Here is a 57,671-nt window from a genome sequence, read left to right as displayed (position 1 = left end):
GCCTACAACTCACGGGTAATTACTTACCGCTTTTCACCTTGGTCCACGCACGGGTACGTACGCGGTCAATTTTTGGATCCTGAACTTTCAGGGTGAACAGCTTGGCGAACACATCCGCAGGCGGATAGATAGCCGGATTATTGCGGATCTCTTCACTGACCAGCGGCACGGAAGCCTTGTTACCGTTCGCGTAGTAGACGTGGTCACTGATATGGGCGATGACGTCAGGACGCATCAGGTAATTGAGGAACTGATAGGCTTCATCTTTGTTTTTCGCATCGGCAGGCATCGCGAAGACGTCAAAGAACGCCAGCGCCCCCTCTTTCGGAATGAAATAGGAAACGTTCACGCCGTTTTTCGCTTCTTTCGCGCGGTTCGCCGCCTGCCACACATCGCCCGCCCAGCCAATCGCGACGCAGATGTCGCCGTTTGCCAGGTCGTTGATGTACTGGGACGAGTGGAAGTAGCGAATGTTTGGACGCAGCTTCAGCAGCAGATCGGTCGCCGGGCCGGTGTAATCGTCAGCCTTGTTGCTGTTTGGATCTTTGCCCAGATAGTTCAGCACGGTGGCGAAAATCTCTTCCGGCGCATCGAGGAAGGAGACGCCGCAGCTTTTCAGCTTCTCAAGGTTTTCCGGCTTCAGCACCACGTCCCAGCTGTCCAGCTTGACGTCCGGGCCCAGCACCGCTTTGACTTTATCGACGTTGTAGCCGATACCGGTAGTCGCCCACAGATAAGGCATGGCGTATTTATTATCAGGGTCGTGCTTCGCAACCAGCTTAAGGACGTCCGGGTCAAGGTTTTTCCAGTTTGGTAACTTGCTCTTATCCAGCGGCTGGAAGACGCCTGCGGTAAGTTGACGCTCCAGGAAGCTTGCGGAAGGCACCACGAGATCAAACCCGGTGCTGCCCGCCATCAGTTTTCCTTCCAGCACTTCGTTGGAATCGAAAACGTCGTAGACCACTTTAATCCCGGTCTCTTTTTCAAAATTGGCGACCGTGTCCGGCGCAATATAATCAGACCAGTTGTAAACGTGCAGCGTTTTTTGTTCCGCAGCGAGCGTGCCGGCAGAGACGGCCATCAGAGCACCCGCAACCAGACCCGATAACCATTTTTTATTCAAGGCGATCATATCTTTATTCCTTCTGAAAGCTCGTTAACAAACGAACTAAAACTGTGCAATCTGAAGATATGCAATAATCATGCATAGTTTGTCGCTCTGCCTAAAATAAAAAGAAACCTCTTTACCCGGCAGCTTCCGCTCGCTTTTTTAAGCATCGCAAGAATAACTGTAGCCCGTGTCTCCGGCTATAGCCCAGACGAAAAAACGCCTTTTATCAATTTTTTATGCAGGTTATGTCTACGTGATAAGCCGAAACGGCCTTGAGGGAGGTGAAAAATTCTTTAAAGAAAGGTTAAAAGCAGCAGAAAAAATGGTCTTCTGCAGCCGCTATGGCAGCGACTGCGCAAAAGTCAGACAGGCTTAGTGAAGAAAATTGGGAGATGCATCATTATTCTCTGCATCATCTTCCGCGCTATACAGCAGATGATGTGCATTGGCTTCCATCATTACCATGGAAATTTGCTCTTCACTCAAGCGCATAAACCATGAGAACTGTTTGAACGACAGCCCGGCACCGGAGAATAAAGACTGGCAAACGACCAGTTTTGGCAGATTATCATCCTGTATGTCGAGAAATGCCTTCACGGTCAAAGAACTGGCATTGATGGCCGACAGGTCGGAGGCCAGCGCCAGCAGCGCAGACGGCTTCACTTCAGCCAGCGCAGAGAAAAGAATCACGTCGTTAATGAGATCGATTTTGGCATCAAAAATGCCATCGAAATTCTGCATATGAGGCAGATGCAGCGCCTGGCAGGAATCGCATTCGAAGAACGTAATCCCGGCATCATCAAGCCATTGACGTAACGTATCCAGTGTTGGAACGACCTGTAAATCCATCGCTGTGCAGCCTCTTTAATAAATACTTCGCATAGATTACGCAAAAAGTGGGTTCAATTCCATTTAACCGCCCGTTTTCAGACAGTAGCCGGGCGTCGCATGACGCTCGATCCATGCGATCATTTTACCCGCAATATCGACCCCTGTGGTTTTTTCCACGCCTTCCAGCCCCGGCGAGGCATTCACTTCCATGACCAGCGGTCCACGCGTTGCCCGCAGAAGGTCTACCCCCGCCACGTCCAGCCCCAGGGTTTGCGCGGCTTTTACCGCAATTTCCCGCTCACGCTCACTGATATCCGCCACCCGCGCAACGCCGCCACGGTGCAGGTTGGAGCGGAAGTCGCCCTCTTTTGCCTGGCGCTCTATGGCCGCTACCACCTCGTTCCCCACCACGAAGCAACGAATGTCGCGCCCTTTGGCCTCTTCGATGTACTCCTGCACCAGGATGTGGGCATTCAGCCCCCGGAAAGCATCAATGACGCTTTCTGCCGCCTGGCGTGTTTCCGCCAGCACCACACCAATGCCCTGCGTGCCTTCCACCAGCTTGATCACCAAAGGTGCGCCGCCCACCATATCGATGAGATCGCTGGTGTCGTCCGGTGAGTGGGCAATCCCCGTAACGGGGAGATCGATCCCCTGCCGGGCGAGCAGCTGTAACGAGCGCAGCTTATCGCGGGCGCGGGAGATGGCGACGGATTCATTGAGCGGATAACTGCCCAGCATCTCGAACTGGCGCAGCGCGGCGGTGCCGTAATAGGTTATCTGGGAGCCGATGCGGGGGATCACCGCATCAAAATGCGGCAGCTTGCGGCCTTTGTAGTGAATCGACGAGGCGGCCGGATCAATGTTCATATAGCAGGACATTGGGTCGAGGATCTCAACCTGATGTCCGCGTTTCGCCGCCGCTTCTCGCAGACGTTTACATGAATAGAGCGTTCCATCCCGGGACAAAATGGCAATTTTCACCCTGCACCTCTCTAAAGACATGGAAAAAGCCTGCATATCATATACGCAGGCAGGCGCAGGAGGAATGGACTATCGCGTCGCCCAGCCCTGTTTATGCAGATAATCGAGAATAAACGGACGGTTTTCTTTGATGATGGTGCGACGAATATGGTCACTCCAGGTGTCGCGGCGGTTATTGCTGCCGCGCGTCATATAGTAGTTCGCCAGTTCTTCATCGTATTGCGCGAGGACATCCTGATCGACAGGTTGATAGTGATTTTCATGCACCAGCATGGCGGCAGGAATACGCGGCTTCAGATCCGGGTTATCCGCTGGCCATCCGAGGCACAGGCCAAACAGCGGCAGAACGTGTTTTGGCAGCTTCAGCAGTTCGGTGACGCTTTCGATGTTATTACGCAGGCCGCCGATGTAGACACCGCCTAACCCCAGCGATTCCGCCGCCGTAAAAGCGTTTTGCGCCATCAGCGCGGTATCCACCACGCCCAGCAGCAGCTGTTCTGCCAGCCCCAGCTCGGCCTCAGGGCAGATCTGCAGGTGACGGTTAAAGTCGGCGCAGAACACCCAGAACTCCGCCGCCTGGGCCACATGCTTCTGTCCGCCCGTAAGCGTGACCAGTTGTTCCCGCATGGCCGGATCGGTAATGCGGATAATAGAGCTGCACTGCAGGAAGCTGGAGCTGGAGGTCGCCCTTGCGCTGTTAATAATGACTTCGCGCTGCGCCTCGGTAATCGGCTCATCGGTAAAATGGCGAATGGAACGGTGGGATGTGAGCAGGTCTATGGTTGGCGTCATTTTGTCTCTCTTTGTCTTGCTTAATTCGCATGGCAGCCAGTATAGGCAATGATTGTCACAGTGTAATTGGCGAAACATAGCCTGACTGTATCAAAGCGACAGGCGAAACCTTCTTTAATGGCGGCAGGTTATCGGGCACTATATATGTTATTCGCCGTCAGGCTTGTTTTTTGAGGAGAGAGAAATGTTTGCAGTAATTTTTGGTCGTCCAGGGTGCCCTTACTGTGTGCGCGCGAAAGAGCTGGCTGAGAAACTGACCGCAGAGCGCGATGATTTCAACTTCCGCTACGTTGATATTCACGCGGAAGGCATCACGAAAGCCGATCTGGAAAAAACCGTCGGTAAGCCGGTTGAAACTGTCCCGCAGATCTTCCTCGATCAGAAACACATCGGCGGTTGCACAGATTTTGAAGCTTACGCCAAAGAGCATCTTGGCCTGTTTGCTGAGCAGTAATACCCAAGCGCCCTCACCTTGAGGGCGTTTTTATTTCGGGTGCCGCCGGTGTATCAGGCTGCGCACAAACAAGTAGCACAATGCGCCAAGAGCGCACCAGAACACACCGCTCAGCAACCACGCCAGCTCCTGCCAGAAACTTCTCACTGGAATAAACAGCAAGCGCATCAGCAGCAGACACAGTGGTGCTGCAAGCATTGCACCCAATAGCGGTTTCACCACCTCCCCTTTACGGGAGAGAAAGCTGGCGGCCGCGCCCGGCAGAGTGAAAAAGAGTAAACCCAGCTCCGGATGACCCGACGCCCTGAATGCCCCTTTCACATTAAAAGCAAGCGACATGCACACGACCGTGAACAGCAAAAAGCAGCTGATCACCCCCGCCCAGTTTCGTTTAATGTTCAAACAATCCTCCTGACTTATCTCTATCAAATACACATTCGTCGGGTAGACGCCCAGTCAGATAAAGCAATGCGGCAATCCTTGCCAAAGTACGCACAGGGTGATGCGATAATCAGTAGCTGTCAGTAGCTAATACGATTAAACTACACGCCAGCTAATGTTTTAGGGAATAAAGCAGGAAACAGGGAGCGTTAACGCCTTTCCCTGACCCAGAAAACAGTAGCCCAAAAAGCCCTTTCATTCAACAACTTACTGGTAAACAAGAAGTTAGCCTCCGTGAATATAAACGTCGCAGACTTGTTAAATGGGAATTACATCCTGTTATTATTTGTTGTACTCGCGCTGGGCCTTTGCCTGGGTAAATTGCGCCTGGGGTCGGTTCAACTTGGTAATTCCATTGGCGTTTTAGTCGTATCATTAATATTAGGTCAGCAGCATTTCAGCATTAACACGGACGCGCTCAACTTAGGTTTTATGCTGTTTATTTTTTGTGTTGGTGTGGAAGCGGGTCCCAACTTTTTTTCAATTTTCTTCCGCGACGGCAAAAATTATCTGATGCTGGCGCTGGTCATGGTCGGTAGCGCACTGCTGATCGCGTTAGGGCTGGGTAAACTGTTTGGCTGGGATATCGGGTTAACGGCCGGTATGCTGGCAGGTTCGATGACATCTACGCCAGTGCTTGTCGGTGCAGGTGATACCCTGCGCCATTCCGGCATGGCTGGAGCACAACTCTCTACCGCCCTCGACCACCTGAGCCTGGGCTATGCCCTGACTTATCTGATCGGTCTTGTGAGCCTGATTGTGGGCGCGCGCTACCTGCCGAAACTGCAACACCAGGATCTACAGACCAGCGCCCAGCAAATCGCCCGCGAGCGCGGCCTGGATACCGATTCCAAACGTAAAGTCTATCTCCCGGTGATCCGTGCCTACCGCGTCGGGCCAGAACTTGTGGCATGGGCAGACGGGAAAAATCTTCGCGAGCTGGGCATTTACCGCCAAACCGGTTGCTATATCGAACGCATTCGACGTAACGGCATTCTGGCGAACCCGGACGGCGATGCGGTGCTGCAGATGGGCGACGATATCGCACTGGTGGGTTACCCGGATGCTCACGCCCGTCTTGACCCAAGCTTCCGTAACGGTAAAGAGGTATTCGACCGCGATCTGCTCGACATGCGTATCGTCACCGAAGAGATTGTGGTGAAAAACCATAATGCCGTTGGCCGCCGTCTGGCGCAGCTGAAGCTGACCGACCACGGCTGCTTCCTCAACCGCGTGATCCGCAGCCAGATTGAGATGCCTATCGACGACAACGTCGTACTCAATAAAGGCGACGTGCTCCAGGTCAGCGGCGACGCCCGCCGCGTGAAAACCGTTGCCGACCGTATCGGCTTTATCTCCATTCACAGCCAGGTCACCGACCTGCTGGCCTTCTGCGCCTTCTTTATCGTAGGCCTGATGATTGGGATGATCACCTTCCAGTTCAGCAACTTTAGCTTCGGCATCGGTAACGCCGCCGGTTTGCTGTTCGCCGGGATCATGCTGGGCTTCCTGCGAGCGAACCATCCGACCTTTGGCTACATTCCGCAGGGCGCGCTGAATATGGTGAAAGAGTTCGGCCTGATGGTCTTTATGGCGGGTGTCGGGTTAAGCGCGGGTAGCGGCATTGGCCACAGCCTGGGTGCCGTCGGCTGGCAAATGTTAGTTTCCGGACTGATCGTCAGCCTGGTACCGGTTGTCATCTGTTTCCTGTTCGGCGCCTACGTGCTGCGCATGAACCGCGCCCTGCTCTTCGGAGCAATGATGGGTGCTCGTACCTGTGCGCCAGCCATGGAAATTATCAGTGACACCGCACGCAGTAACATCCCGGCGCTGGGCTATGCGGGCACTTACGCTATCGCTAACGTACTGCTGACGCTGGCAGGTACGCTGATCATTATCATCTGGCCTGGACTCGGATAACTCCTAAGTTTGCGCATAAAGAAAAAATTTTCGTTATGCGCAGAACTTTTTGATCAGGGGGCAGTCATAACTAGTGCCACTGCTTTTCTTTGATGTCCCCAATTTGTGGAGCCCATCAACCCCGCCGTTTTGGTTCAAGGTTGATGGGTTTTTTGTTGCCTGCTATATTACCCCCTGAAAATCAAAAACTTACAACCTTTCACTAAAGCCAAATGGCGGCGGCGCGTAAGCACGTTGATGGAGTCTATATGGGACGACAAATTCCACAGCCAGTTATTTCGGTTTTATCTGACCATATGGGCTCAGTCGAAACTCACGCAACCATGAACAGTTTGTTCATGTACGCTGATGCACCTGGCGATGCTCCTGATTTAGCGAAAGCGGCGAAAGCACAGGAATGGCTGAGAAGAATCAACAAAGAATGTGACGACCCATTAGCAATCCTTGGCAGATTGATAGAAGGCTACATGGAAGCAGATCAGCCTAAAGGCAGCATATTCGGTTGGGAACAACCCAAGGTTGACTTTGCCGAAAAAATGACTGATTTGCTTGGTCGATATGGATTGCGATATCTGACTGGCGGACATATTTCTGATGGAGCATCGATAACCTCTGTCACCCTAAAAGAGGCAATTGGAAAACGCAACATTCCCGCTGTAGAGATGGAGTTTTCCAGGGTACTTGAGAATATCCACACTGATCCGAGAGAAGCAGTATCCGCAGCCTGTAACATTATGGAATCGACCTTCAAAGTATATATTGACGATGAAAAACTTCAGATTCCAGCCAAGCAAGATCTACAGGGACTATGGAAAGTTGTTCGAGAGTCTTTAGGGCTTGATACTAAAGCAGTTGAAGATGAAGACCTCAAACGCATTCTTAGTGGCCTCTATTCGTTGACTGATGGGATTGGTGCCCTACGAACTCACGCAAGTTCAGCTCACGGAGCCGGAAGAAAAATCTATAACTTAAAGCCTCGCCACGCCAGATTAGCTATAAATGCTGCACATACTTTGACTATGTTCATTCTCGAATCTTGGGATGAACAGAAACAAAAAAGCCCGTGATACTTTGAATAAACCTACGCATTCAAGTAAGTTTTTGATGGCTAAGAAATGAGTGACACAAAAGTGTTGCACACGGTTTATCCGTTTGTGATGTATGACACTCTGTGCGCCATAGCCCTGATGCTTAATAATTCTTGTTACAAACTGAGGAGGACTCAATGGCTGACCCTTTAGCAACGGTTCTTACGCACTTAACAAACCTTGTTTCATTTAGATCGTCACTCAGGCTGCTGATAATCTCTGGTTCGATTATTTACTGTTGGGTTTTTATTGCACCAATGCTGACCCCATTTAAGCTACCCAGCGAATTATCATTAGGATTAATTACAGTAATTGGTTTTTCAATTGGTGCTTTGACATCTTCCATTCTGTTCAACTCAGTAGACTTCATTTACAGTTCTACCAAAAACAGAATACAACTCAGAAAGAATAAATTAGACCGTCAAAAACAATCGGCAGAAAAAGAGATAAGCGATCGCAAGAAACTAGAATTATTTGAAAGTAGCTTTAATGACTATTCATTTCAAGCCAAAAATATAATGTTAAAGCTTAATAAAAGTGATTGCACAATTGTTCTGGAGCCATATAGTGATTCTGAACACAATAAGGCATTCATGGGCCTTCTTGAAAGCAATATTATATTACCACTTCACCGACTAGATAAAAAAAACACTTTCTGCACTATTAACCCATCATATAAAAAAGTAATCAGCCAATTATTTGAATTCAAACATCGAAAAGAAGTTGATGACTTATTTGATTTCAACCCTGATGGGCTTAAAATGTTGATGAAGAATTTTCAAGATCGCACCTTTGATGAAGAGCATATATTCAACATTCCTTTTGTTAGTTATCAAAACAGGTACAACTATCAACCTGTCATTAAAAATGAAATATACGAACCAGGTGAATTCATTGATAACTGCAATATACAATTTTATATTGACGAGCATCATTACCCCTACGTTCATGAGAAATTTGGCGCAGAGATTAGAAGTTACATACTCGGTAATTTTAATGAAGAGCGGGCTTTGAAACGTCTTGGCCAGCTACATTCCTAACATGCCACCATAAAATCATGTGTATTCTGACACTGTTAATCTTTTCAGTTTTTCATAAGTTCTTGTCCAATCGAAAACCCGCGCCAGTTCTCACCCTGCGGGTTCTCCATGAGCTTCTCACCTCATAAATTTGATCTTCTTTTTTCACATAAAACATAAAAATACCTTTATTATCATATTATTACGCATTTTATTAGATCCAGCACAGATCCATAAATGTGAAAAACACTGAAATTCTTTTCAATCTTTTCAGTTTCGGTTTACCGGGATGCTTACAAACATCCCTAGCGGCGACCGGGACGCGATCAAGTTTATTGGGATGGGGGATATTTCGGCCAAAGATGAGTTTGCGAGCGTGAAAAACATCAGCGCCTAGGACATTCTGAACGCACACCGTTTTCCGGCCGGACTGGCAGGTATAGTTCCGCAGAACACTGCCGGACTGGGCGACCCGGAGAAGGTTGAGCGAACCTACAAAAAGAATGAAGTGCTGCACATTCAACGCCGCCTTGCGATGGCCATCAACAGCGATCCGGAAATCTCGCCCAACCTGCATCTGTATTTTGCAATGGAAACAACGGAGAAGGGTGCAGCATGAGACAAAAAAGGCTAAAATCCAGGCATTATTTAACAGCTGGAGAGCGAAATATGAGAGTCCTGAAAATTGAATGCCTGAATGTGACTCAAAGGCTGTGATTCGCAAGACTAACCGGAAGCACCGACAGATTGCTGATATTTACTGTGCCTGTGCAGATGTGGAGTGTGGGCGCGCTTTTGTTATGAATTTGACGTTTTCCCATACCCTCAGCCCCAGCGCTAAAACTGGAGATGTGATAGTTCAGCCTCTTCTGAATCATCCCTCACCCGCACAAAAACAAATGGCGCTAGACTTACTGAAAGCACCAGCGGTATAGTGCTTCGACTTCCATTTTATCAGCCAGTTAATTTGATAAATGAGTCAATATCATATCACTGGCTTGCATATTTTCTTTTATCAATCTTTCAGCTGCTGCAATGCTTGAAGCCTTAGATAGCGCTAAAAAACCTATAATTAAAAACTCACCAGTCACTAAGCAAAGAGCAATAAATAACTTCGCATCCATTCCTTTAATAAGTTTCGTCACAAGCTCAGACTCAAAGTTAATCAAATAAACAACTAACATCGGGATTGTCATTATAAAAACAAAATAGATTGCAATACATATTGTTTTTAAAAATTTCCTGTACGCAACATTTCTATATCGCTTCGTCTTCCATTCAAATAATGAAATGCCCTTTTCATTAACTTCTACAAATCGTCTGCATTTTTTGAACGATTCAATAGCCCTAACAGGATCAGAAACCTCAAGAACTCTGTCCCGCTGAGATGGCTTAAGGTTCGTATTTCCCAGAAATGCAATAACCCCAAAATCATAACCTAATCTCTCAAATTTTTTGCGGCCTGTCTTTGCAAACAGTTCATATGCAAACAAGCTTCGTTTTGAGAAATTATTAAATGGTTTATTAAACTCAAAATCTCGCCATTTGATAACATTGATTATAATAATAACAGTCCCCAAAACCGATACTATCGCTTTCAGATTATTTAAAAAATCCATTTCATCCCTCATAACCAACATAGTTATTGGATAATATCTACCCCAATAACAATTTAATTGCAACAACTTCAGTTTGGGGGAAATGTTCCCCCTATCAATTATTTATTAGCAAAAGCGACACCCGGCACGGGAGATCGCTGCGCGTGATTTTGCCCAGACGTTGCATAAATAACGCTGCGTGTCCCGTGGGCTTAATCCGTTCCACTGAGACACAAAGCCGCCCTTACTGTGTACAGCGTGATAACGTGAAAGCGCAGTGATTGTGTAAAACTCGCCAGCCAGCCCCTGTTCATTGGCGATATCTTTAAACCCACGCATACGTACAATCAGTTCGCAACAACGAATGGCCGGGTTTTAGAATGCATCACTCTAAATTGAACTCATCTATTCTCACTTTAAACTCCCGATAAATCCTATTTAGGTTAAAAAATATCAAGTCATTATCCTAAAAATCCCGTGTTTTTCATAAACATGATCTGTTTTGAACTTCCATACAAGCGACGAGAATAATCTGGAGCGGATAGAAACCTACTATGGAGGGGATAGGGATGCGATTTTCAAGCTCGGTAATGGAAATGCCGGTATTAGGGAATGCAGCAAAAGATCGCTCAATTGAGCTTAAGCGCGAGGCCGGTAGGCATGTACCATTCTGAAGAGATCATCCGCCAGCTTCAGAGCCAAAAAGTACTGGCCATGAAGCTGGACCAGGCGGTACGCGCGGTAGGTGAAGAGGTAAAGAGCAACCTGAGTAATATAGGGGCCGGTGCCCAACGCCTGCTGTACTACACTTCCTGCTTTACTGATGAATATTACGATGTATGCACCAGACAAAACCTGGAGGACGCTCGCTTTCGAAAAGGCATATTCCACCTCGTTTCTCGCTGGAACATCGTCTTTGACCTAATCAACACGTACGTTGAGGAGCTGGTTAAGAATTATTCACCGGAAGAATTATCAGCGATAAAGCATGCTCTAATGCGCGCGAACGTTCACATATCCACCAGCACGCTAACCTCGTATTCATTCTCTGCAGGCGTTGCATCGACTATTTGCCTCTATGTGACCCTCCCACCTTCAGGGTTAAAGGTCGTTTCAGGATTAACGGGCGCGGCTATTGGCGGGTTGGGGATATACGGGATTGTGCAAAAGGCCGTTGACAGCGCTCACCGCTTGCAAGTGATGCATCCCGCCTACTATCAAGCGTTGTACCTGCGAGAACTGGAAATGATGTATTTCCTGGTGGAACCTGCGTTTATGCGAGCAGGCGTACTAACCCAGCAATGGGCTGACAGTCAAAGCCCTTATGATGCTGCTGACACGATCCTTAAGCTCATGGGCAGGCACTAATGAGCTTTCTAAGACGCTGGTTCAAATCTCAGGCCCAGTTTTTCTTCTGGACCTATATACCCATCATCCTCACGTTCATTTTTGGCTATGTCCTTGACGTTTATTTCCCTGAGGTTAGCCAAGGATTCATCCTCCTGTTTTACCTGGTCACACTGGGGCTGGCTTACTGGATATGGCATTGAGGACCATAAAAGCTTCACGTTTACTAATAAGGAAATGACATGTCTACACCCGCACATCTCTGGCTTGAGGACGAGAACGGCTCGCCAATTGTCGGTAGCTGCATGATGCCCACCCGTCTTGGTTCCATAGAACTGAAATCGTTCTCCCACGGCGTAACCATTCCGGTTGACCCAAGCTGGGGCAAGCTCACCGGCACGCGCGTCCATCACCCAATTACGATAGTCAAAGAATTTGATCAGACTACCCCACTTCTTTACCGTGCCGTGTGTGAAGGGCGAGTTATGAAGAAGGGGGTTATTAAGATGTACCGTATTCTGACGTCCGGTATCGAAGTCGAATATTTCAATATCGTGATGGAAAACGTTAAGTTCACGACTGTGGCACCCTTCCTAACCCCTAACGGGATGAGCAGCACCCATCTTGAAACGCTCGAATTGCGTTATGAAGCCATTTCCTGGAAGTACACTGAGGGGAATATCATCTTCCGTGACACCTGGAACGATCGCTGCTGCGCCTGAGCACAGAAGTACGTTGAAAGTGAGCAGATAAAAAGGAACCGTTCCAGGGGACGGTTTCTTTCCCATGACTGTCAGGGGTGGTCCAGGCAAGCCATAAAGACTATTTTGGTCTTCTACAAGCCCCCCGGATTTTTTTCTATCCTTCCTGCTTTTCCCTCTTCTCTCTCCAGCCATAGACATATATGATTTAATGCATATGATAAAAAACATTCAGGATGGCCGAATGCTCCACCCGCTCCAACTCTTCAAAACCCTCTCCGACGAAACACGGCTCTCCATCATCATGCTGCTCCGCGAAGCGGGCGAGCTGTGCGTCTGCGATCTCTGCTCCGCGACCACCGAGTCGCAGCCGAAAGTCTCCCGCCACATGGCGCTGCTGCGAGAGTCCGGGCTGGTTATCGATCGCCGGGAAGGGAAATGGATCCATTACCGTTTATCCCCCCACATGCCTGCATGGGCGGCAACCATTATCGACAACAGCTGGAACTGCCTGCGGGAAGAGACGCGTGAGAAGCTGAAAAACAGACTTCCGGGTTCGTGCTAATCAATACACATTCACAAAAACAGATATGATGGAGTAAGCAATGTTTCTGGCAGGGGCAATTTTTCTGTTTACGCTGGTACTGGTTATCTGGCAGCCAAGGGGACTGAGTATCGGCTGGAGCGCGACCATTGGTGCCGTGCTGGCGCTGGTCAGCGGTGTGATCCACATTAATGATATTCCGGTGGTCTGGAATATCGTCTGGAACGCGACGGCCACGTTTATCGCCGTCATTATCATCAGCCTGCTGCTGGATGAGTCTGGCTTTTTCGAATGGGCTGCGCTACACGTCGCCCGCTGGGGGAACGGCCGGGGGAGATTGCTTTTTACGTATATCGTGCTGCTCGGCGCGGCGGTTGCGGCGCTGTTTGCCAATGACGGTGCGGCGCTGATCCTGACGCCTATCGTGATTGCTATGCTGCTGGCGCTGGGGTTCAGCAAGCAGGCAACGCTGGCGTTTGTGATGGCGGCAGGGTTTATCGCCGATACCGCCAGCCTGCCGCTGATTGTCTCTAACCTGGTCAACATTGTGTCAGCCGATTTCTTCACGCTGGGGTTCAGCGAATATGCCTCGGTGATGATCCCGGTTGATATCGCCGCGATTGCCGCCACGCTGGTGATGCTGCATCTGTTCTTTCGCAAGGAAATTCCCCCGGAATATGACCTGTCGAAACTTCGGGAGCCAGCGCGCGCTATTACCGATCTCCCGACGTTCAGAACGGGCTGGATCGTCCTGCTCCTTCTTCTGGTCGGCTTCTTTGTGCTCGAACCTCTCGGTATTCCGGTCAGCGCCATTGCGACCGTCGGTGCGCTGATTTTATTCGCTGTCGCAAAACGCGGACATGCGATAAACACCGGAAAAGTGCTGCGCGGCGCACCGTGGCAGATCGTCATCTTCTCGCTGGGGATGTATCTGGTGGTGTATGGCCTGCGCAATGCCGGGCTGACGGACTCTCTCACAGGCGTACTGAATAGCCTGGCCGGATACGGATTATGGGCGACTACGCTGGGAACCGGGTTCATCACCGCGTTCCTGTCATCCATAATGAACAATATGCCCACGGTGCTGATTGGCGCGCTCTCTATTGACGGCAGCACGGCAACTGGGTTGATCGAGGACGCGATGATTTACGCCAACGTGATTGGATGCGATCTGGGGCCGAAAATCACACCTATCGGCAGCCTGGCGACACTGCTCTGGCTTCATGTACTGGCGCAGAAAAACATGACGATTACCTGGGGTTACTATTTCCGGACGGGTATCATTATGACGCTGCCGGTCCTGTTTGTGACGCTCGCCGCGCTGGCGCTACGTCTCTCCTTCACACTGTAATGAGCCACTGATATGACCCACATCACCATTTACCACAACCCCGCCTGCGGTACCTCGCGCAACACGCTGGAGATGATCCGCAACAGCGGCACGGAGCCAGAGATTATCCTCTATCTGGAAACCCCACCGTCCCGCGAGAAGTTGACCACTCTGATTGCCGATATGGGGATTTCTGTTCGGGATCTGCTGCGTAAAAACGTGGAGCCCTATGAACAGCTCGGCCTGGCCGAAGATAAATTCACCGACGAACAGCTGCTCGACTTCATGCTGCAATACCCGATCCTGATTAACCGTCCGATCGTCGTGACGCCGCTGGGCACTCGCCTGTGTCGCCCTTCTGAAGTCGTCCTCGACATCCTGCCTGACGCGCAAAAAGGGGCATTTACGAAAGAGGATGGCGAAGCCGTCGTTGATGCCAGCGGGAAAAAAATCTCACAAAAGTAACCCATTGATAATGGCGCAGTAAGGCTTGCATGCGGCATACCCCACCTACCGGCTGAGTTGCATCAGCCGAAACCCGGCACATACTTTTGAGGGTTAAGTCTGGTGAGGGTATGCGGATATGGGCTTTAAAAACAAAATCGCGGTCATCTTCGGCGGCAGTGGCGCCATCGGCAGCGCTGTGGCACATGCTCTGGCGCGTGAGGGGGCTGAAGTGCACCTCGCTGCACGCACCTCTACCAGGCTGGAACACGTTGCCAACAGCATTCGCAACGCAGGCGGGTCTGCCAGCACATTTATTTTCGATGCGCTGGATGAGTTCGCGCAGCTTCCTGAGTTTGCCCACATTGATATTGTCGTCAACGCCACGGGCTTTATGCACGATCAGGGAAAACGCCTTGACGCATTAGCCCTTAGCGAATTCAGGCAGGGTTTTGATCCCTTCCTGACCGCGTACTTTAACATCGCCAAAGCTGTTTCACCCCGCATGGGCGGCGAACATGGCGGAACCCTGATTACCGTCGTCGCGCCCGCCGCGAATATGGCGATCTCCGGGCACCTGGGACATATCGTTGGCTGCGCGGGAACAGAAGCGTTTACCCGGGCGCTTGCCGCAGAACTGGGCGTTAAAAATATTCGCGTCGTGTGCGTGCGTTCGCACGCGATTGCCGACGCGGTGCAGGCAGGTTCGTATGTCGGTGCCATTTTCGCCGCTAAGGCGCAGGAGATGGGAATTACGGTCGAGCAGTTTCTCGGTGGTGCCGCGCAAAGTACCCTGACACATCACCTGCCCACGCTGGCACAGGTAGCAGACACGATTACGTTTCTGGCCTCAGATGCGGCAAGCGCCATCACGGGAACTACCGTCAATATGACCGCGGGCGCAACCTAGCAGCCGCCCTCGCCCGCAATTCTGCCCACCATAACCCGGATCTCCTCCCGGGTTAATGGTGCCCGGTCGGTGACATAGTGCAGCGTCATCCCTTCAATAAACGCATCCAGCGCACGGGTGGTAACCGGGTCAAACCACTGCTCCAGCGTGGTCTGGCTCATCTTCATCCAGTCCTGCATCACCGTTTTGAGCGCCGCGCTGCGGTGCATAAAGGCGTAGAGCTGATACATCAGCGCCATGTTGTGCGGCGTCGTCACCTGTGAGCTGTGGATCAGCGTGGTGATGGATTCACACGCCATTTCCGGCCCGGTGACGCCCGCGAAGAAATCCCGGTACTGTTGCGACATCTGCCGGGTAAACCACGTGAAAGCTTCCTCCAGCAGCGGCTCCATACCGTCGAAATAGTAGGTCATCGAACCTAGCGGCACACCTGCACAGGTGGCGATTTTACGGTGCGTGACGGCGTGAATCCCGTGTTCGGCAATAGTATCGAGCGTTGCCTTCAGGATCTTCTCCCGTCGATGCGGATCGTTCGGTGGTCTGCTCATAAATTCCTCACGTGGTTTGTGTACAAATGTACACAAACTTGCTAGTGTTGTCGCTATTGTTGTACTTCTGGTGCTACACCAATGACGCTGACCTCTCCCCGCAAAGCCCTGCAGCTGCGCCTGTGGGCGCTGTTTATGTTCTTCTTCATTCCCGGCCTGCTGATGGCCTCCTGGGCCACGCGTACCCCCGCCATTCGCGATATTTTGTCCGTTTCTACTGCCGAGATGGGTATTGTGCTGTTCGGTCTGTCGATAGGCTCTATGAGCGGCATTCTTTGCTCAGCGTGGCTGGTGAAGCGCTTTGGTACACGGGCGGTGATCCGCACCACCATGTGCTTTGCCGTGTTCGGGATGGGGGTACTGAGCGTTGCGCTATGGTTTGCCTCACCGGTTCTGTTTGCCCTGGGGCTGACAATATTTGGCGGCAGCTTCGGCTCGGCGGAAGTGGCGATAAACGTTGAAGGGGCGGCGGTCGAGCGCGAGATGAACAAAACCGTGCTGCCGATGATGCATGGCTTTTACAGCCTTGGCACGCTGGCCGGTGCGGGCGTGGGGATGGCGCTGACGGCCTTTGGCGTCACTGCGAATCTGCATATCCTGCTGGCAGCACTGGTTTGTATCATTCCGATTTTGACCGGCATCCGGGCAATCCCTGACGGCACTGGTAAGAACTCCTCTGATGAACAACATTCTGCGGAAAAAGGGCTGCCTTTCTACCGCGATATTCAACTGATGCTGATCGGCGTGGTGGTGCTGGCAATGGCTTTCGCAGAAGGTTCCGCCAACGACTGGCTGCCGCTGCTGATGGTGGACGGCCACGGCTTTAGCCCGACCTCCGGCTCGCTGATCTACGCCGGGTTTACGCTGGGGATGACCGTAGGGCGCTTTACCGGCGGCTGGTTTATCGATCGCTACAGCCGCGTGGCGGTGGTTCGCGCCAGTGCTCAGCTCGGAGGGCTGGGAATTGCGATGATCATCTTTGTGGATGTGGACTGGATTGCCGGCGTGTCGGTCATCCTCTGGGGGCTGGGTGCATCACTCGGCTTCCCGCTGACCATTTCGGCCGCCAGCGATACCGGCCCGGATGCCCCAACGCGCGTCAGCGTGGTGGCGACCACGGGCTACCTCGCTTTCCTGGTCGGGCCGCCACTGCTCGGTTTCCTCGGCGAGCACTACGGGCTGCGCAGCGCCATGCTGGTGGTGTTAGGACTGGTCATCATCGCAGCGCTGGTGGCACGCGCGGTGGCAAAGCCGGAAACGAATCAAACGACACTGGAGAAGGGATATGAGCGTTAAACTGATCGCCGTCGACATGGATGGCACTTTCCTGAGCGATGCAAAAACCTACAATCGCCCGCGTTTTCTGGCCCAGTATGCGCGCATGAAGGCGCAAGGCATTCGCTTCGCCGTCGCCAGCGGCAACCAGTAATACCAGCTGATCTCCTTTTTCCCGGAGATCGCGCATGAAATTGCATTTGTCGCCGAAAATGGTGGCTGGGTCGTGAGCGAAGGGGAAGATGTCTTTAACGGTGAACTGTCGAAAGCCCATTTCGAGACCGTCGCAAACGTCTTAAACGACGTTCCGGGCATTGAGATCATCGCCTGCGGGAAAAGTAGCGCGTATACGCTGAAATGCTATGACGAGGGCTTTAAGGAGATCGCGGCGAAATACTACCACCGCCTCGAAATGGTGAGTGATTTCGACAACCTGAACGATATTTTCTTCAAGTTTGGGCTTAACGTGTCTGACGATGAAATCCCGCGTATACAGGCGCTGCTGCATGAAAAACTGTGTGACATCATGGTGCCCGTCACGACCGGGCACGGCAGCATAGACCTGATCATCCCAGGCGTACATAAAGCCAATGGTCTGCGGATACTGCAAAAGCGCTGGGGCATAGACGACAGTGAAGTGCTGGCCTTTGGTGATAGCGGTAATGACGTGGAGATGTTGCGCCAGTCCGGGTTCAGCTTTGCGATGGCAAATGCCAGACCGCATATTAAAGCGGTGGCGCGCTTTGAAGCACCGCATAATAACGAGGAAGGGGTTTTAAACGTGATTGAGAAGGTGTTGAACGGAGAGGCGCCGTTTAATTGATAGCGTGCGGTCTGGTGTCCTCTCTACCCCTCTCCCATACGGGAGAGGGAATAAACAGATTACGGTTGCAGGGCGTTTCCGACGCGTTTGTCTTTCAGGAACACCACCATCAGTCCAACCCATAGCACGCCGTTGGCGAGGTTAAACAGGCTGAACAGTCCGTTGCCGCCCATCGCGTAAGCATGCTTGCTTACTTCGATACCGATGGTAAAAATTAGCATCTGCAACATTCCCATTGCCGCGGACACCGTACCTTTACTCATCTCGCTGGCAAACAGCGTCAGGCGTACCAGCCCGGCATTCGCCACACCAATCCCGAACGCATAAATGCTTAACCCTGCGGTCATCCACAGATACGCATGTGATGACACCACGGTCGCGACCGCCGCGACAATCAGCCCCACCGCAATCGGCCAGCCGCCCATAATAATCAGCGAACGCACGGTGCGGCGTGACGTCAGACGTGCCAGCACCAGGTTGCCGATAATCAACGCGCCGAAAATCGGCACCTGCAGCAGGCCATACTCGTAGCTGCTGAGCTTTTCACCGCTGATGATAATGACCGGAGACTGCGCAATCCACGCCAGCAGCGGCAGGCTAACGAACCCAGTCGCCAGTGCCCCCGCAACAAAGCGGCCATTCCTGAGCACTTCTTTGTAATCCCGGCCCAGCTCTTTGAGCGAAAGTTTCTCGCCGATGCGGGTGGCCGTTTCCGGCATCGCACGGTGCAGACCAAAGAACGCGATGGCGGCGAAAACAGCAAAGAGCACAAACATCCCTTCCCATGGCGCAACGTGCACCCACGCGGCACCCACCAGCGGGCCGAGCAACGGGGCGATCAGCGCCACATTCGCCATCAGAGCGGTGATCTTGATACACACCGCCTCTTCAAACGACTCCTGAATGGCGGCATACCCCACGGCACCGATAAAGCACAGGCTCACCCCCTGCAGGAAGCGCAGCAGGGTAAATTGTTCAATATTTTGCGCCAGCAGCGTGGCAAGACAGGTGACGATAAACCACACCACGCCGGTCAGCATCACCGGACGGCGGCCAATACGATCCGACAGCGGGCCTAACAGCCACTGTAAAAACATGCCGCCGGCCAGATAGGCGGTCATGGAGGTCGGCACCCACTCAATTCCCGCGTTGTACTGTTCCACAACGGCCAGCATACCGGGCTGGATCATATCGTTGCCGATATAGGTAGAGAATTCGTAGAGCACCAGACACAGAGGAAAAAGCAACGCCTGACGACCCAGACGCGCTCCAGAAGAAGAACGGTTTAACATGCAATCTCTTTTTAATGACAAAATCGCGACGAGTGTAATGAAATGCCCCAGCCCGAGATAGTGATTTATCGAGGATAAACAGAAATAAGGCACATATCGTCTTCGTTTAAGGTTTCCTTAAGTTGACAGATTTATGATAGCCCCATTATTCGTCAACGACCCCAGATTATGGCACTCACTTCCAGCCGTTCAGAATTATCTAACTTACAGACAAATAAGACAAAACAACTTTACCGCTTACCGGCCCGCTTTTATGGTTACCAGCTTCTGGTCCTGATAGCCCTTGCCGTGCTGTTTACGTGGTTATCCCGCGATGAAACGCTCGACAAATGGGTGACCGGCTTTTGGTACGACGCGGCGACACAGAGTTTCCCGCTGCAGAAAGACCATCTGCTGGATCTGCTGAACCACCGCATGGCGAAGTATATCGCCATCGCCTTAGGTGCCGTGGCGCTGTTTTACGGCGCTTACAAGCGTAATGCAAGACTGGTTACGGCTGCGTTGTTGATGGGACTTGGCGCGCTGGTGGTTGGCGTACTGAAAAGCGTAAGCCATCACAGCTGCCCGTGGGATCTGGTGGAATATGGCGGTAAGGCTATTTCTTATCCCCTGTTCAGTTCCGTCCCTGCAGACAGCGGTCCCGGGCGTTGTTTCCCCGGTGGTCACGCGTCCAGCGGTTTTATGGTCATGGGCCTGTTTTTTGCCTTCTGGCGCGAGCGTCCACGTCTGGCATGGTCCTTTGTCTTACTTGGCGTGGTGTTAGGCCTGGTGATGGGTTATGGCCAGGTGATGCGCGGCGCACATTTCTTATCTCACAACCTGTGGGCTGGGTGGTGGGTTTGGTTTTCCCAGGTGGTGGTCTATGGCCTTATTTCCACCCGATTTGCTAAAGAGTAACGACATTATGTTAGAACAATTGAACTACGGGCTGTTTTATCTGATTAACGCTACCCCGGCATCGCCGGAGTGGATGATTGATATCGCCACCTTTTTTGCCAAAGATCTGATCAGTATCGTTCCTGTGCTGGCCGTGATCCTCTGGTTATGGGGCCCGCGCAATCAGGTCATCGCGCAGCGTCAGCTGGTTATCAAAGTCGCGATGGCCCTTGCGGTAAGCGTACTGATGAGTTTTGCACTGGGGCATCTGTTCCCGCACGATCGTCCTTTTGTTGCCCACGCTGGCTATACCTTCCTGCATCATGCACCTGATGACTCCTTCCCGAGCGACCACGGCACGGTGATTTTCACCTTTGCACTGGCATTCTTGTTCTGGCATCGCCTGTGGTCTGGTGCACTGCTGATGGTGGTGGCGGCAGCTATCGCCTGGTCGCGTGTTTACCTGGGCGTGCACTGGCCGCTGGATATGGTCGGCGGTTTCCTGGTGGGGCTGATGGGTTGCGTGAGTGCAGCTATCCTGTGGAGCCTCTTTGGTCAGGCGCTCTACCGCGGGATCTCCCACCTCTATCGTATCCTCTTTGCGATCCCGATCCGCAAAGGCTGGGTGCGTGACTAACCCTGGCTCAACAGGTTACACTTGAACCCCCGCCCTGCGGGGGTTCACTTTTTCCACGACGAGGTTCTATGGAAACACGACGCGATGACCGCATAGCTCAGCTGCTACAGGCGCTGAAGCGCAGCGATAAGCTGCATCTGAAAGAGGCTGCCACGCTGCTTGGCGTCTCCGAGATGACTATTCGTCGTGACCTGAACAGCGATAGCGCGCCCGTCGTGCTGCTGGGTGGGTATATTGTGCTGGAGCCACGCAGTGCCAGCCACTACCTGATTAGCGATCAAAAAACGCGCCTGGTTGAAGAAAAACGTAAAGCCGCACGGCTGGCGGCTTCGCTGGTACAGCCGCATCAGACGCTGTTTTTTGACTGCGGCACGACGACACCGTGGATAATCGAAGCCATCGACAGCAGTATTCCTTTCACTGCTGTGTGTTATTCGCTGAACACCTTTCTGGCGCTTCAGGAGAAACCCGAGTGTCGGGTGATCCTCTGCGGTGGTGAGTTCCACGCCAGTAACGCCATTTTTAAGCCGCTCAATCTTCAGGATACGCTCAGCAATTTGTGCCCGGATATCGCGTTTTACTCCGCAGCGGGCGTCAGTACCCGTCAGGGGGCGACCTGTTTTAACCTGGAAGAGCTGCCGGTGAAACACTGGGCATTAAGCGCCGCGCAGTATCATGTGCTGGTGGTCGATCACAGCAAGTTTGGCAAGGTGCGTTCGGCAAGAATGGGGGAGCTGGCGCAGTTTGATGCCATCGTCAGCGATTGCCGTCCGGATGATGAGATAGTCGCCCATGCGAAGGCGCAGCAGGTGAAGTTGATGTATTGAGGTTGTGCCGGGTAAGCGCAGCGCCACCCGGCAAAAAACTTAGCTAAACCAGCTGCCAAACCAGCTATGGAATTTCATTAATACAAAATCCCACATCCGGCTGAAGAAGCCGCCCTCTTCGACCGCCTCCATCACAATCAGCGGACGCTGTTCAATCGACTTGCCGTTAAGCTGGAAATCAATCGTCCCCACCACCTGGCCTTTTTTCAGCGGCGCGGTGAGCTGCGGTTCGGTCAGGGTATAACTGGCTTTCAGGTTTTTAAGCTGACCGCGCGGAATGGTCACCGAACCAGCCTCACCGGCCCCCAGATTCACTTCGTTCTTGTCACCAAACCAGACGCGCTGGCTGACGAACGTGGCATCCGGTTTAATCGGCGTCACGGTTTCAAAGAAGCGGAATCCCCAGGTCAGTAATTTTTCTGATTCGTTAAAACGGATACGGTCGGTTTTGGTCCCCAGTACCACCGAAATCAGGCGCATGTCGCCCTGCGTTGCAGAAGCCACCAGGTTGTATCCCGCCCCGGCCGTGGTACCGGTTTTCATCCCGTCCACGTTGACGTTGCTGCTCCACAGAAGGCGGTTGCGGTTCGGCTGACGAATTTTATTGAAGGTAAACTCTTTCTCTTTGTGGATAGCGTATTCATCCGGCACGTCGTGGATCAGCGCTTTACCCAACAGCGCCATATCACGGGCGGTGCTGAACTGGCCCGGCGCATCAAGACCGTGAACGGTTTTAAAGGTGGTGTTGGTCAGGCCCAGCTTTTGCGCATAGCCATTCATCAGGCCGATAAATGAATCCTGACTGCCGGCGACATAATCCGCCAGCGCGATACAGGCGTCGTTACCGGACTGGATAATCACCCCTTTATTCAAATCAGAAACGGAAACCTGATCGCCTGGTTTGAGGAACATCACTGATGAGCCCCTCAGCGCCGGGTTGCCGGTCGCCCAGGCGTCCTTCCCGATGGTAACCATATCATCAAGCTTGATCTTGCCTGCTTTTAACGCCTGGCCGACCACATAGCTGGTCATTATTTTAGTCAGACTGGCTGGATCGAGTTTCTCATCCGCATTGCCTTCCGCCAGCACTTTACCGCTGGAGTAGTCCATCAGGATCCAGGCGCGCGCGTCCACCGGCGGCGCTTCGGGCGCAGCCTGCTCAGCTGCGTAAAGAGTTGGTGCAAACAGGAAAAGGAGCGCAGAGCCTGTCGCAAGGCTGCGCAGAGAAGTCATTTTTCGCGTCATAAATGCCACCCGAGTGTCCATTCAAAAATTACGTCACATCACCGTGTCGCAAGAAGCGATGAGTAATAGCGCACTAAAACCGTTAAAGAAACCCAACGAGGGTAAAGTTATTAAAGTTTATGCAATAACATTCAGATACGCTTTGATTAAGGCGATTTTTTTGTCTTCTGTTGCGTAATTGTTAGGTTTATCTCACCATGGCAAAAAGCTGACTCGGATTCACATCTCATCGGGAGTAAATATGATTACGCTGTGGGGCAGGAACAATTCGACCAACGTTAAGAAAGTGCTCTGGACACTGGAGGAGCTTGATTTACCGTTCAATCAAATCATGGCTGGGTTATCGTTTGGTGTGAACAAAGAGGCCGACTATCTGGCCATGAACCCGAACGGCCTGGTGCCGCTGCTGCGCGATGATGAAACAGACGCAACGCTTTGGGAGTCCAACACGATTGTGCGTTACCTTGCGGCTCAGTACGGCCAGGGTCGCCTGTGGGTAGAAAATCCGGCTCGTCGTGCTCAGGGTGAAAAGTGGATGGACTGGGCGAATCAGACGCTTTCGCCAACCCATCGCGTGATCCTGATGGGACTGATCAGAACACCAGAAGCCGAACGTGATTATCCCGCCATCCATGCCGCACAGGATGCCTGTGAAAACCTGTTTGCCATGATGGATGACGAACTGGCGAAGCACAAATGGTTCTCCGGTGACGCATTTGGTACAGGCGATATCGCCGTCGCGCCGTTCGTCTGGAACCTGACCAACATGGGTCTGAAGTGGACGCCGCGCCCTCACCTCGAGCGCTGGTTAAAGCAGCTTAGCGATCGTCCGGCATACCGTAACGTTGTGATGATCCCGGTAACCTGATTACGTTCCGGACGGGCTGACTCTCAGCAGTTGCCCGTCCGTCTCATCGGTCAGGACATACAGATACCCATCCGGTCCCACCCTCACATCACGGATACGCTGCTCCCGGTCGCCCAAAATCCGCCCGTCTTCAGTCACTTTATTGCCACTCACGCTCAGCACAATAACGTCCTTTTCCTTCAGTGCGCCGATAAACAGTTTGTTTTTCCACTGTGGAAAGACGTCGCTGTTGTAGAACGCCATACCGCTCACGGCGGGCGAAACTTTCCAGACAAACAGCGGTTTTTCGGTTCCCTCAACGTGCTCACCTTTGGCTTCCGGAATTTTCAACCCGCTGTAATTAATGCCGTGCGTTGCCAGTGGCCAGCCGTAGTTTTTTCCTCTCTCCGGGATATTGATTTCATCTCCGCCGCGCGGACCATGCTCGTTAAGCCACAGCGTGTCGCTCCAGGGATTCATCGCCATCCCCTGCGGGTTACGAATGCCATAGGACCAGATTTCAGGCCGCGCGCCAGAGGTGTTCACGAACGGGTTATCCGCAGGCACTTTGCCGTCTTCGGTGAGGCGCACCACTTTGCCCTGCAGTTTATCCAGTTCCTGCGCCGTCGGTCGCTGGTTGTTCTCGCCGAGCCCAATAAAGAGATAGCCTTTACCATCGAACACCAGTCGTCCACCAAAATGGTTCCCGGTAGAGAGTTTCGGCATCTGGCGGAACACCACCTGGAAGGCTTCAATGCGCGTCAGATCGTCGCTCAATCGGCCATAGCCCACCGCAGTTCCGGCTTTGCCGTCACTCCCTGCTTCGGCGAAGCTCAGCCAGATGCGGCGCGATTTTTCAAAATCCGGGGCGAGAGCCACGTCCAGCAATCCTCCCTGACCGTTTGCCCATACCTTCGGCACGCCGACAATCGGAGCGGAAAGCCCGCTCCCGGCCTGCCAGTGTTTGAGTTGACCTCCCCTGAGGGTCACCAGCAGCCCTTTATTATCCGGCAGAAACGCCAGAGACCAGGGATGATCGAGTCTGTTTTGTAACACCTCGACGTTGACCGCGACCGGTGCAGCAAGAAGAGAAAATGAAAATAACAACGTAGGCAGGAAAATCAACGAGGATCGAGGCATAACGCGCTCCTTTAACGGCATATGGCTTAAAGGTTAGCCATAACGCCCGGGCACGTTATCACTTTTACAAAAGCTTAATCAGAAGGGGGAGTTGCCTCCCCCGGATTCAGTACTGTTCGAGCTTGTCGTGCTCGTTCAGACACATGATGCAAAGAGAGAGCGTTGTCAGGCAGTTTTCAAGCTTCTCCGCGTTAACAGCGATAAAATTCGGGCAGTCGTGGCGTCCGTTCATCAGGCACACCCCTGCAATGGAGAGCACCTCAGCGGCGCGACGGAGCGCTATCAGCTCACTTTCGCAGTATTCCGCTTTCAGGGTCGGTGCTTTTTCACGCATAAAATTACACAGTTCAAACAGATTATCACGCAGATGTTCGCTTTCGCTGACTGACATATACCCTTTTGCCTTCCTCAACTGCAGGTACGCGGCCAGGTCGATTCGGGCGTTGATCAGCTTGTTCAGCAGATCGCGTTTCAGTCTGTCAACGGACATTCTCTTTCCTCCTCTGTCAGCCATTTTGCATATTCAGAGTAAGGTTATTTTTTGTACAATTTAATGCCTCAGATCAATAAAACATAACTGATTAACATCATTTACAATGTTACAACACCAGCCAACCGCATCCACCTTGCAAAGAGTGTATAAATCCCCCGCGATACGCTGTAAAATCCCGCCCTGATAACTCCATAATTGATGAATTTTTAACCTATGAGCAATGTTACGCACCAGCCGAAAATCGGCTTTGTCTCCCTGGGCTGCCCGAAAAACCTGGTGGATTCCGAACGTATCCTGACCGAACTGCGCACCGAGGGCTATGACGTGGTGCCAAGCTACGACAACGCCGATATGGTGATCGTTAACACCTGTGGGTTTATCGACAGCGCGGTTCAGGAGTCGCTGGAAGCCATCGGTGAAGCCCTGACTGAAAACGGCAAAGTGATTGTAACCGGCTGCCTGGGCGCGAAAGAGGATCAGATCCGCGAAGTGCACCCGAAAGTGCTGGAGATCACCGGCCCGCACAGCTACGAGCAGGTGCTGGAACATGTTCATCACTACGTGCCAAAACCAAAGCACAACCCGTTCCTGAGCCTGGTGCCGGAGCAGGGTGTGAAGCTGACCCCACGCCACTACGCGTACCTGAAAATTTCTGAAGGCTGCAACCACCGCTGCACCTTCTGCATTATCCCGTCCATGCGTGGCGATCTGGTGAGCCGTCCAATTGGCGAAGTGCTGGCGGAAGCGAAACGTCTGGCCGACGCGGGCGTGAAGGAGCTGCTGGTCATATCCCAGGATACCTCGGCCTACGGCGTGGACGTTAAGCACCGCTCCGGTTTCCACAACGGCGAGCCGGTGAAAACCAGCATGGTCGGCCTGTGCGAGCAGCTGTCTAAACTAGGTATCTGGACGCGTCTGCATTACGTCTACCCTTACCCGCACGTTGACGACGTGATCCCGCTGATGGCGGAAGGCAAAATTCTGCCGTACCTGGACATCCCGCTGCAGCACGCCAGCCCGCGTATTCTGAAGCTGATGAAACGTCCAGGCTCCGTTGATCGCCAGCTGGCACGCATCAAGCAGTGGCGTGAAATCTGCCCGGAACTGACCCTGCGTTCCACCTTTATCGTCGGCTTCCCGGGTGAAACCGAAGAAGACTTCCAGATGCTGCTCGACTTCCTGAAAGAAGCGCGTCTGGACCGCGTTGGCTGCTTCAAGTACAGCCCGGTAGAAGGCGCAACCGCCAACGAGCTGGCGGACCAGGTGCCGGAAGAGGTGAAAGAAGAGCGCTGGAACCGCTTCATGCAGCTGCAGCAGCAGATCTCTGCCGAGCGTCTGCAGGAAAAAGTGGGTCGCGAGATCATGGTCATCATCGACGAAGTTGATGAAGAAGGCGCGATTGGCCGCAGCATGGCGGATGCCCCTGAAATCGACGGAGCGGTGTACCTCAACGGTGAAACCAGCGTTAAGCCGGGTGATATTATTCGCGTGAAGGTTGAAAACGCGGACGAGTATGACCTGTGGGGTAGCCGGGTTTAATCTCCCCACTCCGCTTTTGTATGCCGGGTAAGGCGTAGCCGCCGCCCGGCACATTTCACTGCACTACCCCTTAATCCTCGGATCCAGCGCGTCGCGCAGCCCGTCACCCAGCAGGTTAAACGCCAGCACGGTCAGAAAAATAGCCAGGCTCGGGAAGATCGCCACGTGCGGTGCAATCACCATATCTGCCCTCGCCTCGTTCAGCATTGCGCCCCACTCCGGCGTCGGAGGCTGCGCGCCTAATCCCAGAAACGACAGGCTGGCCGCCGAGATAATCGACACGCCAATACGCATGGTGAAATAGACCACGATGGACGACACCGTACCCGGCAGAATATGGCTGAACAGGATGGTGGCGTCGCTGGCCCCCATGCTGCGGGCCGACTCGATAAACGTCTGCTGTTTCAGCACCAGCGTGTTGCCGCGCACCAGACGGGCAAAGGCCGGAATGGAAAAGACCGCCACCGCAACGATCACGTTCGCCATGCCGCTGCCCATGATTGCAACCACCGCAATCGCCAGCAGAATACCCGGGAAGGCAAACAATACATCGCAGATACGCATGATGATGCGGTCCCACCAGCCTTCATAATACCCGGCAACGAGACCCAGCACGGTACCGATGGCCGCGCCAATCAGCACCGCGAACACCCCGGCGGCGAGCGAGATCTGCGCCCCCACCAGCACGCGACTAAAAATATCGCGCCCCAGCGAATCCACCCCAAACCAGTGCATCATGGAGGGACCGTCATTCAGCCGGTCGTAATCAAAATAATTTTCCGCATCAAACGGCGCTATCCACGGGGCAACGATCGCCAGAATGATGAGCAGTAGCACAAATAACCCCGCCGTCATGGCAACCGGCTGACGGCGAAAGCGCCGCCAGAATTCGGACCACGGCGTGCGGATATGTTCCGGTTTGAGACCCGGCATAGCGTTTAAAACAGCCTGACGTCGCCAGTTTAACAATCGCATCTTACTTATACCTGATGGCCGGGTTAATGGCGGCGTAGAGTACGTCCACCACTAAGTTGATAAGAATAAACTCCAGCGAGAAAAGCAGGACTTCCGCCTGAATCACCGGGTAGTCGCGCATCTCGACGGAATCGACCAGCAGACGCCCCAGCCCCGGCCAGTTGAAGACCTTTTCCACCACAATAGAGCCGCCCAACAGGAAGCCAAACTGTAGCCCCATCATCGTTACCACCGGGATCATCGCATTGCGAAACCCGTGCTTGAGAACGACCCACTTCTCGCTAACCCCCTTCGCCCGCGCGGTGCGGATATAATCTTCGCTAAGTACGTCAACGAACGAAGCGCGGGTAAAGCGGGCCATCACCGCCGCAACGGCAGCCCCCAGCGTCATGGAAGGCAGGATGTAATGCTTCCAGGTATCGGCGCCGACCGTCGGCAGCCAGCCCAGTTCGACGGAGAAGATCTGCATCAGCAGCATCCCCAGCGCGAACGCCGGGAAAGAGATACCGGTCACCGCCAGCGCCATACCGAGCTTATCCGGCCAGCGGTTGCGCCAGACGGCCGCGACAATTCCGGCCCCCAGCCCAAACAGCACCGCCCAGCTCATACTGGCTATCGTTAACCAGAACGTCGGCATAAAGCGGCTGGCAATCTCTTCTGATACGGGACGACGCGACACCATCGAGGTACCAAAATCCCCCTGCAAAACGTTGCAGATATAATGGAGAAACTGCATATACAAAGGTTGATCGAGCCCAAGTTGTTTTCGCACCAGCTCAATGACGGCGGCATCCGCTTCAGGCCCCGCAACCAGACGCGCCGGATCGCCCGGCAGCATATGGACAAACAAAAACACCAGCACCGCCACAATCAGCAGCGTCGGGATAAGCCCCAGCAGGCGTTTACAAACATAATTCAGCATGAGTGTTATTTTATATCCGCATCGTCAAAGCTAAAGCCGGTGTCCGGCATGATGTAGAAACCGGTCAACGCTTTGTTATGGGCTGACACCAGTTTCTCGACCACCAGCGGCACCCACGGTGACTCTTTCCAGATGATATCCTGCGCGTCTTTGTAGAGGCGGGCCTTCTCTTCCGGTTTGGTGGTTTTCAGCGCATCGGCCAGATCTTTGTCCACCTGCGGGTTACTGTAGAACGCGGTATTGAACAGGGTTGGCGGCCAGTTCTGCGAAGCAAACAACGGTGATAACGCCCAGTCGGCTTCACCGGTCGAGGCCGTCCAGCCGGTGTAGAACATCCGCACGCCGCTCTCTTTTTGCCCTTTACCTTCCACTTCAGCCGCACGCTGTCCGGCATCCATCGCGGTGACCTGCACCTTAATCCCGACCTGTGCCAGCTGCTGCTGGGTGAACTGCAGCACCTTCTGTGCGGTACTGTGATTGTGCGACGACCACAGCGTGGTGCTAAACCCGTTCGGGAAACCCGCCTCTTTCAGCAGCTCGCGCGCTTTGGCCGGATCGTACGGCCACGGCTGATAGTTTTGCGCATACGCGATAGCCGGTGGCAGCACGCCGGTCGCCGGAATGGCATAGCCGGCAAAAGCGACTTTCACCAGCGCCTGACGGTTAATGGCATAGTTGATGGCCTCCCGCACCTTCGGGTTATCGAACGGCTTTTGCGTCACGTTCATGCTGATGTAGCGCTGCATGATGGACGGGCTGGCCACCAGCTCCAGCTTGCTGTTTTTCTGCAAAATGGCGGCCTGCTCATACGGGATCGGGAAAGCAAACTGCGCCTCGCCGGTTTGCAGCATCGCCGCGCGGGTGTTGTTGTCCACCACCGGGCGCCAGGTAATGGTGTCCAGCTTCGGCAGCCCCTGCTGCCAGTATCCGGCGAATTTCTTCACCTTCACAAAATCGGTCTGGTTCCAGGTCAGCAGTTCGTAAGGGCCGGTGCCAACAGGGTGGAAGCCGATCTCCTTGCCGTATTTCTTCAGCGCGGCAGGGGAAATCATTGCCGTCGCCGGATGCGCCAGAATATTGATAAACGCGGAGAACGGCTCTTTCAGGGTGATTTTTACCGTCGTCGGGTTGACCACCTCGGTGCTGGCGATGTTTTTATACAGGTTATAGCGCTTGAGGCTATTTTCCGGATTACTGGCGCGGTCGAGGTTAACCTTTACCGCCTCCGCATTGAAATCTGTACCATCCTGGAATTTCACGCCGGTTCTGAGCGTGATGGTATACACCAGCCCGTCGTCGGACACGGTGTACCCCTCAGCCAGCACGTTTTTGAGCTTCATCTCTTTATCCAGGCCGAAGAGTCCCTGATAGAACGATTTCGCCACCGCCTGAGAGAGCGTGTCGTTGGCGTCATACGGATCCAGCGTGGTGAAATTGGAGCCGACGGCCACCACCACATCTTTGGCAGCGAACGCGGGGCTAGCGGCCAGGGCTGCCGTCACGCTCACCGCTAACACCCATCTACGCGCGACAAATTTAACCATTGTGTTCTCCTGCCTGTTGTAAGTTATAGCCGCGAAAAGGCGTTGTCCTGACGCGGGGGGGCCACAAAATGGCCCGGACCGACTTCACGCAGCGTGACTCGCTCTACGACCTCGCCGCGTTTACGAATATTGCCCGGCATTTCATCCTGCAGCAGCACGCGCTGGCCGTGACGATGCGCCGGATCGGCAACCGGTACAGCAGCGATAAGCTTGCGCGTGTACGGATGCTGTGGGTTCTCAAACACCGCCCTTCGCGGACCAATCTCCACGATTTGCCCCATCAACATAACTGCCACGCGATGGCTGATACGTTCTACCACCGCCATATCGTGAGAGATAAACAGGAAGGCGATGCCCATATCCCGCTGTAAATCGAGCAATAAATTGATGATTTGCGCGCGGATAGAGACATCCAGCGCCGAGACGGACTCATCGGCAATCACCACTTTCGGGTTTAACGCCAGCGCACGGGCAATGCAAATACGTTGCCGCTGACCGCCGGAAAACTCGTGCGGATAACGCCAGGCATGTTCCGGCTTCAGGCCGACGCGTTCCAGCAGCCAGGCCACGCGACGCTGTGCCGCGTCGCCATCGAGCAGGTTATGTACCCGCAGCGGCTCCATAATCGAGTATCCCACCGTATGGCGTGGATCGAGGGAGGCGTACGGATCCTGAAATATAAACTGGATATCCCGCCTTATCGCCTGCAGCTTACTGTCTGGCAACGTATCAATACGTTCTCCGTTAAAGGTAATGCTACCTTCCTGAGATTCCACCAGCCGGAGCAACGCGCGCCCGGTAGTGGATTTCCCACAGCCTGACTCCCCCACCAGCGCCAGCGTTTCGCCTGGCCATAAATCAAAACTGACGTTTTCCACTGCATGCACTTCGCGCTTCACGCGATTAAGAATGCCGCTGCGCAGTGGAAAACGGGTGACCAGATCGCGCACCTCCAGAATAGGCTTGCCTGGCACCACCGTGTCCTGCTCGCGTTCCTCCACTTCCGGCCCTGTTGCTTCAGGGGAAATCAACGGGAAGCGGCGCGGTAAATCACTGCCGTTCATGGCCCCAAGACGCGGGACCGCCGCCAGCAGCGCTTTGGTGTAAGGGTGAACGGGCGCGTGGAAGATTTGCTCAACCGTACCGGTTTCCACCGCATTGCCCTTGTGCATCACCAGAACGCGATCGGCAATATCGGCGACCACGCCCATATCATGGGTGATGAAAATCACCCCCATTTCCATCTCCTGTTGCAGCACCTTGATGAGCTGCAGGATCTGCGCCTGGATCGTCACGTCCAGCGCCGTGGTCGGTTCATCGGCGATCAGCACTGCCGGGCGACAGGAGAGCGCCATCGCAATCATCACCCGCTGGCGCATGCCGCCAGAAAGTTGATGCGGATAACGTGCCAGAATGGTCTGTGCCTCCGGAATGCGCACCAGCTCAAGCATCCGTCTGGCTTCTTTGAGTGCTTCATCGCCGCTCAAGCCCTGATGTAACCGGATGGATTCGGCAATCTGTTCCCCGACCGGGAAGACCGGGTTCAGGGAGGTCATCGGCTCCTGGAAGATCATCGCAATATCCGCCCCGCGCACGCCCTGCATCTGGGCGCCGCTCAGCGTGTTTAAATCAATCACCTGGCGGTTGCGACGGCGCAGGAGTATTTTCTCGCTGCTGATTTGCCCACCGGTCTGTTCCAGCAGGCGCATCAATGCCAGCGCGGTGACCGATTTTCCGGAACCGGATTCACCGACAATGGCCAGCGTTTCGCCGCGCCTGAGCGCGAACGATAAATTCTGTACTGCGGGGATGAACTGCCGCTCTTCCTGAAACGCAATATTCAGTTGATGGACAGCCAGCACTTCGCGGTTGTCCAGCTCTTCACTGTGCGGCACGTGTTGCCCCCTTATTCACGATAGATCCCGGTACTGGGTTCATCACCGGCATATCCCCATGCGCGGTACATGCCTTCGCTGTTGAACGGCAATGCCACATTGCCCTCACGATCCACCGCAATGAGCCCGCCGACGCCGCCGAGCGCAGGCAGTTTTTCCATGACTACCCGCTCGCAGGCCTCAGCCAGACTTAAACCACCGTAATCCATCAGCGCGGTGATGTCATAGGCCGCGAGCGCGCGAATAAACACTTCCCCGGTTCCGGTACACGATACGGCCGCCGTCGCGTTATTGGCATAGCAGCCGGCACCGGGCAATGGACTGTCGCCGACACGTCCCGGCAGTTTGTTGGTCATTCCACCCGTGGAGGTGGCTGCCGCGAGGTTCCCGGCTTTATCGAGTGCCACCGCGCCAACCGTGCCCATTTTGGTGGTTTCATCGAGCGGTGTAGTGTGGTCAAGCTGCGTCATGCCCGCCGAACGGGCTTCCAGAAGCTGCTGGTAACGCTCCGGCGTTGAAAACAGGTCAGGAGAAACAGATTCCATCCCATGTTCAATGGCAAATTTTTCCGCGCCTGCGCCCGTCAGCAGCACATGCGGACTCTCTTCCATGACCAGACGCGCAGCCAGCACCGGGTTCCGTAGATGGCTGACACCTGCCACGGCCCCTGCTTTCAGGGTAATACCGTCCATCACGCAGGCATCCAGTTCGTGCGTTTCATCCCGGGTAAAGACCGAACCGATCCCCGCGTTAAATAACGGGCACTCTTCCAGCAGACGAACCGCCTCGGTGACCACATCCAGCGCGCTTTCGCCCGCTGCCAGCATTTTCTGGCCTGTTTCCACAATGGCATACAGCGCGTCTATATAGCGCTTTTCCTGTTCGGGACTAAGCTGTGCACGGGTGATTGCCCCGGCGCCGCCATGAATTGCGATTACCGCATTACCCATTCGCATCACCCGTTAGCCTGATTCGCGGCTTTTTCTATAAATATCATTATCGTCGATGAAACTTCAGATGATTTTTGAATATAGAAAGACGCAACTGTGATGTAAAGCGTACACCCATCGGGTCATACAGTTAGCCGCACTTTTCTGCCATAATGAGCGCTTTCGTTGTTACTGTGCAGGAGCCCACCATGGATTTTACCGCCGGACTGATGCCGCTTGAGACGGCACTCACGCAGATGCTTGACCGAATTTCCCCGCTGCATGACGTTGAGACGCTGCCTCTCGTGCGCTGTTTTGGCCGTATTGCCGCGCGCGATATCGTATCTCCGCTTAACGTGCCGGGATTCGATAACTCCGCGATGGACGGTTACGCGGTACGCCTGGTGGATCTCCAGACGGGTAACGCCCTGCCGGTGGCAGGTAAAGCCTTTGCGGGTCAGCCGTTTAGCGGTGAATGGCCCGCGGGCACCTGCGTGCGCATCATGACTGGAGCACCCGTTCCGGCAGGCTGCGACGCGGTCGTGATGCAGGAAGAGACTGAACAGACGGACGACGGCGTGCGCTTTATCGCTGGCGTTAAAGCGGGTCAGAATATCCGCCGCACGGGCGAAGACATCACCCTCGGTGCGACCGTTTTTGCCGCCGGGCAAAAGCTGACGGTGGCGGAGCTGCCGGTGCTGGCCTCGCTCGGCATCGCGGACATCGACGTCGTTCGCAAGGTGCGCGTCGCTGTATTCTCCACCGGCGACGAGCTGCAGCTTCCGGGCCAGCCGCTGCGGGACGGCCAGATTTATGACACCAATCGTCTGGCGGTACACCTGATGCTGGAGCAGCTGGGCTGTGAAGTGATTAATCTCGGGATTATTCCAGACGATCCGGAACAACTTCGCGCGGCGTTTATCGAGGCGGATAAATCTGCCGACGTGGTCATCAGTTCCGGCGGCGTCTCCGTGGGCGAAGCGGATTACACCAAAACCATTCTTGAAGAGCTGGGCGAGATCGCCTTCTGGAAGCTGGCTATCAAGCCAGGCAAACCGTTCGCGTTTGGCAAGCTCACGCACAGCTGGTTCTGCGGCCTGCCGGGTAACCCGGTCTCTGCCGCGTTGACCTTCTACCAGCTGGTGATCCCGCTGCTGGCAAAACTTTCGGGCAACCACGCCAGCCCGCTGCCGATGCGCCAGCGCGTACGTGCCGCCACGCGCCTGAAAAAATCACCGGGTCGTCTCGATTTCCAGCGCGGTATTCTGGCGCGCAACGCGGACGGTGAACTGGAAGTGAGCACCACCGGACACCAGGGTTCGCACATCTTCAGTTCCTTCAGCCAGGGCAACTGCTTTATCGTGCTGGAGCGCGAACGTGGCAACGTGGAAGCCGGTGAATGGGTTGAGGTTGAGCGCTTTAACCACCTGTTCGGAGGCTAAGATGACGGGGGAACTGACTGACCAGGAGATGATGCGCTACAACCGCCAGATTGTGCTGCGTGGTTTTGATTTCGAGGGCCAGGAAGCGCTCAAGGCGGCCAGCGTGCTGGTCGTCGGTCTTGGCGGTCTGGGCTGCGCCGCCGCGCAGTACCTTGCCGCAGCGGGCGTGGGCAGGATGACGCTGCTGGATTTTGATACCGTGTCAGTGTCTAACCTGCAGCGCCAGACGCTGCACAGCGATGCGACAATTGGCCAGCCGAAAGTGGACTCTGCCCGCACGGCGCTGGCTCGCATCAACCCCAACGTTCAGTTCACCCTGATTAACGCGATACTGGATGACGACGCGTTGCGCGCCCAGATTGCGCAGCACGATTTAGTACTCGACTGCACCGATAACGTGGCTATCCGTAATCAGCTAAATGCAGGCTGTTTTGTCCATAAAACCCCGCTGGTGTCCGGCGCGGCGATCCGCATGGAGGGGCAAATCAGCGTCTTCACTTACGCTGAGGGAGAACCCTGCTACCGCTGCCTGAGCCGTCTGTTTGGCGAGAACGCGCTGACCTGCGTCGAAGCGGGCGTGATGGCGCCATTAGTCGGCGTGATCGGCTCATTGCAGGCGATGGAAGCGATCAAAGTGCTGACGCACTACGGCACGTCTGCAGCAGGGAAAATCGTGATGTATGACGCGATGACCTGTCAGTTTCGCGAGATGAAGCTGACGCGTAACCCGGGGTGTGAGGTTTGCGGAGGTTAAAGCAAACGGCAACCTTCAGGTTGCCGTTTTAGTGTTTGCTCCCTCTCCCTGTGGGAGAGGGTTGGGGTGAGGGCATCAGGCCGCCCCTGTCAGATAGACGTCCGCCCAAACGCCCCCTGCCAGTCCTGCTCAAACTTCACAATCGCCGCATCCACTGCCGGAGAGGTAATAAACTGCTGCGCCACGTCCAGCGGCAGAGTAATAGACTCACAGCCCGCCAGCAGGCAGTCCAGCGCCTGACGCGGGGTTTTAAAACTCGCGGCCAGCACTTTTGACTGCGGGGCATGCAGCGTCAGCAGCTGCTGCAGTTCAACCACGGTCTGGATCCCGTCCCCGCCCTGCGCGTCCACGCGGTTAACGTAAGGGGCAACATACTCTGCGCCCGCCAGCGCCGACAGCATCCCCTGTGCAGCGCCGTAGACCGCCGTACCCAGCGTCGGGATCCCTTCCGCTTTCAGCATTTTGATTGCCGCCAGCCCTTCCGCCGTTACTGGCACTTTCACGACCAGATCGTGAATAATCGCACGTAGCTTACGTGCATCCTCAACCATCCCGTCTGCGGTCGTTGCCATGACTTGTGCAAACAGACGCCCCTTCCCACCCAGTGCGTCATGTAGTTCCGGGAGCAAAACATCCAGCGGCGTTTTACCCGCAGCAACAATACTTGGGTTGGTGGTCACGCCCGCCAGCGGGAAGATACGCGCCAGCTTTTTAACTGCCGCAACGTCAGATGTGTCGAGATAAAGTTCCATGATGTCACCCTCAAAATTAGCCTGCATTTACCCTATCACAGCAAAACCTGCTCAGGAGTTGACCTGCATCAAGATAACTTTCATTCGAAAGTAATTTAATCTTCATATGCAATAAAAGAGGCGAAAACATGATCTTCAATATTCAGCGTTACTCCACCCACGATGGCCCCGGTATTCGGACCGTGGTGTTCCTGAAAGGCTGCTCGCTGGGCTGTCGCTGGTGCCAGAACCCGGAAAGCCGCTCCCGCAGCCGGGACGTGCTGTTTGATGCGCGCCTTTGCCTGGACGGCTGCGACCTATGTCAGCAGGCGGCACCGGGCTGTATCGAGCGTGCGCTGAATGGCCTGGTCATCCACCGTGAGAAGCTTGATGAAGCCACGATCAACGCCCTTACCAACTGCTGCCCGACGCAGGCACTTACCGTCTGCGGTGAAGAGAAGCAGGTGGAAGAAATTATGGCAACCGTGCTGCGCGACAAACCCTTTTATGATCGCAGCGGCGGCGGGATCACGCTTTCCGGCGGCGAGCCGTTTATGAACCCTGAGCTGGCTCAGGCTCTGTTTAAAGCTAGCCACGAACAGGGGATCCACACCGCCGTTGAAACCTGCCTTCACGTGCCGTGGCACTATATCGAGCCCTCATTACCGTATGTTGATCTGTTTCTGGCCGACCTGAAGCATGTGGATGGCGAGGTATTCAAACAGTGGACGGACGGCTCGGCCAAACGGATCCTGAACAACCTGAAACGCCTGGCCACTGCCGGGAAAAAAATCACCATTCGCGTGCCGCTGATTCAGGGCTTCAACGCCGATGAAGCTTCTATTACCGCCATTACCAACTTTGCCGCCGACGAACTCGGCGTCGACGATATTCATTTTCTGCCATACCACACGCTGGGCATGAACAAATACACCCTGCTCGGCCAACCCTATTCTGCCCCTGACAAACCGCTTGATAACCCTGCGCTACTGGTCTTCGCTCAGCAGTATGCCTGCCAGAAAGGGTTAACCGCGACCTTACGAGGATAAACCTATGACGCCCCTGAATCTCAACACCCTTAGCGAGCGCATTAAAGCGCACAAAAATGCCCTCGTACATATCGTTAAGCCGCCGGTCTGTACCGAGCGCGCCCAGCATTACACCGAAATGTACCAGCAGCATATGGACAAACCGACCCCGGTGCGCCGTGCTCTTGCGCTGGCACATCACCTGGCGGAACGTACTATCTGGATCAAACACGATGAGCTGATCATCGGTAACCAGGCAAGCGAAGTGCGCGCCGCGCCGATTTTCCCGGAATACACCGTCTCGTGGATTGAGAAAGAGATCGACGATCTGGCAGACCGCCCGGGCGCGGGCTTTGCGGTAAGCGAAGAGAACAAACGCGTGCTGCATGAAATCTGCCCATGGTGGCGCGGGCAGACAGTACAAGATCGCTGCTACGGCATGTTCACCGACGAGCAGAAAGGCCTGCTGGAAACCGGCATTATTAAGGCAGAAGGCAACATGACGTCAGGTGATGCACACCTGGCCGTTAACTTCCCGCTGGTGCTGGAGAAAGGTCTCGACGGCCTGCGCGCCAAAGTGGCCGAACGCCGCTCGCGCATCAACCTGACGGTGCTGGAAGACCTGCACGGCGATCAGTTCCTGAAGGCGATTGATATCGTGCTGGAAGCGGTAAGCCTGCACATCAAACGCTTCGCCGATCTGGCGCTCGAGATGGCCTCTACCGAGACCCGCGAAAGCCGCCGCGACGAGCTGCTGGCGATGGCAGAAAACTGTGACGTGATTGCTCACGAGCCGCCAAAAACCTTCTGGCAGGCGCTGCAGCTGTGCTACTTCATTCAGCTGATCCTGCAGATCGAGTCCAACGGCCACTCCGTCTCCTTCGCGCGTATGGATCAGTATCTCTATCCGTACTACCGTCGCGACGTGGAGCTGAACCAGAGTCTTGACCGCGAGCACGCGATCGAACTGCTCCACAGCTGCTGGCTGAAATTGCTCGAAGTGAACAAGATCCGCTCCGGCTCGCACTCTAAAGCCTCTGCCGGCAGCCCGCTTTACCAGAACGTCACTATCGGCGGCCAGAAGCTGGTGAACGGTGAGCCGATGGACGCGGTGAACCCGCTCTCCTATGCCATTCTGGAATCCTGCGGTCGTCTGCGCTCCACCCAGCCGAACCTAAGCGTGCGTTACCACGCGGGCATGAGCAACGACTTCCTCGACGCCTGCGTGCAGGTGATCCGCTGCGGCTTCGGTATGCCCGCGTTCAACAACGATGAAATCGTGATCCCGGAATTCATCAAGCTCGGCGTTGAACGAGACGATGCTTACGACTATGCGGCAATCGGCTGTATCGAAACAGCGGTGGGCGGCAAGTGGGGTTATCGCTGCACCGGCATGAGTTTCATTAACTTTGCCCGCGTGATGCTCGCCGCGCTGGAAGGCGGTCGCGATGCCACCAGCGGCAAAGTCTTCCTGCCGCAGGAGAAAGCGCTCTCTGCCGGTAATTTCGATAACTTCGACGAAGTGATGGCGGCATGGGATAGCCAGATCCGCTACTACACCCGTAAATCTATTGAGATTGAGTATGTGGTGGATACGATGCTGGAAGAAAATGTTCACGACATTCTCTGCTCGGCTCTGGTGGACGACTGCATCGAGCGCGCGAAAAGCATCAAGCAGGGCGGCGCAAAGTATGACTGGGTTTCCGGCCTGCAGGTGGGGATCGCCAACCTCGGCAACAGCCTGGCGGCGGTGAAGAAGCTGGTCTTCGAGCAAGGAACAATTGGTCAGCAGCAGCTTGCCGCTGCCCTGGCAGATGATTTCGACGGGCTGACCCACGAGCAGCTGCGCCAGCGCCTGATCAACGGTGCGCCGAAGTACGGCAACGACGATGACAGCGTGGATATGCTGCTTACCCGCGCCTACGAAACCTATATCGAAGAGCTGAAGCAGTACCACAACCCGCGCTATGGTCGCGGCCCGATTGGCGGTAACTACTACGCGGGTACCTCGTCCATCTCCGCAAACGTGCCGTTTGGTGCAGCAACGATGGCGACCCCGGACGGACGTAAGGCGCACACTCCGCTGGCGGAAGGGGCAAGCCCGGCCTCCGGTACGGACCACCTTGGCCCGACTGCGGTGATCGGCTCCGTGGGTAAACTGCCGACGGAAGCGATTCTCGGTGGTGTACTGTTAAACCAGAAGCTGAACCCGTCGACGCTGGAAAACGACAGCGATCGCCAGAAGCTAATGGTGCTGCTGCGCACCTTCTTTGAGGTGCATAAAGGCTGGCATATTCAGTACAACATCGTCTCGCGCGAAACGCTGCTGGAAGCGAAGAAACATCCTGACCAGTATCGTGACCTGGTGGTACGCGTGGCGGGCTACTCGGCGTTCTTCACCGCCCTGTCGCCGGATGCGCAGGACGATATTATTGCGCGTACTGAACATACGCTGTAACGGTGCATCCTCTAAGGGGAAATGCGCAGGCTGATGCCCTCACCCCGCCCTCTCCCACGGGGAGAGGGAGAAAACACTAAAAACGGCAGCCCTGGTTGCCGTTTTGCTTTTACTTTCGAATGAAATTAAATTTGTGCTCTCCGTCACCTTGTTATTAGAATGTTTCAAACGCAGTGATCCAGGAGCGCAATGTATGACCGTAAAAGTTATCGTCACCGATATGGACGGAACTTTCCTTAATGATGCCAAGCAGTACGATCGTGACCGCTTCCAGGCGCAGTTTGAACAGCTTAAAGCCCGTGATATTGAATTCGTTGTCGCCAGCGGCAACCAGTATTACCAGCTCATCTCCTTCTTTCCGGAGCTGAAAGATCGGATATCCTTCGTGGCCGAAAACGGTGCACTGGTGTTCGACCACGGCGAGCAGATTTTCCACGGCGAGCTGACGCGTCATGAATCGCAAATCGTGATTGGCGAACTGCTGAAAGACAAAGGGCTGAACTTTGTGGCCTGCGGGCTGGAGAGTGCTTACGTTAGCGACAAAGCTCCGGACGCGTTCGTGGCGCTAATGTCAAAGCACTATCACCGTTTAAAACGCATCAGTGACTACCACGAAATCGACGACGTGCTGTTTAAGTTCTCCCTGAACCTGCCGGACAGCGATATCCCGAATCTTATCGACAAACTGCATGTGTCGCTGGATGGCATTATGAAGCCCGTCACCAGCGGCTTTGGTTTTGTCGATTTGATTATCCCCGGCCTGCACAAGGCCAACGGCATTAGCCGTCTGCTGAAGCGCTGGAAGATCTCCCCGCAGGAGTGCGTGGCTATTGGCGACAGCGGCAACGATGCCGAGATGCTGAAGCTGGTGAAATATTCCTTTGCGATGGGCAACGCGGCAGAAAGCATCAAAGAGATCAGCCGCTACAGCACCGACGATAACAATCATCAGGGTGCGCTGAATGTCATTCAGGCAGTGCTCGACGACCATTCTCCTTTCGACGCGTAATCCTCTCCTTGCCGGGGCTTTGCTCCGGCTTTTCCCTTCTTTTCCATCCTGTGGCACACGTCAAGTTTTTAAACTTGCATTAACTTATTTTTAACTTAAAGTATCACTTGTAGATATTTTTACTTTCGAATGAAAGATGCGAGGCGATTATGACGTTTACCAGTGAAATTTTGCCAGCAGATCACAAAGCAGCAATTCGCCAGATGAAGCGTGAATTACGCGCCCAGATTGGCGACGTTCAGGCAGTATTCAACAAGCTCAGCGATAAAATCGCCACTCGCGTGGCGGAAATCAACGCGCTGAAGAACAAAGGCGAAACCGTCTGGCCGGTGATCCCATTTGCCGATGTAAAAAACGGCACGATTGGTGCGGAACAGCGTGAAGCCGTTAAACGTCGTGGCTGTGCGGTCATCAAGAATCACTTCCCGCGCGAGCAGGCGCTGGCGTGGGATCAGTCGATGCTCGACTACCTCGATTTGAACAAGTTTGACGAGGTATATAAAGGACCAGGCGATAACTTCTTCGGCACCTTGACGGCTTCTCGCCCGGAAATTTACCCGATCTACTGGTCGCAGGCACAAATGCAGGCGCGCCAGAGCGAAAAGATGGCGCAGGTGCAGTCGTTCCTGAACCGTTTATGGACATTCGAGAGCAACGGCAAACAGTGGTTCGACCCGGACGTGAGTGTGATTTACCCGGACCGCATCCGCCGCCGCCCGCCGGGAACCACCTCGAAAGGACTGGGCGCGCATACTGACTCCGGCGCGCTGGAGCGCTGGCTGTTACCGGCCTATCAGCAGGTGTTTGCCCGAGTCTTCGACGGCAACGTCGATAAATACGATCCTTGGAACGCCGCGCACCGTACCGAAGTGGAAGAGTACACAGTCGATAACACCACCAAATGTTCGGTGTTCCGTACCTTCCAGGGCTGGACGGCGCTGTCGGACATGATTCCGGGTCAGGGGTTGCTGCACGTTGTGCCGATCCCGGAAGCGATGGCTTATATTCTGCTGCGTCCGCTGCTGGATGACGTGCCGGAAGATGAGCTGTGCGGCGTGGCTCCGGGGCGCGTGCTGCCGGTTTCCGAGAAATGGCACCCGCTGCTGATCGAGGCGCTGACCAGCATCCCGGCACTCGAAGCGGGCGATTCCGTATGGTGGCACTGCGATGTTATCCACTCCGTCGCACCGGTGGAAAACCAGCAGGGCTGGGGCAACGTGATGTACATTCCTGCCGCACCGATGTGCGAGAAAAACCTCGCCTATGCGAAGAAGGTCAAGGAAGCGCTGGAAACCGGCGCGTCACCGGGCGATTTCCCGCGTGAAGATTATGAAAAAAGCTGGCAGGACCGCTTTACCGTGAACGATCTCAACATCCACGGCAAGCGCGCGCTGGGCATGGTTTAACTGTCGTATAGCCCTTCCCGCTCAACGGCGGTGCGTCGTTTCCCCTGACGTATCCGCCGTACCGATTCCCGCACGGTCAGCGTGCCGTTGAGCAGCAATGTTCCTACAGGCGCGTCCGGTCGCATCAGCCGCTGCTGAAGCATATGTACCGCTTCCGTTCCCAGTTCATCACGCGGAACATGCACGGCCGTCAGAGGCACATCCTGAATCGCCGCCAGATTAAACCCGTCGATACTCATCACCGACACGTCCTGCGGCACGCGAAGACCGTGGTTTTGCAGCGCGCTGATGGTGCCCGCCGCCATAAAGTCGCCCCCCACCAAAAACGCGGTAGGTAAATCCTTCCCCTGCATGTCGTCGAGCCAGCTGCTGACCAGCTGTTCCGTTTCGCGTGCACTGAAGCTGGGTACCACCAGCAGATCATGTTTATCGCTGAACTTCAGGTTATGGGACAGCCACGCATCGCGGATCCCCGACAGACGCTGCTCCATAGTGTAGCGTCGCAGACACAGCACGTTCATCACCTCACGGTGTCCCATCTCGAACAGATATTCCGCCGCCCGCTCGCCAATGGCGCGATGATCCGGCGCGACGGCTGGCAGACGCATATGGCGGTCACGACAGTTAATCAGCATGCAGGGTTTACCCACATCCACCGCCAGATCGTGGATATGCGGATCGTCAATGCCGAGCAGAATGGCTGCCTGGGTATCCGGTTCGTTCATGCGTGCCAGAAAAAGTTGCGCGTCGCTGTCGTTCTCTTCCAGCGCGCAGTAGCGTAACCGCACTTCATGGGATGCCAGCCCTTTACCTACACTCTGGATCACACGGTAGTAAAAGATGTCGGACCGCTCGTCAAACGCCCTCTGGGGGGCAAAAACCACCAGGCTGTTAAGCAGCAGACGCCCTGCCGCCATGCCGTCCATTACCCCCAGCTCGCGCGCGCACGCCAGCACCTTTGTACGCGCTTTTTCGCTGGTATTCGCTTTTCCCGCCAGCACACGCGATACGGTGCTGATTGAGAGCTGCGTTCGGGCGGCGATTTCGGTGATTTTTAGCCTTTTGTCCATTTTGTGATCTGGCTCCATTTGCGAAATGAAAAAATTTTCATAGCGTATCTATCCGGCAGTAACTGACATAAAAGCCATCATGCCAGAGGGTTCAGGTCAGTTATGAGAAATTTTGCACAAAATCCACTATTGCCCACTCATTTTCTCCCTTAAGGTGAACTTGTCACACAACTTCCATACTAGTTGTATACCAATTAAGGCAGTATAACCGGATAGAAATCAAAGCCATAAAAAACTGTGTGACACCTGAACCTCCGTCCCCTTACCGTCCGTCTTGTGGAGAGTAAAATGAGTCAGGACATCAATAACACTGTTGCGGCAAGCAAAACCCGTCGCATCATCAAGAACCTGCGCTGGTACGTGCTGGTGCTGTTCTTACTTGGCGTCACCGTTAACTACATCACCCGAAACTCATTAGGGATCCTCGCCCCGGAACTGAAAGAGAGCCTCGGGATCACCACCGAGCAATACTCCTGGATCGTGGGAGCATTCCAGATCGCCTACACCATTTTCCAGCCTCTGTGCGGCTGGTTGATTGACGTCATCGGCCTGAAGATTGGCTTTATGGTCTGCGCCGGGATCTGGGCGCTGATGTGTATTTTCCATGCAGGTGCCGGAAGCTGGCTGCACCTGGCTATTCTGCGCTTCTTTATGGGTGCCTCTGAAGCCGCAGCTACCCCGGCGAACGCCAAAACCATCGGTGAATGGTTCCCGAAATCAGAGCGACCTGTTGCCGCCGGCTGGGCGGGTGTGGGCTTCTCCATCGGCGCGATGCTGGCTCCGCCTATCATCTACTTTGCTCACGCCTCGTTCGGCTGGCAGGGCGCGTTTATGTTCACCGGCGTGCTGGCGCTGCTGTGGGTGATCCTGTGGTGGGCGTTCTACCATAACCCGGAGCAGCACCCGAACCTGAGCAAAGACGAGCTGGCGTTTATCAAGCAGGATAACGAACCGCCTGCGGTGAAACTGCCCTTCCTGACCGCGCTGAAAACCGTCTCGAAGAACAAACGTTTCTACGGCATCGCCATTCCGGCCTTTATGGCGGAACCCGCCTGGGCGGTACTGAGCTTCTGGGTGCCGCTGTACCTCGCCAAAGAGCACGGCATGGATCTGAAGCAGATTGCGATGTTTGCCTGGCTGCCGTTCCTCGCCGCGGATCTCGGTAGCGTGGCGAGCGGCTACCTGACGCGTCTGTACACCCGTCTGTTCGGCTGCTCCCGCGTTAACTCGGTGGTCGCAAGCTCCGTGACGGGCGCGTTCCTGATGATCTCTCTGGGCATCGTCGCCATTACCCGCGACCCGTATATCACCATCGTGCTGATCTCCATCGGCGGCTTCGGGCACCAGATTATCTCCTGCATGCTCAGCGCCCTGGTCGTTGAGTCGTTCGACAAAGGCCAGATGGCGACCGTCAACGGCATGCGCGGCTCGGCGGCGTGGATCGCCAGCTTCCTGTTCTCGCTGTTAATCGGTGTAACCGCCGACAAAATCGGCTTTAACCCGCTCTTTATTGCCATGGGCTTCTTTGACCTGATTGGCGCTGTCTTCCTGGTAGCATTTATTGCTGAACGTCGCGCCAAGCGCGCCTGATAGTGGATGTAGTGATTATGAAAACCCTGAAAAACTGGACCATTGATACGCAGTCGGCAAACCATCTGGAACTGCTGGTCGATAACCAGCACCACTTGTGCCTGTATGTGCTGGAAGAGAATCTGTTCCGTGTACTGATCAAACGCAAAGGCGAACTGGCGCTGGACCGTACCTGGAGCATTGCCCCGGAGCATGACGTGCCGTGGGAAGGTCGCCGTCGCGATGATTTAAGCGGTTTCACTTGTCCTGTCTGGACGCTGACGCAGCAGGATGAGACGTTAACCGTGGCAACCGAACAGCTGCGCGTGACCGTACACCAGCCGCTGTGGCTCGAATGGCACTACCGTAACGATGCAGGTGAATGGCAACCGCTGGTGAATGACCGTCCGACCAGCGCTTACCTGCTGAACGCCCACGGCGACGGCGTGGCGCACTACCTCAGCCGCCGCAAGGACGAGCGTTTCTACGGCCTGGGCGAAAAAGCGGGCGATCTGCAGCGCAACGGCAAGCGCTACGAGATGCGCAACCTCGACGCAATGGGTTATAACGCAGCAAGCACCGACCCGCTGTACAAGCATATTCCCTTCACTATCACCCGTCGCGATGACGTGAGTTACGGCCTGTTCTACGACAACCTGAGCAGCTGCTGGCTGGATCTGGGTAACGAAATCGACAACTACCACACCGCCTATCGTCGCTGGCAGGCGGAAGCGGGTGATATTGATTACTACATCTTCACCGGTAAACGCGTTCTGGACGTTACCAAAGCGTTTGTGCGCCTGACCGGGAAAACGCTGTTCGGGCCAAAATGGAGCCTCGGGTACAGCGGCTCGACCATGCACTACACCGACGCGCCGGACGCGCAAAACCAGCTGATGAATTTCATTCGCCTGTGTGAAGAGCACGCCATTCCATGCGACTCGTTCCAGCTCTCGTCGGGCTATACCTCGATCAACGGCAAACGTTACGTCTTTAACTGGAACTACGACAAGGTGCCCCAGCCGAAGGTGATGAGCCAGGCATTCCACGACGCGGGGCTGAAACTTGCCGCGAACATCAAGCCGTGCTTGCTGCAGGATCATCCGCGCTATAACGAAGTGGCAGAAAGCGGCCTGTTCATTCGTGATTCAGAAACCGATGCACCTGAACGTTCCAGCTTCTGGGATGACGAAGGCTCGCACCTCGATTTTACCAACCCGCAGACGGTGCAATGGTGGCAGGAAGGCGTGACCACGCAACTGCTGGAAATGGGCATCGACTCCACCTGGAACGACAATAACGAGTATGAGGTATGGGATGGTGAAGCCCGCTGTTATGGTTTCGGTAAAGAGATCGCCATCAAGCATATTCGCCCGGTGATGCCGCTTTTGATGATGCGCGCCTCGCTGGAAGCGCAGCAGCGTTTCGCGCCGGAAAAACGTCCGTATCTGATCTCCCGCTCCGGCTGCGCCGGGATGCAGCGCTACGTTCAGACCTGGAGCGGCGACAACCGCACCAACTGGGACACCCTGCGCTATAACATCCGCATGGGGCTTGGCATGAGCCTGTCCGGGCTGTTCAACGTCGGTCACGACGTGGGCGGTTTCTCCGGCGACAAGCCGGACGCCGAGCTGTTCGTGCGCTGGGTGCAGAACGGCGTGATGCATCCGCGCTTTACCATTCACTCGTGGAATGACGATCACACGGTGAACGAGCCGTGGATGTACCCTGGCGTCACGCCAGCCATTCGTAGCGCCATTGAGCTGCGCTATCGTCTGCTGCCGTATCTCTACACCCTGCTCTGGCAGGCGCACGCTGACGACGAGCCGATGCTGCGCCCGACGTTCCTCGACCACGAACACGATGCGCAAACCTTCGAAGAGTGCGATGAGTTCCTGCTGGGCCGCGACCTGCTGGTGGCCAGCGTGGTCGAAGCCGGTCAACGCGAGCGCCGTGTCTGGCTGCCGGATAACGACACCGGCTGGTATGATTTTTACACCCACGCGTGGTTTGCTGGCGGCCAGTCGATCGTCCTCGACGCACCGCTGGAAAAACTGCCGATGCTGGTGCGCGCCGGTGCCGGTCTGCCGCTCAGCGAACGCATTACCCACGTGTCCGCTGAAAAAGACGATACCCGCGAGCTGAAGCTGTTCCCGGTGAAGGGCGTCGGGACCACCTCGGGCATGCTGTTTGAAGACGACGGCGAAAGCTGGGGCTACCAGAACGGCAATGCACTGTGGGTGGAATGGGAAATGGTGTGCGATGGCGCATCCATCAACCTGAAGGTAAACGCGCGCGGGGATTATCGTCCGGCGTGGAAAGCGCTGAAGGTGTCGCTGCCTGTAGGGGAAAAACGTACGCTGCTGGTGAACGGGGTTGAAGGGGGTGAGTGGGTGCTTTGAGCATTGCCGGGTGGCGGCTTCGCCTTACCCGGCCTACAAACTGACTCGTAGGCCCGGTAAGCGTAGCGCCACCGGGCTTTTTTTAGTTCTCGATACCTTTACTGCGCAGGTAATCTTCGTAGTTACCGGTGAAGTCCACCACGCGTTCTGGCGTAATTTCGATCACGCGGGTCGCCAGCGAGCTGACGAATTCACGGTCATGAGAGACGAAGATCAGAGTACCCTGGTACATCTCCAGCGCCATGTTCAGCGATTCGATAGATTCCATATCCAGGTGGTTGGTTGGTTCGTCCATCACCAGGATATTTGGTTTTTCCATCATGAGCTTGCCAAACAGCATACGCCCCTTCTCACCACCGGAGAGCACTTTGGCTGGTTTTTTGATGTCGTCCTGGCTGAACAGCAGACGGCCCAGAATACTGCGTACCGCCTGCTCGTCGTCGCCTTCCTGCTTCCACTGGCTCATCCAGTCAAAGACGGTCAGGTCGTTTTCGAACTCGTATTCGTGATCCTGCGCGTAATAACCAATCTGCGCGTTTTCAGACCACTTCACGGTGCCATTGTCCGGCTGCAGTTCGCCGACCAGGGTTTTGAGCATGGTGGATTTACCCACGCCGTTGGCACCGAGGATGGCAATCTTCTCACCCACTTCCAGCAGTAAATTGAAGTTTTTGAACAGCGGACCTTCATCGAAACCTTTAGTAAGGGCTTCCACTTCCAGTGCGTTACGGAACAGTTTCTTATCCTGCTCGAAACGAATGAACGGGTTCTGACGGCTGGACGCTTTGACTTCTTCCAGCTTGATTTTATCGATCTGGCGCGCACGCGAGGTCGCCTGACGGGATTTAGAGGCGTTAGCGCTAAAGCGGCTGACGAAGGACTGCAGGTCAGCAATTTGCGCTTTCTTCTTGGCGTTATCGGCCAGCAGACGTTCACGCGCCTGGGTTGCAGCCGTCATGTACTCATCGTAGTTGCCCGGATAAACGCGCAGCTCGCCGTAATCCAGATCCGCCATGTGCGTACACACCATATTCAGGAAGTGACGGTCGTGCGAAATGATGATCATGGTGCTGTCGCGATCGTTCAGCGTCTGCTCAAGCCAGCGGATGGTATCGATGTCCAGGTTGTTCGTCGGTTCATCGAGCAACAGGATGTCCGGGTTGGAGAACAGGGCCTGCGCCAGCAGCACACGCAGTTTCCAGCCTGGCGCGACTTCGCTCATCGGGCCGTAGTGTTGTTCTACCGGAATGCCAACGCCCAGCAGCAGTTCACCTGCACGCGCTTCCGCAGAATAACCGTCCATCTCACCGTATTGCGTTTCCAGTTCGGCCACTTTATAGCCGTCTTCTTCGCTCATCTCGGCCAGCGCGTAAATACGATCGCGCTCTTGTTTTACTTCCCACAGCTCCGCGTGTCCCATGATCACCGTGTCGAGCACGGTGAATTCTTCGAAGGCGAACTGATCCTGACGCAGCTTACCGATACGCTCGTTGGGATCGAGCGATACGTTGCCGAGCGTCGGCTCCAGGTCACCGCCGAGGATCTTCATAAAGGTGGATTTACCGCTACCGTTGGCACCAATCAGGCCGTAACGGTTGCCGCCGCCAAATTTGACGGAAATGTTTTCGAACAGCGGCTTACTGCCAAACTGCATAGTGACGTTGCTGGTAACTAACACGGAGAGATTCCTGCGAAAAGTGTGATAAACACGGCATTATGCCACAATTCCGAATTGAGATCCCGCGTTGCCGCAATCCACTAAACTTTAACAAAATCGAAAAAAGTGTGATTTCGTACACATCTGAATTCCCTGTTAGCGGGAATGCACATATAATGCGCTCCCATCACAGATTCAGACTTATCAACTCATCGCCAGAATGGCTTAGATACCTCGCACAACATGAACATGAAATTAACAACGCTTTTTGCGGCGGCGTTAGCCGTAGTAGGTTTTTGTAAGACCGCGTCTGCGGTGACGTATCCCCTGCCAACAGACGGTAGCCGTCTGGTAGGCCAGAACCAGGTGGTGACGGTACCAGAAGGTAACTCTCAGCCACTGGAGTATTTCGCTGCACAGTACCAGCTGGGCCTGTCTAACATGCTGGAAGCGAACCCGGGCGTTGACCCGTATCTGCCGAAAGCGGGTACCGTGCTGAATATTCCACAGCAGCTGATCCTGCCGGATACCGTTCACGAAGGTATCGTCATTAACAGCGCGGAAATGCGTCTGTATTACTACCCGAAAGGCACCAACACCGTTATTGTGCTGCCAATCGGTATCGGCCAGTTGGGCAAAGACACGCCAATGAACTGGACCACTAAAGTTGAGCGTAAGAAAGCAGGCCCAACCTGGACGCCGACGGCCAAAATGCACGCGGAATACATCGCTGCGGGCGAACCGCTGCCAGCCGTTGTACCGGCAGGCCCGGATAACCCGATGGGTCTGTACGCGCTGTACATTGGCCGTCTATATGCGATCCACGGTACCAACGCTAACTTCGGTATTGGCCTGCGCGTTAGCCACGGTTGTGTGCGCCTGCGTAACGAAGACATCAAATTCCTGTTCGAAAACGTACCTGTCGGCACGCGCGTGCAGTTCATCAACGAACCGGTGAAAGCCACGTCTGAGCCTGATGGCAGCCGTTATATTGAAGTGCACAACCCGCTGTCCACCAGCGAAGATCAGATCAACAATAACGAAATCGTACCGGTTACGCTGAACAGCGCAGTGCAGTCAGTAACCTCTCAACCGGACGTAGAGACGACGATTGTTGACCAGGCCGTGCAGAACCGCTCCGGTATGCCGGTGCGTTTGAACTAATCAACCTGCTCCACATAAGTCTCTTAAAAAGACCCCGAGTTATCGGGGTCTTTTTGCTTTCCGAAACCGAACACTCTCATCATGTCTTAATAGCAATTTTGCCATAAGTCCCATTCTTGCCATTTTCTGCTAACCCGGCGGGGTTACATCCGCCCCTCTAAATGTTATGATGCGCGTACTTGTAAAATCAGTTTAATCTGTATTTATCAGGTTTTTTTATTTCCTGGAGCCCGCTCAGTTTGATGATCAGTATTAACTTAACAACGACAAAATCGCGTCTTTATCTCTGTTCGCAAACAGTGTGGTCACTGGCGAACCAGAGTAAAAAGGTCGATCAAATTGTTGTGTGGGTCTCCAGTACACCTTATCTCAGTGACGAAGGCATCACTGAAGAGCCTGAATGGGCGCAGAAAATTCGCCAGACGGGCACCAATCTGGTCTTTAAATGGGTTAAAAATACCGGACCATATCGGAAATTGTTTCCGGCGCTACAAGCAGCAACGGAAGACGATATTCTGATTTATGCTGACGATGACGCTATTTACAACGAAATTTGGGCGGAAACACTGCTGGATGATTTTTACCGCCACAATCAGGAATTTGTGGTGGCTGCGCGTGTGCGAGAAACGGTAAAAAAGAAGAAAGATCTTCTTGATACCTATCGTAATTTCCCGCTTATCACGGTCCCAAAAGTCGTTGAACAGAACTATATCATCACAGGTCTCGGGGGCGTTGTACTCAAGAAGAGAATGATCCCGGAATATTTCCATTATAACGAGGACTTCATTAAGGTTTGTCCTCGAGCGGATGATATTTGGATCAGCAAACTGATTCAGCTAACCAAAACACCTGTCTATGTTTCTGCACAAAGCATTCGTTTTGTTCATGAGATAATCCATGACTACGGATTATCACGTGACAATACCAGCAAAATAAAACGTTCCTGGCTTCAAAAAGTCCGTTTTACATTTAAGCCAGGTCAAATCCAGCATCTGTGCCAGAACGATCTTTATATACAAGACACCGACAGCTATTTCGAATCGTGCGCCTGACAGTGTAGCTAGCCGTTATTGACGATCACAATCCCGCCGTGATCGTAACGATAGTGACAGTGGGCATACTCCAGTGGTGTGCCATCTTCCAGATAAATAACCTGCTCCACTTCCAGTACGGGATCGGTCTGCTCGCAGACAAGATGTTGTCTGTCCAGCGTATTGGGTTTTAACGCCCGTACAATCCGGTACGACCCCATAATTTTCAGCCCCAGCGTCTCCTGGACGTACTGAAATACCGAACCCTCGAGATGGCTTTTCGTCAGGCCGGGGACCAGGTTCATTGGCATCACCGTTGAATCCAGCGACATAGGTTCACCGTTGAGCAAACGTAAACGAATAAAGTCATAGACAGGCGCATCGGCGTTAATCATCAGCGATACCTGCTCTTTCTCGTTCGGGAAACGCAGCTCAAAGTGCACCACCTGGCTGGTCACCGTTCCCAAATGTTCCCACGTTTTAGTCGCCCCAAAGTAATCACTGCCGGAGAGATCCCACTGTGAAAGCTGGAGGAAATTTTTGCGGATGAATGTCCCCTGCCCCTGGCGGGTATAAACCAGTCCTTCCACAATCAGCTGCCGCATTGCCTGCTGGATGGTCATCCGGCTGGAGTTGAACTCCGCCGCCAGCGCAAACTGATCCGGCAGCGGTTCATTGGCGGCATACTGCTGACTGATAATGCGTTTCTTAATTTCCCGCGCTATGGTGATGTACTTCGCCGCCATCGTCCTTCCTTTCTGCTAGTTTTCTATCCCGCTGTTTTTCAACGCCACTCTCTCGGCAATTTTGAGGAAAGGCAGGTAGAAGAATACACCAAAAACAATGATTGCCAACTGCACCACCACCGCTCGCCAGTCTCCTGCTGTCGCCAGCCAGGCACTCAGGATGGGTGGCGTTGTCCAGGGAATCATCACTACACAACGCGACATTAATCCCAGCGTGGTACAGAGCCAGGCAAAGTAGATGCCAATGGCAGGCAAAAGTACAAAGGGGATCATCAACGGCAGGTTAAACACTATCGGCAAGCCAAAAATGACCGGCTCGTTGATGTTAAACAGGCCTGGCGCCAGCGACAGGCGCGCCACCTGTTTCGCCGATTTTTGGCGCGAGAAGATAAAAATAGCTATCAACAGGGAAATAGTGCTGCCCGTGCCACCCACCATGCCAAACGTCGGCACGAAGATGTTGTTGATGATGTGCGGGATCGGCTGGCCGTTGGCGAAGGCCAGCATGTTCTCATTGGTGTTGATCAGCAGGAACGGCTCCAGCACCACGCTATTGACCACCGACTGATGAATACCGAGCGTAAACAGGAAATTACCAAAACTATAGATAAAGATCGTGCCCGGCAGACTGGTGTTGATGAGTCGAAGTGGCTGCTGAATAAAGGTAGTGATCAGATGGATCAAATCCGTATGCAGCACGCTTGCCAGCAGAGCCGCCAGTACCGCAAACAGAGAGAGCGTGAAAATAGTTGGGATCAGCGCAGTAAACGATTTACTCACCGCAGGTGGCACATTCTCTCCGAGCGAAATATGCAGTGCTTTCAGGCGCGAAATAGCAATAAACAACTCCGTTGAAAGCAAACCAATCAACACCCCGGCGAAAATCCCGGTGGAGCCGATATTGGCAAACGTCAGCACCTGGGTGACGTTCACCGTGGTATCGCTGCCGACGGGCGTGAGCTGTAAGCGCATCGGCATCATGATGATAAAACTGCTGACGGCGATAACCACTGCCGAGACCGGATTGTCGAAATCTTTGTTGCGCGCCAGCGACCAGGCAATCATTGGAGCCAATAGCAGCGCAGCGATATTCAGCGTGCCGTTGATTATCGCCTCCCCCCACAGCTTACATTGTGCCAGCGTGTCGCCTTCAAAGATCCACGGAAAGACCACGTTATTCACCAGCACCGCCAGACCCGCGAGGATGAAAATCGGCATTACCGTGGCGAAAGCATCGCGCAGGGAACGCAGGTGCACCTGGTTTGCCAGACGCGCCGAGAACTCTACAAATTTATCGACAAAGGACTGCATATGCGGTGTTATTTTTGTTTCAGACATAGCGGATATTTCCCATCAATCAGTCACAAAAACGGCCCGGCAGCGTACAACTTACATCTCGCGTCCGTTGGTATGAATAACCTGTTTTAACCACGCGTAACTTTTCTTGGGCACACGTTTCAGGTCTTTCAGGTCATGGTTTTCACGGTTGACGTAAACCACACCGTAGCGTTTACGCATGTCCCCCTGAGAGCTGAGAATGTCGATGAGGCCCCAGCCGAGATAGCCGATCACTTCCGCCCCGTCCTCGAACATCGCCTCCTTCATGGCCTCGATATGCGCCCGGTGATAGTCGATACGGTAGGTGTCATCAATCGGGTTCACGCCGTCCCAGGACTCAATCACCCCAATGCCGTTCTCGATCGGGAACACCGGCAGGCGCCAGTCGTTGGCGTAGCGGGTGATGATGGTGCGGAAGCCCAGCGGATCGATCTGCCAGTTCCACTCGGTGGCCTTCAGGTACGGGTTGTTTTTCTCGCCGTGCAGCAGGTAATAGTTCACCGGTGTGCCTTCGGGGATTGCATCACTGTCCAGGGTTTTACTGGCGTAGTAGCTGAACGCCATGAAGTCGTTTTTAGTGCGCGCCAGAAGCTGGAGATCGTCGGCACGGTAGATGTCACTAAAGCCTTCCTGCTCCACCACTGCCAACACCGCCGGGCTGTAGCCCTGACCGGCAAACACTCGCAGCAGGTTTTGGTTGAGGAATTCATCGTATTGTTGTGCACAGAATATATCGCGCGGTTTGCAGGTGGCCGGATAGATCAGCTGATGCGCCAGCATGCCGCCCATCAATTTCCCCGGTTTGGTCTGGTGCAGATACTCAGTCAACGCCATGTGCGCCACCATTGTATGGTGCTGTAGCTCGTACAGCTCGCGCAGGGTTTTCTCCCCTTTCATGTAGCCGGATATCCGGAAGGCTTCCGGCATATGGAAGATGTTCTGCTCGTTGAAGGTCAGCCAGTACTTCACGCGATCGCCGAAGCAGTCGATCATCTTTTTGCCATAGCGAATAAAGGCATCCATCACATGGCGATCGTTAAAACCGTTGTACTCCTGCGCCAGCGCCAGCGGCATATCGAAGTGGTAGAGACAAATCATCGGCTCAATACCACGGGCAATCAGATCGTCAATAAAGCGGTCATAAAAGGCGATACCTTCGTCATTAAAGTCACCATCACCCTGCGGGCAGACGCGGCTCCAGGCGATCTGAAAGCGATAGCAATTCATGCCCAGGTCCTGCATCAGGTCGAAATCTTCCCGATAACGGTGGTAAGAGTCCGTTGCGACTTTCCAGTCGGAGACGTTTTCTCCGGCCTCACGAATGTCATATACCGACATCCCCTTCCCGCCCTCGTTCCATGCGCCTTCCGTCTGCATGCTCGACACCGAGTTACCCCATAAAAAGTTGGCTGGCAGTAATTGATTCATCGTCCCCTCCCTTATGACTAGTCATTTAAAATTTCATGACTAGTCATATAGGCGAAGATGAAAAATCAATCAAAGAGGAGGATCGTTTTTTGTGAGCAATGCAGGAAAAAAAACCGGTGAGCAAACTGTCACCGGGATAAGAAAGGTTACTGTTGCATTAACTGATTGCGGCGATATTCTCCCTGCCGCTCCAGCATCCAGCCAGGATACTCGCGTGGCAACGCGCTTACGGCATCGAGCTGTTTTAGCTCTGGTTCGCTCAGGCTGATCCCGGTCGCGGCAATATTATCGTCCAGTTGCTCAACACGTTTGGCACCAATTATCACGCTGGTCACGGCTTTTTGATGCAGCAGCCACGCCAGCGCGATTTGCGCGACGGAGACGCCCTTGCTTTCGGCGATAGTGCGCATCACGTCCACGCAGTCGAAGGCGCGCTCTTTATTCACCGGCGGGAAGTCGAACTCCAGACGACGGCCACCTGCTTCGCTCTGCCCGTCGCGGCCATATTTTCCGCTCAGCAGGCCGCCAGCCAGCGGGCTCCAGACCATCAGCCCGACCCCTTCGCTCTGCATCATCGGTACCAGCTCACGTTCAAGATCGCGTCCGGCAATGGTGTAATACGCCTGCAGTGACGCGAAACGCGCCAGCCCAAGACGTTCAGACATACCGAGCGCTTTGGTAATTTGCCACGCCGCCCAGTTCGAGACGCCGATATAACGTACATGGCCTTGCTGCACCAGATTATCCAGCGCATAGAGCGTCTCTTCGATGGGTGTTGCAGGGTCGAAACCGTGTAGCTGATAGAGATCGATATGTTCGAGCTGGAGGCGGCGCAGGCTCTCTTTTACGCTGCTGATGATGTGATAGCGGGAACTGCCGCGTGAGTTCACCCCTGCCGTGCCCGTTTCACCGAACACTTTGGTGGCAACCACCACGTTCTCGCGCGGTACTTTCAGGTTTTTCAGCGCCTGACCGGTGATCTCCTCTGACCGCCCTTCAGAGTAAACGTCCGCGGTGTCGATAAAGTTGATCCCGGCATCCAGCGCGCGGCCTACAAGCTGCTCGGCGTCGCGTTGCTGCAGTTGACCAATTTTGCCCCACATCCCCCCTTCTCCACCGAAGGTCATGGTGCCGAGGCACAGTTCGGAAACAAACAGACCGGTATTGCCCAGTTTTTGATAACGCATACGACACACCTCTCAATGTTCATCCAATGGCGACCAGAGAGTTATACCTCTCTGGTTCTCATTGCGAATGTGTCGTTTCTGTCTATTTCTTGCCCATTTCTCTAAAGCAGTAAAAAGCCTGCCAGTGCCGCCCAAATCAGCATTGGGATCGACCAGACATGGAAGCGCCACCAGATACGGCGATCGTTAGCCATACGCAAGGCAATCAAATTGGCCAGCGAACCGGGCAGGAGCCCAAATCCGCCGATGTTAACTGCCCAGGCCAGGAGCGTGTCAGGTGGCACATAGTTGAGCAGCAGGATGGTAGCAGGCACATTACTGATAAACTGAGACAGGCCAATCGCCGTCAGCCACAATCCAGGCTGGGAAAGCGTGCTGACACTGTGAAGAACATTTTGCAGTACCGGAAGCTGGATAAGGAGATGCACATCAATAAACATCGCCATGAAGACCAGCAGCAACGTCCAGTCCACGCTCACCAGAACGCGCCGCGCCAGGACGACAAACCCCGCGGCCACGAGCAGGACGCCAACCAGCTCATATTTCAGCTCCAGCGCGAACAGAAAGACGATATACAGTCCCAGGCAGCTCCAGACCAGACGAGGCTGCCACTGCGGGCCCGTGGTTCCGCTGTGGTATTGCAGTTTTTTATCAGGAAAAGCAAACCAGCAAACCGCCAGTAGCGACAGCATCATCGCCAGCGCCAGTGGGGTCATCTGCCAGGTAAAGGCGGCGAACGACAGACCGGAACGTCCCCAGAGAAGGATATTTTGTGGGTTACCAATGGGGGTCAAAAGAGAACCGGCATTCACGGCCAGCGCTTCAAAGATGATCAACCTGCTTACCGGGATCTCACAAAGCTTTCGCAGCGTGAGCGTGAGGGGCACGATGATAAACAGTGCTACGTCGTTGGTCAAAAAGGTCGACAGCACCGCGGCGGAGAAGACCATAAACAGTGACAACTTACGCTCGGTAGCAAAGCGGCGCACCATTTTGCGTCCCAGTACGTCAAAATAGCCGCTCAGCTCAACACCTTTGGTGAGCATCATTAAACCGCTCAGGGTAATGATGGTTCGCCAGTCAATCGCCGCAGGCCAGGCATGTGGCGCAAAAGGGACAAAGAGACTTAACCCTGCGCCAACAATTAATAAGAGATGAAAGAAACGGTCGCGTGCCAGGGCCTGTAATCCAGGAATGTTCATTCAGCGGAGGAACCATATTTAAGAGTAAATTCACGGAACTTAACCAGCGTCTCTTCGCTAACGTGGTGTTCCATTCCTTCCGCATCCCGGCGGGCGATCTCCGGGCTAACGCCCAGCACCAGTAAAAAGTTCTCAACGAGCTGGTGACGCTCGCGGCTCTCCTGCGCAAGCTTCTCCCCCTCCGGCGTCAGAAAAACACCGCGCCAGGGAATCATTTCAATGAGCCCCACAGAAGCCAGTCGCTTTAACATTTTAGCAACGGTAGGTTGCGAAACCCCCAGTCTGGCAGCCATATCAACCTGACGCGCTTCCCCGACCTCACGGATCAGATCGGAAATCAGTTCCACATAATCATCAATCAGTTCACGCCGGTGCGCTTCACGTACCTGGCGGAACCCTTCAACGTGCTCTTCAACATTCACCAGTTGCGTCGTTTTTCTCATCGTTGGCTTACCTGCGCGACGGTTCATTGTACTTCCTCAGTGGGGTGACGCTTCCAGCGCCCGGTATCGAGAGCGCACATTGTAAACCATCACTCTGTAAGCACAAAAAATTAACGAAATAGCCATAGATATACAATATAGCCTGTGCTATATCTGTATGTAATGCAGTCACCCTTCACGGATCGAAGGGATCTAAAATCAGGAGGTCTTATGAACGAATTCAAGAGGTGTATGACCGTGTTTACTCACTCCCCCTTCAAAGTGCGCTTAATGCTGTTGAACATG

At 54.2% G+C, this 57,671-nt stretch carries 52 protein-coding genes and 4 pseudogenes (1 of these 56 running past the window's edge); 30 read left to right on the top strand and 26 right to left on the bottom strand.

Translation table 11 applies throughout. The features are described 5' to 3' along the window. Positions 1-19: 19 nt before the first annotated feature. The 4 genes from potF to nfsA form a co-directional block, all read right to left on the bottom strand. Positions 20-1,132, bottom strand: coding sequence for a spermidine/putrescine ABC transporter substrate-binding protein PotF (gene potF / locus LCD46_06805; GenBank protein UOY72019.1), 1,113 nt, complete (start codon positions 1,130-1,132; stop codon positions 20-22). 351 nt (positions 1,133-1,483) lie between these two features. After that, the gene (locus tag LCD46_06800) at positions 1,484-1,960 is read right to left on the bottom strand and encodes a YbjN domain-containing protein (protein ID UOY72018.1); all 477 of its coding nucleotides are present in this window, start codon (positions 1,958-1,960) and stop codon (positions 1,484-1,486) included. A 63-nt stretch (positions 1,961-2,023) separates the two neighbouring features. Further along, a complete protein-coding gene (rimK, locus tag LCD46_06795) occupies positions 2,024-2,926 on the bottom strand; it encodes a 30S ribosomal protein S6--L-glutamate ligase (protein ID UOY72017.1) in 903 nt (300 codons plus the stop codon). A gap of 69 nt (positions 2,927-2,995) precedes the next feature. Continuing rightward, on the bottom strand, positions 2,996-3,718 hold the full coding sequence (nfsA, locus tag LCD46_06790; protein UOY72016.1) for a nitroreductase NfsA: 723 nt from the start codon (positions 3,716-3,718) through the stop codon (positions 2,996-2,998). Between the two features lie 184 nt (positions 3,719-3,902). Here nfsA and LCD46_06785 point away from each other — a divergent pair, with 184 nt between their 5' ends. Continuing rightward, the gene (locus LCD46_06785; GenBank protein ID UOY72015.1) at positions 3,903-4,172 is read left to right on the top strand and encodes a GrxA family glutaredoxin; all 270 of its coding nucleotides are present in this window, start codon (positions 3,903-3,905) and stop codon (positions 4,170-4,172) included. A gap of 30 nt (positions 4,173-4,202) precedes the next feature. Here the strand turns inward: LCD46_06785 and LCD46_06780 are convergent, their stop codons facing one another. Beyond that, a complete protein-coding gene (locus LCD46_06780; GenBank protein ID UOY72014.1) occupies positions 4,203-4,574 on the bottom strand; it encodes an inner membrane protein YbjM in 372 nt (123 codons plus the stop codon). Between the two features lie 273 nt (positions 4,575-4,847). On the opposite strand from LCD46_06780, the gene LCD46_06775 reads away from it, so the two are divergent. From LCD46_06775 to LCD46_06755, 5 genes and pseudogenes are all read left to right on the top strand, one after another. Next, positions 4,848-6,533, top strand: coding sequence for an aspartate:alanine antiporter (locus LCD46_06775; protein UOY72013.1), 1,686 nt, complete (start codon positions 4,848-4,850; stop codon positions 6,531-6,533). Positions 6,534-6,781: 248 nt separating this feature from the next. Further along, entirely contained in the window at positions 6,782-7,600 is an 819-nt protein-coding gene (locus LCD46_06770) for an abortive infection family protein (protein ID UOY72012.1), read from the top strand. Between the two features lie 158 nt (positions 7,601-7,758). After that, a complete protein-coding gene (locus LCD46_06765) occupies positions 7,759-8,661 on the top strand; it encodes a hypothetical protein (protein ID UOY72011.1) in 903 nt (300 codons plus the stop codon). A 259-nt stretch (positions 8,662-8,920) separates the two neighbouring features. Next, positions 8,921-9,259 (top strand): annotated as a pseudogene (locus tag LCD46_06760) (phage portal protein). After that, positions 9,256-9,575: pseudogene (locus tag LCD46_06755) on the top strand (ogr/Delta-like zinc finger family protein). Before LCD46_06760 ends, LCD46_06755 begins: the two co-directional pseudogenes overlap by 4 nt. A gap of 27 nt (positions 9,576-9,602) precedes the next feature. On the opposite strand, the gene LCD46_06750 reads toward LCD46_06755, so the two are convergent. Beyond that, positions 9,603-10,259, bottom strand: a complete 657-nt coding sequence (locus LCD46_06750; protein UOY72010.1) for a hypothetical protein — start codon at positions 10,257-10,259, stop codon at positions 9,603-9,605. A gap of 120 nt (positions 10,260-10,379) precedes the next feature. Then, positions 10,380-10,613, bottom strand: a pseudogene (locus LCD46_06745) (replication endonuclease). A 237-nt stretch (positions 10,614-10,850) separates the two neighbouring features. Between LCD46_06745 and LCD46_06740 the strand changes: the two are divergent. From LCD46_06740 to LCD46_06715, 6 genes are all read left to right on the top strand, one after another. Next, positions 10,851-11,606 carry a hypothetical protein gene (locus tag LCD46_06740; GenBank protein UOY72009.1) on the top strand — a complete coding sequence of 252 codons (756 nt, stop codon included), beginning with the start codon at positions 10,851-10,853 and terminating at the stop codon, positions 11,604-11,606. 221 nt (positions 11,607-11,827) lie between these two features. Next, on the top strand, positions 11,828-12,307 hold the full coding sequence (gene hcp, locus LCD46_06735) for a type VI secretion system tube protein Hcp (GenBank protein ID UOY72008.1): 480 nt from the start codon (positions 11,828-11,830) through the stop codon (positions 12,305-12,307). A gap of 223 nt (positions 12,308-12,530) precedes the next feature. Next, a complete protein-coding gene (locus LCD46_06730; protein UOY72007.1) occupies positions 12,531-12,851 on the top strand; it encodes a metalloregulator ArsR/SmtB family transcription factor in 321 nt (106 codons plus the stop codon). Positions 12,852-12,891: 40 nt separating this feature from the next. Next, positions 12,892-14,181, top strand: coding sequence for an arsenic transporter (locus LCD46_06725; protein UOY72006.1), 1,290 nt, complete (start codon positions 12,892-12,894; stop codon positions 14,179-14,181). A gap of 12 nt (positions 14,182-14,193) precedes the next feature. Then, positions 14,194-14,625 (top strand): glutaredoxin-dependent arsenate reductase, encoded by a 432-nt coding sequence (gene arsC, locus LCD46_06720; protein ID UOY72005.1) that lies wholly within the window; start codon positions 14,194-14,196, stop codon positions 14,623-14,625. Positions 14,626-14,743: 118 nt separating this feature from the next. Continuing rightward, positions 14,744-15,514, top strand: a complete 771-nt coding sequence (locus LCD46_06715) for an SDR family oxidoreductase (GenBank protein ID UOY72004.1) — start codon at positions 14,744-14,746, stop codon at positions 15,512-15,514. Here the strand turns inward: LCD46_06715 and LCD46_06710 are convergent. Next, a complete protein-coding gene (locus LCD46_06710; GenBank protein UOY72003.1) occupies positions 15,511-16,062 on the bottom strand; it encodes a TetR family transcriptional regulator in 552 nt (183 codons plus the stop codon). The two genes, LCD46_06715 and LCD46_06710, sit on opposite strands and share 4 nt — an antisense overlap. A gap of 81 nt (positions 16,063-16,143) precedes the next feature. Between LCD46_06710 and LCD46_06705 the strand changes: the two genes are divergently transcribed. Together LCD46_06705 and LCD46_06700 are read left to right on the top strand one after the other, a co-directional pair. Beyond that, positions 16,144-17,358: an MFS transporter gene (locus tag LCD46_06705; GenBank protein UOY72002.1), complete on the top strand. Its 1,215-nt coding sequence runs from the start codon at positions 16,144-16,146 to the stop codon at positions 17,356-17,358. Beyond that, positions 17,348-18,160: pseudogene (locus LCD46_06700) on the top strand (Cof-type HAD-IIB family hydrolase). The gene LCD46_06705 and the pseudogene LCD46_06700 overlap by 11 nt, the downstream one beginning before the upstream one ends. Positions 18,161-18,219: 59 nt before the next feature. Here the strand turns inward: LCD46_06700 and LCD46_06695 are convergent. After that, positions 18,220-19,452, bottom strand: coding sequence for an MFS transporter (locus LCD46_06695; protein ID UOY72001.1), 1,233 nt, complete (start codon positions 19,450-19,452; stop codon positions 18,220-18,222). A gap of 168 nt (positions 19,453-19,620) precedes the next feature. On the opposite strand from LCD46_06695, the gene LCD46_06690 reads away from it, so the two are divergent. From LCD46_06690 to deoR, 3 genes are all read left to right on the top strand, one after another. Further along, complete coding sequence (locus tag LCD46_06690) at positions 19,621-20,349, top strand: phosphatase PAP2 family protein (GenBank protein ID UOY72000.1); 729 nt, start codon at positions 19,621-19,623, stop codon at positions 20,347-20,349. 7 nt (positions 20,350-20,356) lie between these two features. Further along, entirely contained in the window at positions 20,357-20,965 is a 609-nt protein-coding gene (gene ybjG / locus LCD46_06685; protein UOY71999.1) for an undecaprenyl-diphosphate phosphatase, read from the top strand. Positions 20,966-21,033: 68 nt separating this feature from the next. Then, positions 21,034-21,792, top strand: a complete 759-nt coding sequence (gene deoR, locus LCD46_06680) for a DNA-binding transcriptional repressor DeoR (GenBank protein ID UOY71998.1) — start codon at positions 21,034-21,036, stop codon at positions 21,790-21,792. Between the two features lie 39 nt (positions 21,793-21,831). Here deoR and dacC read toward each other — a convergent pair whose 3' ends face one another. Continuing rightward, on the bottom strand, positions 21,832-23,037 hold the full coding sequence (dacC, locus tag LCD46_06675; protein ID UOY71997.1) for a serine-type D-Ala-D-Ala carboxypeptidase: 1,206 nt from the start codon (positions 23,035-23,037) through the stop codon (positions 21,832-21,834). A 241-nt stretch (positions 23,038-23,278) separates the two neighbouring features. Between dacC and LCD46_06670 the strand changes: the two genes are divergently transcribed. Continuing rightward, positions 23,279-23,905, top strand: coding sequence for a glutathione S-transferase family protein (locus LCD46_06670; protein UOY71996.1), 627 nt, complete (start codon positions 23,279-23,281; stop codon positions 23,903-23,905). On the opposite strand, the gene LCD46_06665 is transcribed toward LCD46_06670, so the two are convergent. Both LCD46_06665 and bssR read right to left on the bottom strand, forming a co-directional pair. Then, positions 23,906-25,024: a PQQ-dependent sugar dehydrogenase gene (locus LCD46_06665; GenBank protein ID UOY71995.1), complete on the bottom strand. Its 1,119-nt coding sequence runs from the start codon at positions 25,022-25,024 to the stop codon at positions 23,906-23,908. A gap of 106 nt (positions 25,025-25,130) precedes the next feature. Next, positions 25,131-25,514, bottom strand: a complete 384-nt coding sequence (gene bssR / locus LCD46_06660) for a biofilm formation regulator BssR (GenBank protein ID UOY71994.1) — start codon at positions 25,512-25,514, stop codon at positions 25,131-25,133. 216 nt (positions 25,515-25,730) lie between these two features. Here bssR and rimO point away from each other — a divergent pair, with 216 nt between their 5' ends. Further along, positions 25,731-27,056 carry a 30S ribosomal protein S12 methylthiotransferase RimO gene (rimO, locus tag LCD46_06655; protein ID UOY71993.1) on the top strand — a complete coding sequence of 442 codons (1,326 nt, stop codon included), beginning with the start codon at positions 25,731-25,733 and terminating at the stop codon, positions 27,054-27,056. 63 nt (positions 27,057-27,119) lie between these two features. On the opposite strand, the gene gsiD is transcribed toward rimO, so the two are convergent. Genes gsiD through iaaA form a run of 5 tightly spaced genes read right to left on the bottom strand, consistent with a single transcriptional unit; the run spans position 27,120 to position 33,342 of the window. Next, the gene (gene gsiD, locus LCD46_06650; GenBank protein ID UOY71992.1) at positions 27,120-28,031 is read right to left on the bottom strand and encodes a glutathione ABC transporter permease GsiD; all 912 of its coding nucleotides are present in this window, start codon (positions 28,029-28,031) and stop codon (positions 27,120-27,122) included. A gap of 1 nt (position 28,032) precedes the next feature. Beyond that, positions 28,033-28,953, bottom strand: a complete 921-nt coding sequence (gene gsiC, locus LCD46_06645; GenBank protein ID UOY71991.1) for a glutathione ABC transporter permease GsiC — start codon at positions 28,951-28,953, stop codon at positions 28,033-28,035. A 5-nt stretch (positions 28,954-28,958) separates the two neighbouring features. After that, entirely contained in the window at positions 28,959-30,497 is a 1,539-nt protein-coding gene (gene gsiB / locus LCD46_06640) for a glutathione ABC transporter substrate-binding protein GsiB (GenBank protein UOY71990.1), read from the bottom strand. 23 nt (positions 30,498-30,520) lie between these two features. Further along, positions 30,521-32,392, bottom strand: coding sequence for a glutathione ABC transporter ATP-binding protein GsiA (gsiA, locus tag LCD46_06635; GenBank protein ID UOY71989.1), 1,872 nt, complete (start codon positions 32,390-32,392; stop codon positions 30,521-30,523). Positions 32,393-32,403: 11 nt separating this feature from the next. After that, the gene (gene iaaA, locus LCD46_06630; protein UOY71988.1) at positions 32,404-33,342 is read right to left on the bottom strand and encodes a beta-aspartyl-peptidase; all 939 of its coding nucleotides are present in this window, start codon (positions 33,340-33,342) and stop codon (positions 32,404-32,406) included. A 188-nt stretch (positions 33,343-33,530) separates the two neighbouring features. Here iaaA and moeA point away from each other — a divergent pair, with 188 nt between their 5' ends. Further along, positions 33,531-34,763 carry a molybdopterin molybdotransferase MoeA gene (gene moeA / locus LCD46_06625; protein ID UOY71987.1) on the top strand — a complete coding sequence of 411 codons (1,233 nt, stop codon included), beginning with the start codon at positions 33,531-33,533 and terminating at the stop codon, positions 34,761-34,763. Position 34,764: 1 nt separating this feature from the next. Next, positions 34,765-35,517, top strand: a complete 753-nt coding sequence (gene moeB / locus LCD46_06620; protein UOY71986.1) for a molybdopterin-synthase adenylyltransferase MoeB — start codon at positions 34,765-34,767, stop codon at positions 35,515-35,517. Between the two features lie 89 nt (positions 35,518-35,606). On the opposite strand, the gene fsa is transcribed toward moeB, so the two are convergent. Continuing rightward, on the bottom strand, positions 35,607-36,269 hold the full coding sequence (gene fsa, locus LCD46_06615) for a fructose-6-phosphate aldolase (GenBank protein ID UOY71985.1): 663 nt from the start codon (positions 36,267-36,269) through the stop codon (positions 35,607-35,609). A gap of 128 nt (positions 36,270-36,397) precedes the next feature. Between fsa and LCD46_06610 the strand changes: the two genes are divergently transcribed. The 4 genes from LCD46_06610 to LCD46_06595 all read left to right on the top strand — a co-directional run bounded on the left by LCD46_06610 (position 36,398) and on the right by LCD46_06595 (position 42,149). Next, positions 36,398-37,297, top strand: coding sequence for a glycyl-radical enzyme activating protein (locus LCD46_06610; protein ID UOY71984.1), 900 nt, complete (start codon positions 36,398-36,400; stop codon positions 37,295-37,297). Positions 37,298-37,301: 4 nt separating this feature from the next. Beyond that, positions 37,302-39,734 (top strand): formate C-acetyltransferase/glycerol dehydratase family glycyl radical enzyme, encoded by a 2,433-nt coding sequence (locus LCD46_06605; GenBank protein ID UOY71983.1) that lies wholly within the window; start codon positions 37,302-37,304, stop codon positions 39,732-39,734. A gap of 193 nt (positions 39,735-39,927) precedes the next feature. After that, positions 39,928-40,743 carry a Cof-type HAD-IIB family hydrolase gene (locus tag LCD46_06600; protein UOY71982.1) on the top strand — a complete coding sequence of 272 codons (816 nt, stop codon included), beginning with the start codon at positions 39,928-39,930 and terminating at the stop codon, positions 40,741-40,743. Positions 40,744-40,892: 149 nt separating this feature from the next. After that, positions 40,893-42,149 carry a DUF1479 domain-containing protein gene (locus LCD46_06595; GenBank protein UOY71981.1) on the top strand — a complete coding sequence of 419 codons (1,257 nt, stop codon included), beginning with the start codon at positions 40,893-40,895 and terminating at the stop codon, positions 42,147-42,149. On the opposite strand, the gene LCD46_06590 is transcribed toward LCD46_06595, so the two are convergent. Then, a complete protein-coding gene (locus LCD46_06590) occupies positions 42,146-43,219 on the bottom strand; it encodes a LacI family transcriptional regulator (GenBank protein UOY71980.1) in 1,074 nt (357 codons plus the stop codon). The genes LCD46_06595 and LCD46_06590 overlap by 4 nt on opposite strands. Before the next feature lie 288 nt (positions 43,220-43,507). On the opposite strand from LCD46_06590, the gene LCD46_06585 reads away from it, so the two are divergent. Together LCD46_06585 and LCD46_06580 are read left to right on the top strand one after the other, a co-directional pair. Beyond that, positions 43,508-44,809 carry an MFS transporter gene (locus tag LCD46_06585; protein UOY71979.1) on the top strand — a complete coding sequence of 434 codons (1,302 nt, stop codon included), beginning with the start codon at positions 43,508-43,510 and terminating at the stop codon, positions 44,807-44,809. A 17-nt stretch (positions 44,810-44,826) separates the two neighbouring features. Continuing rightward, positions 44,827-47,190, top strand: a complete 2,364-nt coding sequence (locus LCD46_06580) for a glycoside hydrolase family 31 protein (protein ID UOY71978.1) — start codon at positions 44,827-44,829, stop codon at positions 47,188-47,190. Positions 47,191-47,272: 82 nt separating this feature from the next. Here LCD46_06580 and LCD46_06575 read toward each other — a convergent pair whose 3' ends face one another. Then, a complete protein-coding gene (locus LCD46_06575; GenBank protein UOY71977.1) occupies positions 47,273-48,868 on the bottom strand; it encodes an ABC-F family ATPase in 1,596 nt (531 codons plus the stop codon). Between the two features lie 222 nt (positions 48,869-49,090). On the opposite strand from LCD46_06575, the gene ldtB reads away from it, so the two are divergent. Beyond that, positions 49,091-50,011, top strand: a complete 921-nt coding sequence (ldtB, locus tag LCD46_06570) for a L,D-transpeptidase (GenBank protein ID UOY71976.1) — start codon at positions 49,091-49,093, stop codon at positions 50,009-50,011. A 242-nt stretch (positions 50,012-50,253) separates the two neighbouring features. Next, positions 50,254-51,063, top strand: a complete 810-nt coding sequence (locus tag LCD46_06565; protein ID UOY72903.1) for a glycosyltransferase — start codon at positions 50,254-50,256, stop codon at positions 51,061-51,063. A gap of 8 nt (positions 51,064-51,071) precedes the next feature. On the opposite strand, the gene LCD46_06560 is transcribed toward LCD46_06565, so the two are convergent. From LCD46_06560 to mntR, 6 genes are all read right to left on the bottom strand, one after another. Beyond that, positions 51,072-51,788, bottom strand: coding sequence for a GntR family transcriptional regulator (locus LCD46_06560; protein UOY71975.1), 717 nt, complete (start codon positions 51,786-51,788; stop codon positions 51,072-51,074). 15 nt (positions 51,789-51,803) lie between these two features. Next, the gene (locus LCD46_06555; GenBank protein UOY71974.1) at positions 51,804-53,126 is read right to left on the bottom strand and encodes a PTS transporter subunit EIIC; all 1,323 of its coding nucleotides are present in this window, start codon (positions 53,124-53,126) and stop codon (positions 51,804-51,806) included. A gap of 51 nt (positions 53,127-53,177) precedes the next feature. Continuing rightward, positions 53,178-54,554, bottom strand: a complete 1,377-nt coding sequence (locus LCD46_06550) for a glycoside hydrolase family 1 protein (protein ID UOY71973.1) — start codon at positions 54,552-54,554, stop codon at positions 53,178-53,180. 146 nt (positions 54,555-54,700) lie between these two features. Next, on the bottom strand, positions 54,701-55,741 hold the full coding sequence (locus tag LCD46_06545) for an aldo/keto reductase (GenBank protein UOY71972.1): 1,041 nt from the start codon (positions 55,739-55,741) through the stop codon (positions 54,701-54,703). 101 nt (positions 55,742-55,842) lie between these two features. Continuing rightward, entirely contained in the window at positions 55,843-56,943 is a 1,101-nt protein-coding gene (locus LCD46_06540) for an anion transporter (protein ID UOY71971.1), read from the bottom strand. After that, complete coding sequence (gene mntR / locus LCD46_06535) at positions 56,940-57,413, bottom strand: manganese-binding transcriptional regulator MntR (protein UOY71970.1); 474 nt, start codon at positions 57,411-57,413, stop codon at positions 56,940-56,942. Before mntR ends, LCD46_06540 begins: the two co-directional genes overlap by 4 nt. A 183-nt stretch (positions 57,414-57,596) precedes the next feature. Here mntR and mntS point away from each other — a divergent pair, with 183 nt between their 5' ends. Then, positions 57,597-57,671, top strand: partial view of a manganase accumulation protein MntS gene (mntS, locus tag LCD46_06530; protein ID UOY71969.1) — the 5' portion only. Its footprint extends 54 nt past the window's final position; the window shows 75 of its 129 coding nt (coding positions 1-75); its start codon is at positions 57,597-57,599; its stop codon lies off the right edge, out of view.

Origin of the sequence: Enterobacter ludwigii (assembly GCA_023023105.1) — a bacterium.
Classification (GTDB): Bacteria; Pseudomonadota; Gammaproteobacteria; order Enterobacterales; family Enterobacteriaceae; genus Enterobacter; species Enterobacter adelaidei.
The sequence above is the reverse complement of the archived record's forward strand: the minus strand, read 5'-3'. Positions and strand labels throughout refer to the sequence as shown.

Coding starts and splice junctions, on each gene's coding strand:
- hcp (UOY72008.1), top strand. CDS start 11,828: ATGTCTACACCCGCACATCTCTGGCTTGAGGACGAGAACGGCTCGCCA.
- LCD46_06555 (UOY71974.1), bottom strand. CDS start 53,126: ATGTCTGAAACAAAAATAACACCGCATATGCAGTCCTTTGTCGATAAA.
- LCD46_06605 (UOY71983.1), top strand. CDS start 37,302: ATGACGCCCCTGAATCTCAACACCCTTAGCGAGCGCATTAAAGCGCAC.
- LCD46_06705 (UOY72002.1), top strand. CDS start 16,144: ATGACGCTGACCTCTCCCCGCAAAGCCCTGCAGCTGCGCCTGTGGGCG.
- LCD46_06730 (UOY72007.1), top strand. CDS start 12,531: ATGCTCCACCCGCTCCAACTCTTCAAAACCCTCTCCGACGAAACACGG.
- gsiB (UOY71990.1), bottom strand. CDS start 30,497: ATGGTTAAATTTGTCGCGCGTAGATGGGTGTTAGCGGTGAGCGTGACG.
- rimO (UOY71993.1), top strand. CDS start 25,731: ATGAGCAATGTTACGCACCAGCCGAAAATCGGCTTTGTCTCCCTGGGC.
- nfsA (UOY72016.1), bottom strand. CDS start 3,718: ATGACGCCAACCATAGACCTGCTCACATCCCACCGTTCCATTCGCCAT.
- fsa (UOY71985.1), bottom strand. CDS start 36,269: ATGGAACTTTATCTCGACACATCTGACGTTGCGGCAGTTAAAAAGCTG.
- iaaA (UOY71988.1), bottom strand. CDS start 33,342: ATGGGTAATGCGGTAATCGCAATTCATGGCGGCGCCGGGGCAATCACC.
- moeB (UOY71986.1), top strand. CDS start 34,765: ATGACGGGGGAACTGACTGACCAGGAGATGATGCGCTACAACCGCCAG.
- LCD46_06665 (UOY71995.1), bottom strand. CDS start 25,024: ATGCCTCGATCCTCGTTGATTTTCCTGCCTACGTTGTTATTTTCATTT.
- LCD46_06550 (UOY71973.1), bottom strand. CDS start 54,554: ATGAATCAATTACTGCCAGCCAACTTTTTATGGGGTAACTCGGTGTCG.
- LCD46_06695 (UOY72001.1), bottom strand. CDS start 19,452: ATGTTAAACCGTTCTTCTTCTGGAGCGCGTCTGGGTCGTCAGGCGTTG.
- LCD46_06590 (UOY71980.1), bottom strand. CDS start 43,219: ATGGACAAAAGGCTAAAAATCACCGAAATCGCCGCCCGAACGCAGCTC.
- LCD46_06610 (UOY71984.1), top strand. CDS start 36,398: ATGATCTTCAATATTCAGCGTTACTCCACCCACGATGGCCCCGGTATT.
- LCD46_06585 (UOY71979.1), top strand. CDS start 43,508: ATGAGTCAGGACATCAATAACACTGTTGCGGCAAGCAAAACCCGTCGC.
- gsiC (UOY71991.1), bottom strand. CDS start 28,953: ATGCTGAATTATGTTTGTAAACGCCTGCTGGGGCTTATCCCGACGCTG.
- LCD46_06600 (UOY71982.1), top strand. CDS start 39,928: ATGACCGTAAAAGTTATCGTCACCGATATGGACGGAACTTTCCTTAAT.
- ybjG (UOY71999.1), top strand. CDS start 20,357: ATGTTAGAACAATTGAACTACGGGCTGTTTTATCTGATTAACGCTACC.
- dacC (UOY71997.1), bottom strand. CDS start 23,037: ATGACGCGAAAAATGACTTCTCTGCGCAGCCTTGCGACAGGCTCTGCG.
- LCD46_06725 (UOY72006.1), top strand. CDS start 12,892: ATGTTTCTGGCAGGGGCAATTTTTCTGTTTACGCTGGTACTGGTTATC.
- LCD46_06715 (UOY72004.1), top strand. CDS start 14,744: ATGGGCTTTAAAAACAAAATCGCGGTCATCTTCGGCGGCAGTGGCGCC.
- LCD46_06750 (UOY72010.1), bottom strand. CDS start 10,259: ATGGATTTTTTAAATAATCTGAAAGCGATAGTATCGGTTTTGGGGACT.
- LCD46_06690 (UOY72000.1), top strand. CDS start 19,621: ATGGCACTCACTTCCAGCCGTTCAGAATTATCTAACTTACAGACAAAT.
- LCD46_06595 (UOY71981.1), top strand. CDS start 40,893: ATGACGTTTACCAGTGAAATTTTGCCAGCAGATCACAAAGCAGCAATT.
- LCD46_06800 (UOY72018.1), bottom strand. CDS start 1,960: ATGGATTTACAGGTCGTTCCAACACTGGATACGTTACGTCAATGGCTT.
- LCD46_06770 (UOY72012.1), top strand. CDS start 6,782: ATGGGACGACAAATTCCACAGCCAGTTATTTCGGTTTTATCTGACCAT.
- bssR (UOY71994.1), bottom strand. CDS start 25,514: ATGTCCGTTGACAGACTGAAACGCGATCTGCTGAACAAGCTGATCAAC.
- gsiD (UOY71992.1), bottom strand. CDS start 28,031: ATGCGATTGTTAAACTGGCGACGTCAGGCTGTTTTAAACGCTATGCCG.
- LCD46_06545 (UOY71972.1), bottom strand. CDS start 55,741: ATGCGTTATCAAAAACTGGGCAATACCGGTCTGTTTGTTTCCGAACTG.
- moeA (UOY71987.1), top strand. CDS start 33,531: ATGGATTTTACCGCCGGACTGATGCCGCTTGAGACGGCACTCACGCAG.
- LCD46_06560 (UOY71975.1), bottom strand. CDS start 51,788: ATGGCGGCGAAGTACATCACCATAGCGCGGGAAATTAAGAAACGCATT.
- LCD46_06765 (UOY72011.1), top strand. CDS start 7,759: ATGGCTGACCCTTTAGCAACGGTTCTTACGCACTTAACAAACCTTGTT.
- LCD46_06565 (UOY72903.1), top strand. CDS start 50,254: ATGATCAGTATTAACTTAACAACGACAAAATCGCGTCTTTATCTCTGT.
- potF (UOY72019.1), bottom strand. CDS start 1,132: ATGATCGCCTTGAATAAAAAATGGTTATCGGGTCTGGTTGCGGGTGCT.
- arsC (UOY72005.1), top strand. CDS start 14,194: ATGACCCACATCACCATTTACCACAACCCCGCCTGCGGTACCTCGCGC.
- LCD46_06580 (UOY71978.1), top strand. CDS start 44,827: ATGAAAACCCTGAAAAACTGGACCATTGATACGCAGTCGGCAAACCAT.
- LCD46_06740 (UOY72009.1), top strand. CDS start 10,851: ATGCAGCAAAAGATCGCTCAATTGAGCTTAAGCGCGAGGCCGGTAGGC.
- LCD46_06785 (UOY72015.1), top strand. CDS start 3,903: ATGTTTGCAGTAATTTTTGGTCGTCCAGGGTGCCCTTACTGTGTGCGC.
- LCD46_06540 (UOY71971.1), bottom strand. CDS start 56,943: ATGAACATTCCTGGATTACAGGCCCTGGCACGCGACCGTTTCTTTCAT.
- LCD46_06670 (UOY71996.1), top strand. CDS start 23,279: ATGATTACGCTGTGGGGCAGGAACAATTCGACCAACGTTAAGAAAGTG.
- LCD46_06710 (UOY72003.1), bottom strand. CDS start 16,062: ATGAGCAGACCACCGAACGATCCGCATCGACGGGAGAAGATCCTGAAG.
- ldtB (UOY71976.1), top strand. CDS start 49,091: ATGAACATGAAATTAACAACGCTTTTTGCGGCGGCGTTAGCCGTAGTA.
- mntR (UOY71970.1), bottom strand. CDS start 57,413: ATGAACCGTCGCGCAGGTAAGCCAACGATGAGAAAAACGACGCAACTG.
- deoR (UOY71998.1), top strand. CDS start 21,034: ATGGAAACACGACGCGATGACCGCATAGCTCAGCTGCTACAGGCGCTG.